Annotated in this window: 39 protein-coding genes and 3 tRNA genes; 13 read left to right on the forward strand and 29 right to left on the reverse strand. The window is 54.7% G+C overall.

Translation table 11 applies throughout. The annotated features are described in order from the left end of the window. Positions 1–33 precede the first annotated feature (33 nt). From C4318_02875 to C4318_02905, 7 genes are all read left to right on the forward strand, one after another. Positions 34–110 (forward strand) — tRNA-Ala (locus tag C4318_02875). Beyond that, positions 93–962, forward strand: a complete 870-nt coding sequence (locus tag C4318_02880; protein MER3454089.1) for a hypothetical protein — start codon at positions 93–95, stop codon at positions 960–962. Before C4318_02875 ends, C4318_02880 begins: the two co-directional genes overlap by 18 nt. A 180-nt stretch (positions 963–1,142) precedes the next feature. Beyond that, positions 1,143–1,952 (forward strand): lipase, encoded by an 810-nt coding sequence (locus C4318_02885; GenBank protein MER3454090.1) that lies wholly within the window; start codon positions 1,143–1,145, stop codon positions 1,950–1,952. Positions 1,953–2,406: 454 nt separating this feature from the next. Next, positions 2,407–3,288, forward strand: a complete 882-nt coding sequence (locus C4318_02890; protein MER3454091.1) for a hypothetical protein — start codon at positions 2,407–2,409, stop codon at positions 3,286–3,288. A gap of 1 nt (position 3,289) precedes the next feature. Then, complete coding sequence (locus C4318_02895) at positions 3,290–4,627, forward strand: hypothetical protein (GenBank protein MER3454092.1); 1,338 nt, start codon at positions 3,290–3,292, stop codon at positions 4,625–4,627. Between the two features lie 10 nt (positions 4,628–4,637). Next, the gene (locus tag C4318_02900; GenBank protein MER3454093.1) at positions 4,638–5,288 is read left to right on the forward strand and encodes a hypothetical protein; all 651 of its coding nucleotides are present in this window, start codon (positions 4,638–4,640) and stop codon (positions 5,286–5,288) included. A gap of 14 nt (positions 5,289–5,302) precedes the next feature. After that, complete coding sequence (locus C4318_02905) at positions 5,303–6,862, forward strand: hypothetical protein (GenBank protein MER3454094.1); 1,560 nt, start codon at positions 5,303–5,305, stop codon at positions 6,860–6,862. Between the two features lie 104 nt (positions 6,863–6,966). On the opposite strand, the gene C4318_02910 is transcribed toward C4318_02905, so the two are convergent. Beyond that, positions 6,967–7,794, reverse strand: a complete 828-nt coding sequence (locus C4318_02910; protein MER3454095.1) for a hypothetical protein — start codon at positions 7,792–7,794, stop codon at positions 6,967–6,969. A gap of 127 nt (positions 7,795–7,921) precedes the next feature. On the opposite strand from C4318_02910, the gene C4318_02915 reads away from it, so the two are divergent. Further along, positions 7,922–8,260 carry a hypothetical protein gene (locus C4318_02915; GenBank protein MER3454096.1) on the forward strand — a complete coding sequence of 113 codons (339 nt, stop codon included), beginning with the start codon at positions 7,922–7,924 and terminating at the stop codon, positions 8,258–8,260. Positions 8,261–8,485: 225 nt separating this feature from the next. After that, positions 8,486–10,207 (forward strand): hypothetical protein, encoded by a 1,722-nt coding sequence (locus C4318_02920; protein MER3454097.1) that lies wholly within the window; start codon positions 8,486–8,488, stop codon positions 10,205–10,207. A gap of 17 nt (positions 10,208–10,224) precedes the next feature. Here the strand turns inward: C4318_02920 and C4318_02925 are convergent, their stop codons facing one another. From C4318_02925 to C4318_03060, 28 genes are all read right to left on the reverse strand, one after another. After that, entirely contained in the window at positions 10,225–10,806 is a 582-nt protein-coding gene (locus tag C4318_02925; GenBank protein ID MER3454098.1) for a hypothetical protein, read from the reverse strand. Then, positions 10,730–11,212, reverse strand: coding sequence for a hypothetical protein (locus tag C4318_02930; GenBank protein MER3454099.1), 483 nt, complete (start codon positions 11,210–11,212; stop codon positions 10,730–10,732). The genes C4318_02925 and C4318_02930 overlap by 77 nt, the downstream gene beginning before the upstream one ends. A 195-nt stretch (positions 11,213–11,407) precedes the next feature. Continuing rightward, complete coding sequence (locus C4318_02935) at positions 11,408–12,457, reverse strand: hypothetical protein (protein MER3454100.1); 1,050 nt, start codon at positions 12,455–12,457, stop codon at positions 11,408–11,410. Positions 12,458–12,690: 233 nt separating this feature from the next. Beyond that, a complete protein-coding gene (locus C4318_02940; GenBank protein ID MER3454101.1) occupies positions 12,691–13,206 on the reverse strand; it encodes a nitroreductase in 516 nt (171 codons plus the stop codon). 146 nt (positions 13,207–13,352) lie between these two features. Then, positions 13,353–13,733 carry a ribosome silencing factor gene (gene rsfS / locus C4318_02945; GenBank protein MER3454102.1) on the reverse strand — a complete coding sequence of 127 codons (381 nt, stop codon included), beginning with the start codon at positions 13,731–13,733 and terminating at the stop codon, positions 13,353–13,355. 23 nt (positions 13,734–13,756) lie between these two features. Further along, on the reverse strand, positions 13,757–14,899 hold the full coding sequence (locus C4318_02950) for a hypothetical protein (GenBank protein MER3454103.1): 1,143 nt from the start codon (positions 14,897–14,899) through the stop codon (positions 13,757–13,759). Between the two features lie 101 nt (positions 14,900–15,000). Further along, entirely contained in the window at positions 15,001–15,183 is a 183-nt protein-coding gene (locus tag C4318_02955) for a hypothetical protein (GenBank protein ID MER3454104.1), read from the reverse strand. Continuing rightward, positions 15,173–15,892, reverse strand: a complete 720-nt coding sequence (nadD, locus tag C4318_02960; protein MER3454105.1) for a nicotinate (nicotinamide) nucleotide adenylyltransferase — start codon at positions 15,890–15,892, stop codon at positions 15,173–15,175. The genes C4318_02955 and nadD overlap by 11 nt, the downstream gene beginning before the upstream one ends. Continuing rightward, the gene (locus C4318_02965) at positions 15,784–17,283 is read right to left on the reverse strand and encodes a hypothetical protein (GenBank protein MER3454106.1); all 1,500 of its coding nucleotides are present in this window, start codon (positions 17,281–17,283) and stop codon (positions 15,784–15,786) included. The genes nadD and C4318_02965 overlap by 109 nt, the downstream gene beginning before the upstream one ends. Next, positions 17,283–17,930: a hypothetical protein gene (locus tag C4318_02970; GenBank protein ID MER3454107.1), complete on the reverse strand. Its 648-nt coding sequence runs from the start codon at positions 17,928–17,930 to the stop codon at positions 17,283–17,285. The genes C4318_02965 and C4318_02970 overlap by 1 nt, the downstream gene beginning before the upstream one ends. After that, positions 17,927–18,841, reverse strand: coding sequence for an ATPase (locus C4318_02975; protein MER3454108.1), 915 nt, complete (start codon positions 18,839–18,841; stop codon positions 17,927–17,929). Before C4318_02975 ends, C4318_02970 begins: the two co-directional genes overlap by 4 nt. Before the next feature lie 68 nt (positions 18,842–18,909). After that, on the reverse strand, positions 18,910–20,175 hold the full coding sequence (locus C4318_02980) for a glutamate-5-semialdehyde dehydrogenase (protein MER3454109.1): 1,266 nt from the start codon (positions 20,173–20,175) through the stop codon (positions 18,910–18,912). Positions 20,176–20,222: 47 nt separating this feature from the next. Then, complete coding sequence (gene proB / locus C4318_02985) at positions 20,223–21,317, reverse strand: glutamate 5-kinase (protein MER3454110.1); 1,095 nt, start codon at positions 21,315–21,317, stop codon at positions 20,223–20,225. Next, positions 21,314–22,633 carry a GTPase ObgE gene (locus C4318_02990; GenBank protein ID MER3454111.1) on the reverse strand — a complete coding sequence of 440 codons (1,320 nt, stop codon included), beginning with the start codon at positions 22,631–22,633 and terminating at the stop codon, positions 21,314–21,316. Before C4318_02990 ends, proB begins: the two co-directional genes overlap by 4 nt. A 46-nt stretch (positions 22,634–22,679) precedes the next feature. Continuing rightward, positions 22,680–22,934, reverse strand: coding sequence for a 50S ribosomal protein L27 (locus tag C4318_02995; GenBank protein ID MER3454112.1), 255 nt, complete (start codon positions 22,932–22,934; stop codon positions 22,680–22,682). Beyond that, on the reverse strand, positions 22,927–23,316 hold the full coding sequence (gene rplU, locus C4318_03000; GenBank protein ID MER3454113.1) for a 50S ribosomal protein L21: 390 nt from the start codon (positions 23,314–23,316) through the stop codon (positions 22,927–22,929). The genes C4318_02995 and rplU overlap by 8 nt, the downstream gene beginning before the upstream one ends. Positions 23,317–23,397: 81 nt before the next feature. Then, positions 23,398–24,918, reverse strand: a complete 1,521-nt coding sequence (locus tag C4318_03005) for a ribonuclease E/G (protein ID MER3454114.1) — start codon at positions 24,916–24,918, stop codon at positions 23,398–23,400. 21 nt (positions 24,919–24,939) lie between these two features. Further along, positions 24,940–25,845 carry a hypothetical protein gene (locus C4318_03010; GenBank protein ID MER3454115.1) on the reverse strand — a complete coding sequence of 302 codons (906 nt, stop codon included), beginning with the start codon at positions 25,843–25,845 and terminating at the stop codon, positions 24,940–24,942. Continuing rightward, positions 25,763–27,796, reverse strand: a complete 2,034-nt coding sequence (locus tag C4318_03015; GenBank protein ID MER3454116.1) for a TIGR03960 family radical SAM protein — start codon at positions 27,794–27,796, stop codon at positions 25,763–25,765. Before C4318_03015 ends, C4318_03010 begins: the two co-directional genes overlap by 83 nt. After that, on the reverse strand, positions 27,797–28,858 hold the full coding sequence (locus C4318_03020) for a rod shape-determining protein RodA (GenBank protein MER3454117.1): 1,062 nt from the start codon (positions 28,856–28,858) through the stop codon (positions 27,797–27,799). A gap of 107 nt (positions 28,859–28,965) precedes the next feature. Further along, positions 28,966–30,936, reverse strand: a complete 1,971-nt coding sequence (gene mrdA, locus C4318_03025; protein MER3454118.1) for a penicillin-binding protein 2 — start codon at positions 30,934–30,936, stop codon at positions 28,966–28,968. A 9-nt stretch (positions 30,937–30,945) separates the two neighbouring features. Then, on the reverse strand, positions 30,946–31,431 hold the full coding sequence (gene mreD / locus C4318_03030; GenBank protein MER3454119.1) for a rod shape-determining protein MreD: 486 nt from the start codon (positions 31,429–31,431) through the stop codon (positions 30,946–30,948). 9 nt (positions 31,432–31,440) lie between these two features. Next, positions 31,441–32,343 (reverse strand): rod shape-determining protein MreC, encoded by a 903-nt coding sequence (mreC, locus tag C4318_03035; GenBank protein MER3454120.1) that lies wholly within the window; start codon positions 32,341–32,343, stop codon positions 31,441–31,443. Continuing rightward, positions 32,286–33,416: a rod shape-determining protein gene (locus C4318_03040; protein ID MER3454121.1), complete on the reverse strand. Its 1,131-nt coding sequence runs from the start codon at positions 33,414–33,416 to the stop codon at positions 32,286–32,288. The genes mreC and C4318_03040 overlap by 58 nt, the downstream gene beginning before the upstream one ends. A gap of 136 nt (positions 33,417–33,552) precedes the next feature. Beyond that, positions 33,553–33,732, reverse strand: coding sequence for a hypothetical protein (locus tag C4318_03045; protein ID MER3454122.1), 180 nt, complete (start codon positions 33,730–33,732; stop codon positions 33,553–33,555). A 12-nt stretch (positions 33,733–33,744) separates the two neighbouring features. Beyond that, positions 33,745–33,815: transfer RNA gene (locus C4318_03050), tRNA-Gly, on the reverse strand. Between the two features lie 2 nt (positions 33,816–33,817). Continuing rightward, positions 33,818–33,895, reverse strand: a tRNA-Pro gene (locus C4318_03055). A 53-nt stretch (positions 33,896–33,948) separates the two neighbouring features. Beyond that, positions 33,949–34,191, reverse strand: a complete 243-nt coding sequence (locus C4318_03060) for an NrdH-redoxin (GenBank protein MER3454123.1) — start codon at positions 34,189–34,191, stop codon at positions 33,949–33,951. Positions 34,192–34,365: 174 nt separating this feature from the next. On the opposite strand from C4318_03060, the gene tig reads away from it, so the two are divergent. The 4 genes from tig to C4318_03080 all read left to right on the forward strand — a co-directional run. Beyond that, a complete protein-coding gene (gene tig / locus C4318_03065) occupies positions 34,366–35,955 on the forward strand; it encodes a trigger factor (GenBank protein ID MER3454124.1) in 1,590 nt (529 codons plus the stop codon). Between the two features lies 1 nt (position 35,956). Next, a complete protein-coding gene (locus C4318_03070; GenBank protein MER3454125.1) occupies positions 35,957–36,574 on the forward strand; it encodes an ATP-dependent Clp protease proteolytic subunit in 618 nt (205 codons plus the stop codon). 49 nt (positions 36,575–36,623) lie between these two features. Further along, entirely contained in the window at positions 36,624–37,913 is a 1,290-nt protein-coding gene (locus tag C4318_03075) for an ATP-dependent Clp protease ATP-binding subunit ClpX (GenBank protein ID MER3454126.1), read from the forward strand. A gap of 135 nt (positions 37,914–38,048) precedes the next feature. After that, positions 38,049–40,743 (forward strand): valine--tRNA ligase (locus tag C4318_03080; protein ID MER3454127.1); only part of this gene is annotated, 2,695 nt, incomplete at its 3' end.

A 40,743-nucleotide genomic window follows, 5' to 3' on the forward strand; every position in this document is an offset into this window, starting at 1 on the left:
TAAAACAGAAGTCTTGCTACACTGGCAGGCCGCGGGGCTGTAGCTCAGTCTGGAAGAGCGCTTGCTCGGCAGGCAAGAGGTCACGGGTTCAAATCCCGTCAGCTCCACAAAATAGGGGCCGAGCGCAGAAAGCTGGCGCTGACGGGAGACCGCGGTCGCCCCCGATAAATACCTCATCTACCACTTCTAAAGCGCACGCTGCTATTCAAACGCGCTTACCGGGGTTTCTCCCGACGGGGCTGCGCAAGATTGAGGTTTTTATTTTTTGTCATCGACATTGCCTGGGGTGTGCTTACATAGCAAGACTACGCAGTGTCGCATCTTTTCGTCAGGACGTGGACGCAAGAGACGCCCTAGGAATTCTCAAGCAAGGCAACCGCCGCTTTGTGCAAGCGGCAAGTGGGCATTGGCAAGACAGCTATAAATCTTTCATTGAGCGCAGACCACTCCAAGACCTAGCGGAAGCCCAACAACCACTCGCCGCCGTTTTAGGATGCTCGGACTCCCGCGTCCCTCCAGAAATCGTGTTCGATCAGTGGCTAGGAGATTTGTTCGTAGTCCGAGTGGCTGGAAACGTCGCGGGTCCTACCGAGATAGGAAGCATTGAGTTCGCAGTCGCCACGCTTCATACCCGCCTTGTCGTGGTGCTAGGCCACTCCCACTGTGGCGCAGTTTCAGCAGCCCTAGACGCCATCCTGGACGATAGTTCCCTTGATTCACCGAATTTGGAATCACTGCTGAAACCAACAATTGCCACCGCTGAAAAAGTCGTCGATGCGAACAAATCTGTAAAGCGCAATGAAATCCTCGAAAAATGCATAAGGGCGAATATCCGACAATCTGTTCAAACGGTCATCGACGGCTCACAAATACTGAATCGATTTGTTCGTGAGAACGAGCTTTTAGTAGTGGGTGCCGAGTACGATCTCCGATCGGGAACAGTAGTCTTCTTTGAAGACTGACTATTCGATAAACTTTCGGCCCGCGCCGACTTGTATTGGTGCGCTTGACCTCTTCAGCAACATGAAATTTGGACACGTTGGCGACTAGTCGCCATTGACTAATCCTTTAGAGCCTTCTACAATCCCTTGCATCGGTGCGGGGAGGAACTGAAGACCGGAACTGAAGACCGGGGGGGTGTCATGTCCAAGATGGCCGCGTCACGGCCAGCCCCCAGATCTCGCCGATTTGCAGCCTCGATATTGGCTGCTGTAGTCACGGCTACTCTATTAGCAGTACTCGGTACATCTACGCCCGCTGCAGCCCAAACTTATCAGCCTGCTCGCAACCCCGTGTTATTGGTTCACGGGCTGACGGCGGACTCTCTTTCTTGGATCGTGTTTAAAGCACGCCTGGAGTCCGATGGGTTCACGGTCTTTACGGTTGACATTCCAAACAGAGGTTTTGGAGACATCGCCAAGAACTCACAGGTCGTTGCAGCAAAAGTCGCTGAAATTAAGCAGAAAACGGGGGCATCCAAAGTCGATGTCGTCGGTCACTCAGAAGGTGGGCTCGAGGCGCGCTATTACATCAAGTACTTGGGTGGATCGCAACACGTCGGCCGGTATGTGAGCCTCGGGACCCCGCAGTATGGAACGGTGCTTGCGAACTTTTCAACGATGTACAACCTAGCGAGTCTAGTTGGATGTCTTGCGTGTTACCAGATGACGATTAATTCTTCCTTTTTGGTCGACCTAAACGCAGGGGACGACACTCCTGGAAATGTCAAGTACACTACCGTTTACACCGCTTACGACGAGCTTGTTCAGCCTTATTGGAACGCTGCTTTGAAAAATAGTCCCGTTATGAACGTCAAGATCCAGAGCATCTGTCCCTTCAGGGTCGTCGGACACTTGGGGCTAGTTATCGACGGGACGACCTATCAGATAGCGCGTGCGGCGTTGCGCGACCAAGTGCCCTCGTCGTCGAACGTCAACTGCTGGGCTTTGTAGCACCTGAGCGCAACACGACGCGCCGATCCGTTAGCAACCCAGGGCCGATCGCTGAGGTCCTTTACAAAAATTCACTCTCAGACTAAACTATGACTTGGGGTTCTACCGAAAAACAAAGTAAAGCTAAACATTCTGGCAATAGAGCCATTGGGTCCGGGTCTAGCCAGGCTCTAGCGTGCGCGGGAGACACGCAAAAAAGAGCTTAGGGAGGCCCGGTTGTTGCTTAAGGGCCTGGGTAGTGCCCGAGCCCCCTTGAGCGACGCGTAACAAGTGAATACCAGAAAAGTGGGAGATAGCTCGCATGCAGTGCCCTTCCTGCGGTGCAATGAACTCCAATAGAGCGTCTTGGTGCAGCCTGTGTCTGCATGTATTCCGGGATATCGGGGCGGACGTTTCTTCATCTAAGAGAGAGAGGATAGTCGCGGTCCCCAGGCCCCAGACCGAGGCTAGCGAAGTGCCGGGCCCTAGCGATTCTGCAGTGAGCCTCTCAGATCACGCACTCACAAAGAAGAAATCAACGGCACCTCTTGCTGAAACTGAAGCTTCGCTGATAGTTTCAGAGCGCTCCTCCGGTTTCGTAATTCCTTCCTTTTCTACACCCTCTTCTTCTACACCTTCTTCCTCACCGTACCTGCAGATTCCTACTGCATCCCGACAACGCTCCTCTACTCTCGGAATTGTCGTCAATGTAGATGGTCGCATCACCTGGAAGTGCAAGACATGCTCCACAACAAATTCGATCGAGGATTTGAACTGTCGAGTTTGTGAAAAGTCGCTTTTAGAACCCCTCAAATCATCCCCTCGAGCAAAAAAGCAAAGAAATCTACGGACCAAAGAAGCCCTCCTATGGAGCCTTATCCCGGGCGGCGGTCAGTGGAGGGCAGGGCTCCAAGGACAAGCCATCGCAAGAGGAGCTCTCGTTGCCTGGCTTTTCGTCATTGCGGTTCTTTTGTGGAACCCACTTGTTCGCTGGGCTCAGCTTACATTCTTAGCAGCCGCTGGGGCAGCATGGGCAGTCTCTGCGTTCGACGCTTATCGAATGGCAGGTGGCGGGAGGGACAGAGGGCTTCTTATCGGGAAGAAACTCGCGGCTGCTTTCGTCGGCTCGTTGGTGCTTTTATTCTCCATCAGTTTCGTCATCGCCATCACCGTCACCAACTCGAGTCGAAACAGCCCCACTGTAGTTGGACAGACCACCGACGCATCGACCGGCGCTGTAGTGCAGGGTCCCTTAGAGTCGCTTCCGAGAGGAAACTCAGATCAAGAGCCCGGTTCTTACGCGGGGTCAGGAGGATACACCCAGGCTGTGCCCGGTAGCCCACAAGGAGTGAGTTGAGATGATCTCCATCGCTAAACTGGCCCGACTTCTCAGAACGCCCCAAGGGCTAGGACAAGCCTCGCAACAGCCCAGAATAAGGCTCGGATCAGATGACCAGACATGTTCCGAGTCGGGATTCACGATCCTTGAGTTGATGGTCGCCATGGCCATACTCCTGATCATGAGCGCAGCGGTGCTATCCCTCCTGTTGAGTGCTATGCGGCTGCAATCGAGAGCTAGAGCTAGAACGATAGCGGCTCAGGTAGCCGAGAGAACCCTCGAGGAGGCAAGGTCAGCGGGCGTATACAGCCTGCAACAGATAATCCTTTATTACGGCGGGCAATACCAATTCGCTCCGCTCACCGAAGGCCCTTTCACTTTCTATAGGCGTATCGACGTCTCCTGGGAGGCGGTGTCAGGAACCGCCAACCCCTCTGGCGCGGACATCATTAGAGTCACTGCCGAAGTCACTTGGAACAACATGGGGTCTGACGCTCCAGTTTCCATGACGACCTATGTGGGAGGACCTCCGTGTCCTACCAACTCCGGTTACGTAAAAGTAAGGGTCGTCGATCATCTTTTCGACCCACTCCCCAATGTCCGGCTCGACATGAGAACCAATACTGGACTGTCGTGGGGAACAGGTTTTACGGCCTCTGACGGGTCTTTCATATTTACGTGCGTGTTCGCCAACTCCTACGAAATCACTGGAACACTTACCGGATACATAGCAAAAGATCGATCCAGCAAGGTAATCGTTCCTAACATCGCTGTGGTCCCGAGACAAGTAACCACAGTGGAATTTCAGATGGCGCGCCCTGCCACTCTTCAAGTTCGCTTACTCGATGCTGTTTCTGATCGGGAACTTACCGGAAGTGCAGCAGCTTCTGTATCCAAAGCGGATTTCGGGCCGTTGGTACTTACCGGAAGATCGCCGTTCACGTTTCAAAACCTCTGGCCCGATACCTACTCGATTGTTGGGGCCGTATTCGACTGCAGCGGGGGTGGCGGATATATGTCGTCTGTAGTTGGAAGCGTCGACTTACTCCTTCAACCGGGAACAAACTCCACCACATTGAAGCTAAGTCCTGGACCCCAAGTAACGGTTGAAGTAACCGTGTTAGGGGACAACGCAGCACCCGTGCAAAACGCTTCGGTAGTTGCGAGAGACGCCTGTGGCTTAGTCAATACCTTCCCTAAGACCAACTCCTCAGGTGTATCTCAACAATCGGGTATCCGACCCGGCCCATACGAGCTCACGGTTACTCCTCCGCCTGCCTCTGGCTACAGAACATCCACTTCCCGCTTTATCGCATCGTCGGATCCCACACGAGTCACAGTTTCTGTATCAAGGTAAAGGTGTCGTCATGGCCAAGGTGGATAGAGATAGCAATAGCGGAGTTACCTTAACCGAGCTTTTGGTGACGATGGCGATCTTCCTCATCGTGGGAACCATGCTGTCGGTTGAATTTAGCTCATGGATAACAAACACCAAAATCGCCCAGGATAGATCCGAGGCCATGCAGCAAGGAAGGCTGGCTATGGCACAACTGACCAAGGAGCTCCGGCAAGCAATCTCGCCGACAGCCAGCCCCTCTGCCTTTGAAGATGCGGGACCATTCAGCATTACTTTCCGAGAGCTGACCACAACCCTGGCAGCAACTTCATCTCCCATTCGAGTTACTTTTTCTCTCACTCCACAACGAACGCTCACTTATTTCAGTCGTACCGCAAATGGAGTAGTTATAAAAGGTCCAGTTCCAATTGCTTCGTATGTGTCAAATCCGACAACGGGGCCGCAGACCATGCCTGTTTTTAGATACTTCACAATCACACGCGACTCCACTTTTCAGGAATTACCGTCTAGCGTCCAAAAGCTCCCATTGACAGCAAGCGAGCGAACGCAAATTGCTCAAATTCAAATCACCTTGATTATGGACAAAGACCCATCTTCCAGTATTGGACAGACGCGCTTTTCCGATACCGTCCTCGTAAGAAGCTGGGGGTTCGCAGTATGAAACACAGGAGTGTCATGACCAAAAACAGAACAATTGCCTCAAATGTACCGTTTGTACCCACTTCTTCTTTTTATCGCGGAGACGAAGGTTGGTCCGTGGCTACTGCACTCGCCCTCGGATTAGTTGCTACCCTCATGGCAACGACAGCTATGTACTTTGCTCTCGGAGATTTTGGAATTGCTACCCGCTATAGAAACTGGACTGCCGCAATAGCGGCCGCCGAAACGGGGATAGATCAGTATTTGACAAAGCTGGAAGCCGACCCCCAGTACTGGGCCCTTCCTCCATCTCAACGTGACCCTGCTTACTTCCCCGGCGAATTAACCTGGACCGCAGTTCCCGAGGGACAGGGTGAATATAAACTAGAGGTAACTGCAATACCGACTCCGATAGGCAAGCCTGCTAGAGTTTCAATTATCTCTACTGGAAGAGTAAATGGAGTAGTGAGAAGCATTCAAGTCGAATTAGAGAGGAAACAGTTTCTCGATTGGATGTACTTCACAGATTTTGAAGCTTATACTCCACAAGAAGGCGGCCGAAACTGCCTCACATACAATCAGGCGCCTCCTGACTGCGGAGCGATAGATTTCGTGAGCCAAGATGTCTTGAGGGGACCAATAAAATCAAATGACTGGATCCGCTACTGCGGAACCCCGACCTTTCAATATGCAGTTGAGTCTGGAAGGGGCGGTGTGTACCGAGCACAGGGTTGTGGGGTTGACGGATCACCGACATATCAGCAGGGTCCGCCAAAGGAGTGCGGGAAAACCGGAACCCCGTGCCCCAGCGAAATGCCAATTTCCAATGCCAAGCTACTTCAAGATGCAGAACAAGGAGGATATGTCTACCAAGGACCAGTCGAAATTACTCCCTTACCTAACGGCAAAATCAGAGTTTATTCTAGGTTCGGAAACGATGCCGTGGCAAACGGTCCTGCCCGTACAAGAACGCTACAGCAGGCTCCTCCCACTTCAACATTGAACGAATGGAATCCTCCGCCAAACGGCGTTATATACGTTAGCAATATGACAACACCTCAAAATCAACAAGCAAAAGTTTATGTTGGCGGCACGGTTAGCGGTGGGCTTACCATCGGATCTGCCTACAGAATCTTTGTCTGGAAATCAATCAATTACGCCGACACATCATCGCGCTCAAGGGATGTGCTTGGGCTGATATCTAATGAATCAATCATAATTGGAGACGATCGAGTTGGCTGCAGCGATCCTAGAAAGCGACCTCAAAACCCTACGGTGAGGGCTGCGATGCTGGCACTCAATGGTGACATTCGGGCTTGGGGGATAGTCAACCCTCCAGATCCTTGTACGGATCCGGGTGATGGAGAATTTGTCAATGGGACCTTGACTTACTACTCTGCGATAGCCCAAAAGTGGCGGGGTGTAGTCGGTACATATAAATCATCGGGCGGACAAATACAAATAACCCGTGGCTACGTGAAAGATTACCGCTACGACGAACGACTTAGATATGTACAGCCCCCGCGCTTTATGGAACCTACGAACACCAGTTGGAATAAGCTCTCCTGGAGAGAAATTCCTCCCAAGAAGTACTGACGTATTTCACGCAGTTCCAGGGTGTTACTAGCTAAATAATTGCAGGCTGTGTATTCACCCGCGATTGCGAAGTCTATAAAACACGACAGAAAAACTTGTAACTATCAGATTACGAAAGCTAGATTGTCGATAAGGCGATAGCCAAGAGTTTCATCTCCTGCCAATTCCACTATGCCTTCCTTTAGTGAAGTGCGGGGATTGATTCGACCCGAACACAGCGCGACATATGTGCCAACGTCGCTCCGGAACTTTACTGAAGGCAGAGCTTCAAAAGAGTCAACGGCTATTCCCCTACCGCTTTTTACAGTGACTGTAAGCTTATCTGGTGGAGGGGTGTCCCGGTATGAAATAACAAAAGTCACCGAGGCTCCCTCTGGAAAAGCTGCTTTTTTTCCCACCACATATGGCATCGCCTTAAAGCAGCGGCTTACAGCATTACGAGCCGCTTTGCCGGCTAAATTGCCCGGTTTCTTTACTGCACGACGTATATCTTGCTCATGTACCCAGCAGTCGAACACCCTGATCTTCATAAAATCCAGATAAGAACCAGGGCCTTCAGGTGTCATGACCTGGCGCCCAAACTCTTCTAGACTCATGTTACGTAGATCTTCTAGACGCTCCTGGGTTATCGATCGAAACTCGGCTAGCACTTCTTCAGGCGGCAATCGCCGTCTCGCTTCAACGTGAACCTCGTTCATTTCGCCTATACGGTTTTTTACATACGGTCTAGGAACCACTTCCTGATCTGGAGTTGGTTTTCCCGCAAGCATCGACTCGGTTCCAATGATGTGTGACACCTGGTCTTTTACAGTCCATCCTGGGCAATCGGTCGGCAAATCCCACTCGTGAGCAGAAAGGCCGGAGCAAAGCTCGTCAATGGAAGCCCAAACAGACTCAAGCACGTCGATTGTATCTTTTGGATCCTCGTCCATTACCTACGTACTATCTGCAAGGCATTTACCAGTATTAGTCTAAAGAGATATCGTGGGTAGCACTGTATTGTAATTGTTAGAAGCAGTTTGTGCCATTTGGACGGCGAAATCAATGGAGGTAGCCACCATGGACAAGCTGGAGCGAGTAAAGATACACATGAGCAAGTTCGAGTCTGGATCACCAATCGACGAGATACTCGAAGACTATGCCGAGAATTCAGTTTTAGAGGTTCAGGGAAATCGCTTTGAGGGGCGCGATAGCATTGCAAATTTCTTCACCAAAACCCTAGAGGCATTCGGGCATCAGAAATTCGAAAACATTGAGTATAAAGAGGCAGATGACGGAGCAGTTGAGGTCAGCTGGCAAGCAGGTCCCGTAAAAGGGGGAGATAAGTTCTACTTCAATGAGAGCGGCATGTTCATACGACAAAAAGCTTACATAGGTAACAGGCCCGAGGATTTTTAGTTAGTTGGATGCCAGCTCCTAAGTCACACACATAAGCGCCCCCTTATGCGACACTGCTTGACAAAAAGGAAGCCATTTCACTACAGGACAGTCAACAGACGCCACTAGAGAAACGCAAACTCTGGCTTCTCGAGCGGCAACGTGGCACATCTAGCCGTAATGAAAACGGCTACACTCGTGGCACAAATGTAAAACTTTTAGAACTTTTAGCCACAGGAGGCAACGATGTCGGAACTGCTAATTCTCGGCCACATTCTCACGATGAATCCCGAACGTCCACGGGCACGAGCTCTGTTCGTACGCGATGGAAAAATCGAGGCACTCGACAGTGAGGCCGAGGAAAGAGCCCGTTCTCTGACCGGTTCCGCCGAGGCTACCGATGTGCACCACGCAAAGAAAACGGGTGCTCTAGAAGTCATTGATTTGAATGGGAAGACGCTGATACCAGGCCTAACTGACGCTCACCATCACATGGCACAATCCGCTGCCCAGGGAGCATGGGTCGAGGTGTCTCCGAAGCGCTGTCCGACCACAGCTGACATTTTAGAAACCCTGCGTCGTGCTCCTAAGACCTCATGGGTGATCGGCTGGGGAGCTGACGAAACACTCCAACCAGGGCCCCTTTCTCGAAAGGAGCTTACGGACGCAGTCCCAGATCGGCCTTGTGTCGTAATCCACTCTTCCTACCATCACTGCTGGGCAAATGACATCGCTTTGGAAACATGCGGCGTGAGGGCGTCGACTCCCGACCCCGAAGGAGGCAGGATCGATCGTGACAAAAAAGGGCGACCTACCGGGCTTCTTTTTGACTCAGCCATGACGCTAGTGTTCCAGCCAGCCCAGAAAGCTTCACTAGAAGATCCAATGATGGATTGGGCAGGTCTAGTGCGCGCTCACCAAGAGCGCATGCTCTCTTACGGATTTACGTATCTGTGCGATGCATGCGCACCACCAGAATTCGAAGAGCTCTATCGCCAGCTGGCAGACGCCGGGGTCATAGAAATCCCGATGACTGTGTGTCCTACAGGAGCTGACGGATTTTTTGTGCTTCCCGAAACGCGACTCGAAGGACCTCCAACCGGAGAACGCCACGGCCCTCTGATTCTGGGACCTATGAAGATTTTTATTGATGGAGCAACCAGATGTGCCGTAGAACTCAATCTCGCTAAGACACTTCGCGCGGCTGTGCGAGGTGCACTGCGGGGAATACGAGCCCGCAATTTCGCGACCGTGGCTATGCTGGCTGACACTACTGTCCCAATCCGTCTTCACAAGGGGAAGCTGCTGCGCGGCGACCTATTCGTGGATGCGGGCCGCTTTCGAGACTTTTGCCATAAAGCATCCAAGCGTGGATTCGGAATCATCACCCATGCCCTGGGAAACCGGGCCGCCCGTTCGGTCCTAGAGGCTTACAGAACCCTCGATGATCCGGTGGGCACTCCTCGGGTTGAACATGTGACAATAGCCGATCCAAAACTCATCGAGGACCTCGGAAAATCTGGGTTCGGAGTAGCGACTCAGCCCGGCTTCATCGAACTATTCCCATGGATGGCCGAGCTTCCTCTCCCCGAAGAAATCGCAGTAGTACCAGTAAAAAGCCTTGTGGATGCGGGAACGTTTCTAGCGTTCTCTACTGACCAGCCATCGGGAGAACCAGACCCGTGGGTAGGTCTGTCGTGCGCTGTTTCGCGCAAGACTCCCAGCGGAGCGACAGTGTGCGGATCGGAGGCAGTAGGTCCAGAAACCGCGCTTGCTCTTTTTACCAGAGAGGCTGCGAGGCTCTCTGGATACGAAGGCGGAATTCTCGCCCCAGGCTGCCCCGCGGACTTCGTCGTGCTCGACTCGGATCCTCTTGCCGACAGCGCTCTTGCAGAACGTAGAGTACGTCCCCTTCAGACATGGATAAAGGGCAAACTCGCGTGGCAGAGAAGCCACCAAGTTCGCTAGAACTAAGCGTCAGGGCCTCAAGCTCCCCACGGGCTCGAAGCCTCTAGGCTCGGATCGGGAGGCAGATTGGATACTTCCTGTGGAAAGTACTCAGCAATCTCGGCGAGAATGTCACGTATAGACAGGAGCCCCGAAGGTTTTCCGTCTTCATCGACTACGGGCAGGTGTCGGAAACCCCCTTCCCGAAGCTTCTCGATAGCGTCTTTGATAGACGAGGCCAGCGACACCGTCACGGGATCGGGCGTCATCAACTGTTCTAACGGTGCTCGCCGCCAGTCGGCCCCACCCTGCACTGACGCTCGGCTCTCTAGCAACAACACATCCCGCTCGGTGAAGATCCCTACAACCAAGCCGGAAGCGTCAAGAACTACTACTGCGCCACGCTCGTGACGTACCATCTCTTCTACTGCGGCCTCACCCGTCGCATCTACTGGCAGCGTCACACAGTCTCTAAGGCTCAGGTCACGCACCGGCCGTGCGCCGATGTCTCTTACGCGATCCATCACTCCCCCTGCCTCAACATCAGCCCCCACCGATGTCGACCCAGTCCTCTTCTGAGTCTTGCTCGGGTTCTCCTTCTCGCTGTTCCTTGAAGACATCCATCAAAAAGTCGATCACATCGAAAATAGTGAGGACCCCTAAGGGTTTTCCGTCCTTGGTCACCACCGGGATGTTTCGATACCCTCCAATTGCCATACGATTGATCGCATAGGCAACCGAGGCCCACTCCTCCACACACTCGGGATCTTCAGTCATGACTTCCCGGACCGCGACGGCGTTCGGGTCTCTCGCCTCGGCAACAACTCGCACTAAAAAGTCTCTTTCGGTGAAAATCCCACGGAGCTTTCCCTTGGACTCGACCAGCACGCAGCCCGTGCCTAGGTTGGCGAGTTTGGAAGCCGCCTCTGCGACCGAGTCTGAATCGGAGATCAGCTGTCCCTCTGCACGGGTCAAAAATTCTTTTACGGGGGTGTCAAAGCGAATCATCGTTTTTGGGAATTGCATTAGCCGAGGTCTTTCCAAGTCCACATAAAACCGCTACAGCGGTACAGATAGGCTACATCAAAGGACTGCTGGTTTCTCGTGGGAACAGCCATTAATAACTCCCAATCGAAGAATAAAAAGGGACCGGAGAAAGCCCCAGCTCTCTCCGGTCCCCTGCGGCAAGCAGCGCCTTACGGCGCTTCGGGGTGGCAGGGCTCACGAGATCACGGCCTTCTCTGAGCGAAACGCCGTAAAGACGGCCCGCTTGCCGACCACTGTAATGTGGTGGTATTGGGGGTAGGGGTAGTCGAGGAGAGCCTCCGATCCGGAGGAACGCATGCTCAAGTCACGGGCCTTGAACTTGGAGACCACATACGGGCAGGTGATATCGATTGTGTCGCACGCAGCACCAGCGGCCCTGTGGGAGACCCACAGCGTTTTTCCTTTGGCGTCCAGTGCGATAGCAGAAGCCGGACCCACGCTAGCGGAGTCGATAACCGAACCCGTGGTTGCGTCTACTCGAACAACGTCTTGACTACGCTTGCCGGCAAGAAAGATCGTCTGACCGTGCAAGGCGTACAAGGAGTCGCTCGCTGCCAGAGGCGTGGTGAGATCGGCCAGTACCTGCAAGCTGGATCCATCGAAGATTCTGATTCGGCCGTGCTCACCAACGAGCACTCTCCCCGTAGCTAGATCCACAGCCAGATTGGTGGCGTAGACTGCCCCAGAGGCGATCTCTGCGATTCGCGCTCCCGAAGAGGGATCTATCACGAACACAGCCCGATCTCCAGCCATTGTTGTGCCGCGCACCCCGGCGAAAAGTCTTCCGCTCTTTGGCTCGAATGCCAGGCCCACTGTCGATGCTCCGACATCTATGTAGCCCGCGTACGACATATCAGCGGCGTTGTAGACGTGAATACCCCATCCATCTGCGGCAAAGATCACGTTCCGTGCAGGGTCATAGGCGAGCTCGAAAAGCATGCCAGGGTACGCCGAGTTCTGCCTAAGGAGCGAGCCCCCTGGCACCGAGTATGCGTTCACCAACCCCGGTCCCGAAAAGCCGACCTGCGACAAGTAGAGCTCGGAGCCATTTGTTGCTGCGCCGGCGCTGTATCGGGGCACAACTATCGTCGTCTCGCTGCGCATTCTTTGTGCGTAGGCTCCAGCAGTCATCACGACCGTGGTAGCAATTGCAAAGAAAACCACGGCGGCGGTGCGGAGCGTATTTCTCTGCCAGCTAGTACTGGCTTTAGGTGTTCGAATCATCTCCCTCTCCTTTCGGTGTGACGGATCGGTCGTAGTTGATTTCGTCGACAAGGGAGGTCGTAGCGAGATGTCGGGGGTCCTGCTTTCGGGATACCGGAAATACTCACTACGAGCGCGCAAAAGTCCCACCGAAGGTGTGACGAAGGTCCTAGCGACTACAAAGCAACCCGATCGGATGGGAGCCGACAGGAGTAGATCCTCAGGCTATCTGCAGGCGAAAACAGTCGGACCAGCTACCACCGTTCGAAGTGGACGATATCGCTCAAGGGACGCCGCTTTGGATTGGCTATAGGACGGAGGTTCCCTGTCTTGGGGTATCCGAACGCTATGACGTGTCTACACAAGAGCCCTTCTGGAATGCCGAGCAGTCGAACAACTGCCTGCTTTTCTTGTACACCCGCATGGCTGCTGCCTATTCCGAGGGCGGTGGCGGCAATCATCATCGACATAGTCACTTGCCCGAGGTCATACTGAACCCACCAACGCCCCTCTTCGCTGTCTCTCTCGGGAGCCACAAGTGCCACTGCAGCAGCACACGTTGCGACGTGATGCGCGGCCCCACAGGCATCCGCAAGCCTTCGAAGCGTCTCTCTGTCCCGACAGACAACGAAATTCCAAGGCTGAGAGTTCATTGCTGAAGGAGACCTTCTCCCTGCTTCGAGGATGCGCTCCAAATCAGACGCTGGAATCGGACGATCTGCAAATTCCCTCACGTCGCGTCGTGCACAGATCGCGTCCCACGCCTCCATAGCGTCTAGGTCCCTCCTCAGGTAACCGACCCTTCCACTGAGAGTAAAAGTCCCTATCGAAGGTCAGCAGATGCCAACAATAGCGTTCGTTTCAGAGGTTTCGTAAATGCGATGAACGAAAACTCGGATCAACTGCTGTCTGGCAACTATAAACCCGGCCGAGTAGCTTTTTTTAGATCTCGACTCGGAACCCCCGCCCAAAGGCGCTCCAAAGCGTAGAACTCCCTAGAAGATTCGGTCATGACATGGACCACGACATCCCCGCAGTCCAATAGCACCCATTCGGCCGTATCATGTCCTTCTTTGCTCGAGATTGGGACTCCTATGTTGCGAAGCTTTTTTTCCATCTCTTCCACGATGGTGCGAACCTGACGCCGATTTGCTGCAGAGACGATCACGAACCAGTCCACGATACTCAGGCACTCGCCAACCATGAGGGCGACTGCGCTAGAAGCCTTCTTTTCAAACGCCACCTCGGCCACAACCGCAATTACATCCTCGCCCTCTGAGACAAAGCTGGGCTGCACTTGGGAAAACTCCACGTTTTTACTTATTGCTGCTGTCCTCCGGCGTGTGTCTGGGATCCTTGGCCGACTGGGTAGTCGCGCCCGACGACTATCAAGACATCCACCACATCTTGCATTTGGTGATTGAAAACGAGCCGCCCGGTGCCGAGCCGAGCCCGAATGTCTCTCGCAATGCGCTCGTCAGGTGTGCGGTAGAAAACAATTTGAGTCTCCTCATAATCGAAGCGGTCTGCGTTCTCGGTGTAAACCACTCTGTATCCTCGCGGAATCAAGCGCTTTGCTACATCCTCAGTTACGGCAACACCGCCGTTCCCATTGAGAATTCCTATACGGATCCTAGACTCGACATCTGGAGCAACTGCAGCCCCGGGAAATCTTTGTGTAACAACTCGCCGAATCTCACCCTCCCTCGGCTCGAAGCTCTCGACACCCTCCAAAGTTTGTTTGGGATCGACAGGAAGAAGCGAGAAAGACACCTCACGAAGGGCGAGCGCTCGGGCAATCTCGTTTGCACTCGATATCGGAACGTTCGAAACGAGATGTGTTGGGTCTTCGCCAGAGAATCCAAACTCGCCATCAGGCATGGATCTTGCCTTTTGCAGTATCGCCTCGAACACCTTTTGCTTGCGGGCTAGGCGGGCGACCTCCGTCTCTCCCTCAGCCCTAAGTTCCAAATAGGCGTTTACTGTTAGAGCATCCATCTTGTAGCGGCCCGGCTGAAACTTGGTGACAATGCTGTTGCCCTGCCGTGCCCCTAGTCGCTCTTCGACAAGGATGTCGAAAGGCTCAAGGCGAGATATTGCGGCTACGAAAGCGTGTCGATCTAGGATTACAGTGGCGTCTATCCTCACCCCGAGTAGGTTTTCAGTGGCCAGTTCGATCGAGGCAGGGTCACCGTAGGTAGAGGAATCGCCAAGCGACAAAGGCCCATGAACCGGGACATCTGTGGTAGTACCTGCTGGGATCAACAATGCAGACCCCTTGTCCTCGCCCACGAGGCCAAAAAGAACAATGGTGTCCGCTGGGGCGGATACACCATCGGGCGAGTACACGAACAATAGCGTGTGGTTCGTGCGATCATCAGAAGCGATAGGCTTTCCGGATGGCTTTACACCACCCCGCAAGGCCCAAAGCGCAATGGCTGCAGCAGCCAGTATGACAATCACCGCGCCTGCTACCCGAGCCTCTGTTTTTATTCGCCTTTCTGCTTCGAGCTGGCGCCGCCTCGTTCTGAGCCCGGTAGGTGTGTCTCCTTGACGTAGCGGGTCTAGACGGCCTCCCTCGGAGACGTGCTCCCGCTCTTCTTCCCCAAACTCCGAACCCGAACGAGCGCCGAGAGCAAGCCCTCCGGAATGTTTAGCTCCTCGGGGCCGCGAAAACTCTTCTTTCTCAGAGCCCTGGTGCGTTGCGTCTCTCCCTTCCGTGTTGCCCCCTCAATCCTAGCCTCCACGGTCCTCTGAAAAGCGGTACAGACCCCGCTCTTCTATATATGACGCCACTGCTGGGTCCACTCCCTCAGGGCGCTTGCCAGAAGCCACAGCGCGCCGAATGGAAGTCGACGAGTAAGGTAGAGGCTTTACCGAGTCCAATACACAAAACTCGCCCCTCCTCTCATTCAATGCAGACAACGCGTCTTCTAAGGGGAAACCTTCTCTAGGGACAACACAGAATTTGACTGAGTCGACAAGCTCCTCCCAGCGATGCCACGATTTAATCCCATTAAGAGCGTCGGCCCCCAAGATAAGCCATATCTCTGCGAAAGGATCCTGGCGTCGGAGCGCTTCCACCGTGTCGATCGTGTAGCTAGGGCCGGGTCTATCTAATTCAAAGCGAGGTACTTCTATGCCGTCCAAGCCCCTAGCCGCTCGAACAGTCATTTCGTATCGATCCTCGGCCGATGCTCGTGGCCGCTTTTGATACGGGTTCCCCGCCACGACGAGCAAGACTTTGTCCAAACCAATTGCTTCTTTTGCGCGGCGTGCAATCTCGATGTGTCCCACGTGAGGAGGATCGAAACTTCCCCCAAGTACACCGATTCTCCGCCTTATCTTCACTCCAGCGATGTCACGAACCGCTCTAATTGCTTCAGGTTCCGGCACTCGAAAACCCCATCGCAGTAGGAGGCGTACTCGGCAATGACCGAGTCTCCCGTGTTCCAGTACGAAGTAGGCTCGGGGTTGAGCCAGAACACTCGCCTCGCCTTGGATCCCATCTCCGCGAGAATCTCTGCGCGACTTGCGTGATAGTTGTTTCGAGCATCACCGAGCACGATGATCGTCGTCTTGGGAGTGACGTCTTTTTCATGGGCTTTCCAGAACACCTCGAGTACGTGCCCATAGTCAGAGTGGCCGTCTATCCACACAACGTTTGCCTCGGCGTTCACCTTGCGCAGTGCTTCGCTCAAATCACCAGCTCTCTCGAAGTGCTCGGTCACCTCGTCTATCCCATCGACGAACACCCACGATCTAACTCTGGAAAACTGCGATGCCAACGCGTACACCAACTGCAACGTGAAGCGGGCGAAGTTGGCCACCGACCCCGATATGTCACAGAGCAAGAACAGTTCGGGCTTTGTGGGATGTGGTTTTCGAAACTGAGGATAAAAGGGGACTCCGCCGGTGGACATAGATCTCCTGATAGTGTGTCGCATGTCGATACGCTCTCCCTGACGCTTCCTTCGTGATCTAGCCAGCTTGGCAGCGAGCTTTCTGGAGAGGGGATGAATAGCACGGCGCATCTCGCGGATCTCGTCACTCGTGGCGTGCATAAACTCAATCTCTTCTGGAAGGGGCTTGTGAATCGATTTCGCCAACGCCTCCGGCCCCCGGTCTTCGACGAGCCAGCGACGTATTTCGCCCTGAATGAGTTCCCTCAACTTCTCGATCCGGGCTTGAATTTCCTCTCGCAGTAACCGCTCCTCAAGAGAGCTCAACGGTCTTACTTCTGAATCGGGCCGGTACCGTGCATCGTGGCGTGCTTTAGAAAGAATTGCCTTCACAGCTCTCTCGAATAATGATTCGATGTCGATTTGCTGAAGTGTCCGATACAGGTAGTACGTTCCACCAACAGGCCTTCCCGGCTCCATGCCAGCGAACGCTTCCACTGCTCGGTAAGCTAGTGCCTGCATCTCCGCATAATCAGCGTCCAAAATGGCAGCCAGTAAAAGCGCCTGTAGTTCTTCTCGACTCAATCCATCGGATCCCCCACCAGCGGCCTGCCCGAGGCGAGTCTGTCCATCGCTCCGCCAATTGGAATGCTCTTCCCCCCTACCGTCTCTATTTTTATCTTCAGGAGCCGAAGAGAGCGCACGGCCAAACCTGGGGGCAAAGAAAATGTCGAAGAGCGTCTCGAAGGTCCTGTAGTGGCCACGACTCTTTACAAGAGTGGCCGCGAGAGCTGCCTTGAAAGCCTCTCTGTCTGTGATTTGTGTGTACCTCAGGCTTTCTACTGCGTCTATGGACTCCGCCACCGAAACCGGAACCCCTGCCGTCCGCATCGCTGCGACAAAGCGCGTAATCGTTCCAACAGCACCGCTTTTTTCTTCCAGCATCAAGATCGTCCTACCGCATCTTCAAGCGCTGATGAGATGTACTTCTTTTTCCCCGCAATCTCCACCTTGAACAACTCTTCGTGAAAACGAGCCTCCAGTTCACTCAAAAAGTCCAAGACCTCCTCATCGCTGGGCTTGCCTGAGAGCAACGTTTGGACCGAACCAAAGAGCCATGCGCACTCTAAGCGCACCTCTTCGACTGCGTTGCCAATGGCTTCTGCGACTTCTGGAATGACTCCTCCTGCCTTCAATGCGGCACCCGTCTCGCTACGCGGTAGCGATTCCCCTGTGGCAACCTCACTTTCCGCTCCCTCTACAGTCGGAGCTTCTTCGTTATCGGTCTTCTCGTCCTCTTCAGCCGTCCTGAACGCGAAGTACCTCTGGAGTCGCTGCTGAAGAGCTGCTGTCGCGTCAGCAAGCTGCCTCAAGACTTGGGCCACCAAGTGCGTCCGCACTATAAATCGGGCTTTGTTGGACGCTTTTTGGCGGTCTTCCACGAGATCTTCTACCGAGTCCGTAAATCGGACGGCTGTATCCTCCAACTCCATGACCGCTGCAGCCAGTGCCCAATCCACGGGCGCGGGCCGCTCGCCGAGTCGAAGTCGTTCGACTAGCTTTACGCCGCGCGATGGGCCTTGCCTGTTCAAGGTGCAGCCCCCGCCGCCTTGAATGGATACTTCTTCTTCCCTTCGGGTTGGTCGAGTCCGAGTTCACGAACCACCCGATCGAGGTCGGACTTGTTTTTGAGCAACACATTGAGGGTTTCGGCAAGAGAGCTCTCTATGTCGGTTACTCCTAGCTCGACTAGAGTCCGAGCCCAGTCTATGGACTCGCTTACCGAGGGAGGCTTTTTCAGGTCGAGCTCTCTGATGGAACGGACAATCCGGGCTACCTGCTCGGCCAAGAGCTCGCCGATTGCAGGCACCCGGCGGAGTAAAATTTGCTTCTCTCTCTCCACCGATGGGTAGTCAAGATACAGGAAAAGACACCTGCGCTTGAGTGCCTCCGACAACTCCCTGGTTGCGTTTGAGGTAAGAACGACCACTGGGCGAGAAACTGCTTTCACCGTTCCAAGCTCGGGAATCGACACCTGGAAATCAGAGAAAACTTCTAGAAAAAGAGCTTCCGTCTCGATCTCTAAGCGGTCTACTTCGTCTACTAAAAACACCACTGGCTCTGGCGACCTAATGGCCTGCAAGAGGGGGCGCTCTAGTAGAAACTCCTCGGTGAATATGCTTTCCGAGATGCTTTCCCATCGGGAGTCTGAGCTTTGTTCAGCTTGAATCCTGAGGAGCTGCTTGCGGTAGTTCCATTCGTATAGAGCCTTGGACTCGTCCAGACCCTCATAGCATTGCAGTCTTATGAGGCGACGTCCGAGAGCTCCCGAAAGAGCTTTGGACAACTCGGTCTTCCCTGTCCCAGCAGGGCCTTCCACCAAAAGTGGCTTTTCCAAGCGAAGAGCCAAAAACACGGTCGATGCGATGTGCCGGTCTGGTAGATAACCCTGCGCCTCGAGGGCGCTCGCCGTCTCCTCTACAGTTTTTGGATATTGCTCCATTCCCGAGTTCGGCCTTTTCAAATCGTGAGTCGTGCAATCTTCATAGGTAGGAGCATTGGGGGGTGGCTTTACTCTCGCGTTTGACCATCGCCTAAGAGCACGAACTTGGTAGACGTCAGCTCACGCAGTCCCATGGGTCCCCTAGCATGAAGCTTCTGAGTGGAGATACCGATTTCGGCACCGAATCCGAACTCTCCACCGTCCGTGAACCTCGTCGAAGCGTTCACCATAGTCACAGCCGCGTCTACTTCTGCACAGAATCGCCTCGCTGTAGGGAGGTGTTCGGTGATGATGGCCTCGGTGTGCTTTGTGTTCCATCGGTTTATGTGTTCGATCGCCTCGTCTAGAGATGAAACAACCCTTACCGCAAGGACCTTGTCGAGGTACTCGGTGGCCCAGTCTTCGTCGGTAGCCGCCGCGCACTCGACACCCGCCTCGATGGCAACTGCTCTCACTCGCTCGTCTCCCCTAATTTCGACACCCCTCAAAACCAAGTCCTGAAGGACCAGTGGAAGAAACGAGTCTGCGACAGCTTCGTGCACTAGCAAAGTCTCGGCTGCGTTGCACACATATGGCCTTTGGACTTTGGAGTTGATAGCGATAGCAAGAGCTTTGTCCAAGTCTGCGTGTGCATCGACATAGACGTGGCAGTTGCCAGCTCCGGTTTCTATTACCGGAACGGAAGAGTTCTCCACTACCTCGTCTATCAAAGCCTGCGATCCCCTGGGGATCAAAAGATCTACCAAGCCTCTAAGTGTCATGAGTTCCTTGGCCGCTGCGTGCGAAGGATGCTCTATTAGCTGTATAACCTCTGGATCTACATCAGAACGCTTCAGAGCCTCCTTGATACAAAAAACCAGAGCTTTGTTCGTTTCCAAAGCTGAGGAGGATCCACGAAGAACCACCGCGTTGGAAGTTTTAAAACACAAAGCGAAGGCATCCACCGTTACGTTAGGTCGAGACTCGTAGATGACACCCACCACTCCGAGCGGGACTCGAACCTTCTGTAGCTGGATGCCATTTGGAAGGGTCCATCCTTCCACAATCTCTCCGATTGGGTCCTCTAACGAAGCGACTTGCCTAACAGCGTCTGCGATGGCCGACAGCCGGGCAGAATCCAGAGTGAGACGGTCGATCACAGCATCTGCAGCGCCTGCTTGGTGAGCGGCTTCGACGTCGTGGCGGTTGGCCTCGAGCACCCGATCGCAGTTTCTCGCGTCTTCTATTGCGGATGCAACGTCGATCAGCGCCATGACCTTTTTTGTTCCGCTATAGCGAGCGAGACTGACTGCTGCCTTCTTGGCTGCCTCTGCCTTCTTCTGAGCTTCCCCCATCCGTTGTGTCCCTTTCCATATGCGCCTTGGAGATGTATTGTTCGAAATCAGATGTTCGGGAGTATAACCATGTCGTCTCGGTGAACCACCTCAGCAACGCCCGAACCGCCTAGATCGGACGTGCGCTTCCCGGCGACTTCAATGAGCTGCGAAGCGGAGAGGCGGGTTATGCCCTTCCCGAAAACGGCTCCCGATTCGTCGGCGATCTCCACGGCGGATCCCACATCAAAGTCTCCTTCTACCTTACGCACTCCAACAGGGAGTAAACTCGCGCCTTTCTGCTCGAGGGCGCGCCTAGCCCCGGAATCGACCACAATCTTGCCCTCCGGAAACGCTCCAAACGCGATCCACGCCTTGCGCGCTGGTAACGGTGGGTAATGGGGCTTGACTTCAGTTCCTACTCTCTGCCCAGCAAGCGCCACTCGCACAACATCGGGTGCGTGTGCGTAAGCTATTACGGCTCGTATGCCGGTCCATGCGACCATCCGGGTCGCCAACAACTTCGAAAGCATGCCTCCCGAGCCCAGCATCGAACCAGTTCCTCCAGCAATCTTCTCCATTTCCTCGTCGAAGGCCTTCACTTCTTCCAAGAGAGTGGCCTCTCTATCCAGTTTCGGATCGGAGGTAAAGACACCTTCGGTGTCCGTGAGTATCAAGTACAACGAGGCTCCTACTAGCTGAGCGACCAGCGCTCCGAGGCGGTCGTTATCTCCGAAGCGGATCTCGTCGGTCGCGACAGTATCGTTTTCATTGACAACAGGGACTATTCCCAGCTCGAGCATGCGCTCTATAGCGTTGCGAGCATTCAAATAGTGAGAGCGTTGCGAGAAATCCGCCGACGTAAGCAGAACTTGCCCGGTGACAAAACCCTCCTTGCCGAAGGCATTGGCGTAGGACTGCATCAATACCGTTTGGCCAACTGCTGCCAATACTTGAAGGTCCTCTATCCCTGATGGGCGCTGAGTCATGCCTAGAAGAGGCAGACCGGCAGCGATCGCTCCAGAGGAGACTAAAATCACCTCTGTTCCATCCCGCCTCGCTGCGGACACCGATTTGACAACGCCTTCCAGCAGCTCTGGATCGATGCCGCCTTCGGGTGGCGCAATACTTGCCGAGCCTACTTTCACTACTACCCTGCTCACCTCAGCCGCCTGGCCAAGTACGCGAGTGTCTCGGTATTGCGTCTGTTCTTTTTATCTTCTGCGCGTGAAAAGACTCGCGGATGCCATTCGAGAGACACCTCCCCTAAGCGCACAGTGTCCCCGGCCTGTGCACCTGCCTGCTCTAGCGCGCGCTCTACACCCGATCGTCGAAGCACTGCGTTGATGTAATCTATGGCCCCTCTAGAGTCCAGAGGCTCGATTCGGGATAGGCGGTCAGCAACGTCGCCCACCACGACGAATTCGTTGTTTTTCCGTTCCACTAGAAATCCCCTAGGCTTAGGCCTGTACAGCAAAAAGCTCTTGTTTCGCGGCTCTTCTCTTCTCGACTCCTCGACTCGTTTTGCAATCTCCGTGAGAAGGCGTGGGACACCCTCTCCGGTTTTGGCGGAAATGCCAATTATTCCTGGGAGAACCTTGCGCAACTCGCCGAACTCCTTAGAAGCAATATCGATCTTGTTAGCTGCCACAATGCGGGGCCTTTCGAGCAAAGCTGGTGAATAAGATCTCAGATCGGATAGCAAGACGCGTTCTTGATCTAGGGGAGATACGCCCATAGAACAAGCTAAGTCCACAACGATTACGAGAACGCGGCAGCGTTCCACATGGCGCAAAAAACGATCTCCCAGTCCGCGCCCCTCTGATGCGCCTTCTATTAGACCCGGCAAGTCGGCAACGACGAACTCGAGCCCCTCGTACTCCACAACGCCCAGATGGGGACCGAGGGTAGTGAATGGATAATTATCAACCTTTGGTTTGGCATGCGAAATGCGACGGAGAATGCTTGACTTTCCAGCATTTGGGAGTCCGACCAAACCAGCGTCGGCGACTACTTTTAACTCGAGGCGAAGCCAGCGCTCCTCTCCCGCCTCTCCCTTCTCCCGAAATCCGGGCGCTCTTCTTGATGCGGTAACAAAGGAGGCATTTCCTCGACCCCCCTTACCACCCCGTGCCCCCAACATCTTGTCCCCAGGGTTTGCAAGGTCTGCGAGAAGGGTTCCGTCAAGCTCGCGCACAACGGTTCCTGGTGGCACCGAAACTTTGAGTCCGGCGCCTGAACGTCCCTTGCGCCGGTTTCCGGCTCCGTGGCCGCCGGCTGTGGCCTTCCAGTGGACCCGATGGTGAAAGCGAACCAGCGTGGAGACTTTGTGATCGGCGACCAAAATCACGTCGCCGCCATCGCCGCCATCACCGCCGTCTGGCTCTCCTCTCCGATGGTATTTGTCACGGTGAAAGGAGATGCAGCCGTTGCCGCCATCTCCGCCTTTTACGCATATCTGAGCTTCATCGACGAGCATTGCTGGGGGCCGGACATGACCCTCTCGAAAACCCTCTAAAGTACACTCAGTCGACCGGTACTACGTCGACGACTCTGCGTCCTTTCCGGGTGCCAAAACGGACCTCGCCCTTGGCTCGGGCGAATAGGGTATAGTCACCACCAACACCCACGTTCAATCCCGGATGAATTCGGGTGCCTCGCTGACGCACTATGATGGCACCAGCTTCTACCACCTGTCCGCCAAAGACCTTGACCCCCAATCTCTTGGACTCGGAGTCTCTGCCATTTCTGGTGCTTCCGCCACCTTTCTTCTTAGCCATCGGAAGTCTCCTCTACGTCAATTTCTCTAGCCGAGTCTGCCTCGCCCGATTCTTCTTTGTCGGGTTCGTACACGACGTCTCCGACCGAACGGATTTCCAAGAGTGTGTACTGCTGTCTATGGCCCCAGCGCCTTCTATATCCCACCTTAGGCTTGTACTTGAAACCATGAATCTTTCGGTCTTTGACGTTTGACAAAACGACTGCGCTCACTGGCCAGGCAGCGCACGCCGCGCCCGTTAAAACCTCACCATTGTCAGATACGACTAGCAGAGGCGTGTACTCGACAGCCTCGCCGCTTTTTTTGTCGAGAAGGTCCACCGCTATGCGGTCACCCGGCGCAACCTTGTATTGCCTACCCCCTGCGCGAATCACTGCGTACATGTCCACTTCCTCATGTCTGCGAGCCTAGAGTCGAAAACCTGTCTTTTCTTCCTCAGCATAGGGCCAACCGATTATGCCAAATTAGTCGTCTTCGGGATTTTCCAGAATCAGCCCTCTTCCTTCACAACGATCGCATTTGCGAGAAAACGCCTCCAGCAATCCCTCGGACACGTTCTTCCGGGTCATTTCGAGCAAACCCAATTCTGAGATGTCGAAAACCTGAGTGCGCGTTCGATCGCGAGCAAGACACTCCCTGAAGGTCTGGAGCACCTGTTCGCGATTTCGCCTCATCTCCATATCGATGAAATCGATAATGATGATTCCCCCGATGTCTCTCAGCCGGAGCTGTCGGCTAATTTCTTCAGCTGCTTCTAGGTTGTTCTGGAACACGGTCTCCTCGAGGGTCGATTTGCCGACATTCTTTCCAGTATTTACGTCGATTACGGTTAGAGCTTCGGTCCGATCGATCACTATGTGGCCTCCAGAGCGGAGCCACACCTTTCTGGACAGTGCTTTATGGAGTTGCTCAATAATGTGGTACTTTTCGAAAAGGGGTAGAGGCTCGTCAGGCGAGTAGAGCTCTACGTTGTCCTTGAAGTCCGGCGCGTACACCGAGAGCATCTCCAGGACCGACTTGTAGGTCTCTTTGTCGTCGATCACAACTCGAGAGAAGTCGGGACCGAACGTCTCCCTGAATACCCGAAGAACAATCTCGGGCTCTTGGTACAGCAGCGCAGGTGGCTTCAAGGAAAGCGCCCTGTCATATATCTCATACCAGGTTTGACTTAGTCGTTCGATCTCTCGGGCGACATAGTCTCCCCTTGCACCTAACGCAGCCGTCCGAATGATGATCCCAAATCCGTCTGGCTTGACTCGCTTTGCGAGTTTCCTCAACCTTTCCCGTTCGTCATCGGGGAGACGACGACTTATACCTTGAATATCAGATTCTGGAACCAACACGACGAAGCGCCCTGGCAGGGTGATTTGGGTCGTAAGCCTCGGTCCTTTGGTCCCCATCGGGTCTTTGGTCACCTGGACTATGACGGGATCGCCCTTTGAGAGGACCTCCTCGATTTTGGGACGGGCCGTCACGTCAATGTCTGCCTCGTCCCACTGGACATCGCCCACGTATAGGACGCCATTTTTCGAGGTACCGATGTCTACAAAGGCCGCCTCCATACCGGGCAGAACGTTCTGGACCCTTCCGTAGTAGATGTTCCCTGCTATGGACTCGTGGTCTTTCCGGGATACGTAATGCTCGACTAGGGTCCCGTTCTCGAGTATCGCCACTTGGGTGCGGGACTTTCCTACGTGGACAAGCATCTCTTTCTCTATTCCGGACCCTGCTGCCGCGATCAGGTGGGCAGTTCTTGCAATTTCTTTGGAGGCAGTTGCAGTAGCGCGCCGAGGACCTTTTGTCTGCGCTCGGTCGCTCCGACTAACAGTGCGCCTGTGGGACCCAGTGGGCTCTTGACCCCCTCTAGAAGAGACCCTCTGTTTTCCCTGAGATCTCCGCTCTACCTTCGGCTGAGCCTGTCGGGCCGACAGACGCTTTGGCGACTTTGGACCTTTGTCGCCGAAAAGCCGCTTGAATACCCACATCTTTTGTCAGTTCCTTCTGCTTCATGGTGCGGAATCCCATAGCTCGATGCTCTCGTCGATACTGCGGAGTCCGCTCTCGTCTTGCCAATACTGTGCGGTCCGCCTGACCAGCCGTGGGCCCCAGATTGCCTCCCCTTCAAGGGCGCTTAGAACTGATTCGGGTCGTAATACATATGGCTTCGTGCGCAATCGCATAAGCACCTTTGGAGCTTCCTCTAGACTGGCCGACAAACCTATCTCCCCTTCTTCTTCACCTCTGGGCCGCCACACGTCGACGATCATTTGCCGTATGTCTTCGACGATCGACTCGCCCCGACGTATCCGTGTAGCCGGCACGTGGTCTCGGCTGAGAAGTTCGTCGACGGACGACCACAGCTTCGTCTCGAAAGCACCGCTCTCACGGGTGTCTTTCTCTCCAGAGCCCTCGCCCAATTCCAATACGACCAAGTAATCCGCTACCTCTGCGAGGTCGGAGAGGCTTCGTCCGCCCTGTCGCAGCGGGCCTGCTGCCCGGATCTGAAGGCCCTGAGGGAGCGAGGTCCCTACTCTCTCTCGTAGATCGCGCTCTTTGACTTCGCCCGCGAAGCGTACGTCTAGATACTCGGCTACGCTTTCCCACCCAACCGGGAGAGCAAGCCCGAACGCCATTTTCGGATGAGGACTAAAGCCATGTGTGAACTCGAGAGGAAGTTTGGACCTACGAAATGCACGCTCCCATACCCGTGCTAGATCTCGGTGCCCAAGAAACCGAAGCTTTCCTAATTTAGAGTACTTTATCCGGATCGCAGGTGATTCCAAGAAATCCGGCGCTATATACCGCAGAGAAGTCCGGCGGGTGAGAAGCTCATACGCACGGCAACGTCTGACCGGTACCCTGGCTCCCTCCCGCCGGGGCAGTCTTGGAAGCCACGAGGTTCTCAACCCCATAGGTCATGCAAACGCCGCAATCGTAGCAAGGCGTCCAACGACAATCCTCGACATATCCTGCCTCCAGAGAGGATTGCCAATCCTCATACAGCCACTCCTTGTATATCCCCACGCTTACGTGATCCCACGGCAGTGGCTCCTCGGGATTGAACTCGCGGTAGCAGTACTGCGCTAGGTCAATCCCCGATGCCTCGCACGCCTTCAACCACCGCTCAAAGCTAAAGTGCTCGGACCACTCCTGGAAAACGCCTCCCTTTCTCCATACATGCTCTAGGACATAGCCGACCCGACGATCCCCCCTTGATAGCAGCGCCTCTATTACCGAGGCTTCGGGATCGTGCCATCTAAGGCGGACTCCGCTGCGAAGCGAAACCGACTTGATGACAGATATTCGACGTCTAGCTTCTTCGGGGTCGATTTGGGAAGCCCACTGAAAGGGGGTATGGGCCTTAGGAACGAACACACCTACCGATAGGGTCACCTGCGGGTGCTTGGTGTACTTTCTTCCAATCTCATAAACACGATTCCCCAGATGGCCGATCGCAGCCACGTCCTCGTCGGTCTCGGTAGGGAGTCCAATCATGAAGTATAGCTTCACCCTCCTCCATCCCTGCGAGAATGCCGAGTCAACTGCACCGGTCAAATCCTCGTCGGTAATGAGCTTGTTTATCACCCTACGAAGGCGCCAAGTTCCTGCCTCTGGGGCGAAAGTCAGCCCCGTCTTCTTTACCCGCTGCACTTGAGACGCTAGCCCAACCGTAAAAGCATCAACACGAAGGCTAGGGAGGCTCAAAGACACGCGCGACCGTTCCATCTCGTCCATCAGCGACTCAGTGACGTTTTCGATACCCGAAAAGTCCGCAGAGCTAAGGCTTAGAAGGGACACGTCTTCATATCCTGTCTTAGCCAACCCCTCTTTGATCATCCGCTCTACCTGTTGTCTAGGTCGCTCCCTAACAGGTCGGGTGATCATGCCAGCCTGACAAAACCTACATCCTCTGGTGCACCCCCTAAACACTTCGACGTTGAGCCTGTCGTGAATGACCTCCGTCAGAGGAACCAGAGGATTTTTGGGGTAGGGGTAGTCGGCAATCGAAACAACAGTTCGCCGCTCTACTCGCTCGGGAACCCCCTGAACCGTAGGTTCGGTTTTTTTCAAACGCCCAGAACTTGTGTACACAGGGCGGTAAAAAGCAGGTACGTACACGCCCTCCAGGCGAGCGAGCTCCAAGAGCGCCTCGCGCTTGGCTCTCAGAGCCTCATCGCCAGGATTTCCCAGAAGCATCCCACGCCGGGGACTCGAATCGGAGCGTGCTACCTCCAAAAGAGTCGCTTTGAGCTTGCGAACTACGCTGGCAATCTCGAGTATGACTTCCTCGCCGTCACCAATTACTAACGCATCGCAAAACTCCGCCAATGGCTCGGGGTTGTGAACAGCGTGTCCCCCGGCAATCACCAAAGGGTCGTTAGGCGATCTTTGCGATGACCTGACCGAATATCCCGCCAGATCTATGAGGTTCAAGACATTTGTGTACACAAGCTCACTCGGGCAGGTAAAAGCAAGCACGTCAAAAGCACTCGCTGGCAAGTGGTTGTCGAGCGAGAACAGGGGGAGACCCCTCTTTCTCATAGCCTCTTCGAGGTCCGGCCATGGTGCAAAAGCTCTTTCAGCAAGTGCCCCGGGAGTCTCGTTCAGGATCTCATAGAGGATGGCTAGACCTAAGTTCGGTTGCCCAACCTCGTAAGTGTCCGGAAAGATGAGCAAGAACTTAGCCGCGAGAGGGTCGTCATGACGGGGTGGTACGAGGTTGATCTCCGAGCCGATGTATCGGGCCGGCTTTTCTACGTGCGCGAGAAGCGGCTCCAGTCTTTCCCACAACGACACGGGAGGTTCGATACTCGCTGGAGCCGTGGCGACTCTTATGTCGCAAGCTTTGTGAAATTCCTTCATTCAGGCAAAGCGGCGCAGGTAGACGCTGTGCGAGATACCCAGTGCCGCAGAGGTGGCGAGCATCGAAGAACCCCCATACGACAGAAGCGGCAGAGGTATTCCGGTTATCGGCATTATTCCCATCGTCATACCGGCGTTTTCGAAAACATGGAACATCATCATTAAGCACGTCCCCCCCGCGATTAGCGCACCGAACAACTCACGGCTTACCGAGGCAGTTCGAAGCAATCTCCAACAAAGTAGAGCGTATAGGGCGATCACCAGCGTTGCTCCCACAAATCCCAGCTGTTCCCCTATAGCCGTGAATATGAAGTCGGTGCACTGCTCCGGAACGTAAGCCAATTTGGTTTGAGTAGCTTTGGAGAAGCCTTTGCCAAGCCATCCTCCAGACCCTATGGCGATCTTGGATTGAGCGAGATTGTATGCTACTGGATTCTGGTACGTCCTGGCAGTGTCCTGGCTCGCGAACACCGTCAGTCTCTGTCTCTGGTACTCTGCGACGAGAGGGGAGGAAAACGCAGCTATTGCCAAGACAGCACCGACCACTGCCATAACAGCCAAATGCTTCGCCCGCACTCCGCCGAACAAAAGTACCCCTACAAATACCACCAAATACACCAAGGTCTGACCCAAGTCCGGTTCTATGAGAACTAGAAAACAAGGCACCCCGGCGAACAAGACGAGGCGCTTGAGGTTTTCGAGATCGATTTCTCCTCGCAACTCTGAGACCATGTAGGCGAGAGCTACAATAAGAACAACCTTTCCCAACTCAGATGGCTGTGCTTTGAGAATCCCTAAGTTGAACCAGGCTCTCGTACCTCTCGTGAACGAGCCAACTACTAGGACAAGAACGAGAGCAGCTATCAAAAAGCCATACAGGGTGAGTGCATATCCCTTGAGAACGTGGTAGTCGAGCAGAGAAGCGCCAATAAAAGCTCCGATGCCGAGAATTACCCACAAGAGGTGACGAGGCCAAGAACAGCCAGCCGATGTGACGCTCATAAGTAAGCCCATTGCAAGCAACCCTATGTACGAGCCACACAAAACTTTGTCGACGCGCACGATTCCTCTGATCTCCCCTCGGGTCTAGCTGCAGAGTCTAGCTAGCCAGCCTCCGCTGCTCGAACCATGCATGGCAGATATGCTCCGACGAGTAACACGAGTCCGCATCAATCTCCACCACTCCCTGCACTGGAGGCAACGACTTGAGAGAGGTTCGAGACCGAGACCTTGGCTAGTACTTCCATTATTCTCCGGGCCACAGGAGCAGCGGCCTCCGAGCCGTGGCCGCCCCCTTCGACTATAACCGCGACCACCCAACGCGGGTTGTTCAAAGGCCCTACCCCCACAAAAAGCGAGTTATCGCGCTTTCCTTTTATCTCTGCTGTGCCAGTCTTACCGCCAACTGGAACCTGAGAATGCGGCCATCCTACAAATGCCTTTGCAGCCGTCCCGCCTTGGACCACACCCGCCAGGTACTGTTCGACAGATCGAAGTGTCTCTGGAGATAGCGATACCGAGCGCGCAACCTCAGGAGTCGACTGGGCCACAGTGGAGCCGTCTGGACCCACAACCCTCAGCATGATGTGTGGCTTGAATACCTTTCCGCCTCCAGCCAGTGCCGCATAAGCCTGGGCCAACTGTATCGGAGTCACGAGGAGGTCACCCTGTCCAACCGACATATTGATGTTGTCTCCTGGATACCATCTGGAGTTCTCCTTGTTGGGATCGTTATTGTTGACTCTCAGCTTCCAAGCTGGGTCAGGGACGCGGCCCGGCTGCTCTCCGGGCAAATCGACTCCTGTAGGAGTGCCCAGACCAAACTCGCGCAGATCCTGTTGCATGACGTCTTGGCCGGTTTGACGGTATCGCTGGTAATACATCCATCCCAAGTTGTAGAAGTACACATCGCAGCTTTGAGCAATCGCCTTGGCTAGATCGGGATAGCCATGCCCAGACTTCGTCCAATCCTTGAACTCCTTGCCGGTTAGATCTCCCGGGACTACGTACTTGCCGGGGCAAGCAAAAGTCGTCTGAGGCGTGATCATCCCTTCTTGGATCGCTGCCGCCGCAAGCACAGGCTTGAGAGTGGAAGCCGGGGGGTACTGCCCCTGCAATGCCCGGTTCTGCAATGGATACAGAAGGGCAGGATCGTTCAAACGCTCCCAGTCTTTCTGAGAGATGCCCGCCGCTATAGCCCGTAGGTCGAACGATGGATGAGAAGCAATCGCGATAATTTCACCCGTTTGAGGGTCCAAGACGACCGCAGCAGCCCCCTTGAGCTTCGCGGTTCTCGAAGCCAGAGGGTTGTACATACTCTCCACACCGCCCGCCACCTCGGCAAGAGATTCCTCGACAACCCACTGGACGTCCGAGTCTATGGTGAGGACAACATCGGATCCTCGAACTGGTGGCTTGTACTCAACCTCGCCGACAACTTTCCCCTTGGAGGTAACTTCTAAAGACCTACGGCCTGCCTCACCCCGCAAAACCTTGTCGTATTGCTGCTCCACTCCGGCACGCCCAACTTTGTCAGCAAGCGAATAGGAAGCATCTTCCTCCAACAGCTCCTTGGTAACTGGAGCCACGTACCCCAACACGTGCGGGGCGAGCGGACCTCCGCCGCCAGGCCCGAGGGCGTACTCCCTTACTGCTCGGATCTCTGCTTCAACGCCTTGGAACTCATCCCGGTGTTCATACAAATAAATGATCTTCTCTCTTGGAACATCCTCCGCGATGACAATGGGCGCCAATTGTCCAGCGGCTTCCTCGAGCTTTTTGGCGATTTCGTCAGGCCAGACAGGGACCGCTCTAGTGGAGAGTAAAGCCGATAATCGCGCTGCCAGTTCGCTCCTCGAACTCGCAGGGGGAAGTTGGGTCGGATCGACGGTGATCGCATACGCCGACCTATTGCCCACTAGATCTTTGCCGTTGCGGTCGAGAATTCTTCCACGGGGTGCAGGAATGTAGATTTCTCGGATACGATTCGACTCGGCAAGTCGCTCGTATCGGGAAGCTGAGAGCCCCTGAAGATACCATAGGCGCGCCAACAACGAGACGAGAAGGGCTACTCCAACCACCCCCACTGCAGCAACCCTGAAGCGAAACTGTTCGCCTAGCACGTAGCTAGCTCCTTGGATCTCTAAAAGTCAAAATGGCTGTTGCTCTACCCAAATACCAACCTTGCGCACCAGTAAGTTCCAAGGAATTGCCAAAAAGGCAGTGTAAATCGCTGCAGGAAGGATCCGACCCCAGGAGAACCCTGATCCGAACAGGAATGCGATGAATCGGTAGGCAATTTCTGCCGCTGCAGCAGCAACCAACGTCGAGATAGGGAGCAATCCTCCGTATGGATGGACAACGACCTCTCGCATGCGACCAGCAATCAATCCTGCAATCGTAAACACGAGTGCCGCTATCCCCAGACGGGGGGCTCCGATATATAGATCCTGTAGGAGTCCGCCCAAAAATCCCACTGCGCTTCCTCTCTCGCCCCCAGCATGTAACCCGGCCAGCCATGCAGTAGCTAAAACCAGCTCGGGAGTGGCGCCGAATAGGCGCAAAGAGGGGAACACCCCCGCTTGCAGAAGCAATGCCAAAAAGACGAGGCCGCCGTAACCAAGTACCTTACGCATCCTTGAGCCTCAACCTTGCCCTTTGTACACGAGGACTCTGACGTACTCTAGCCTCGAGAGGTTTACCGCTGGCTGGACTCGAATGTTCGATTCCAAAGCTCCAGTCGAGCGGTCGAGTTGTGCGACCCTTCCTATGGGAATATCGGGAGGAAATGCGGAGCCGCTAGCAGCCCCCGACGTTACGACAAGCTCACCTACTTGCACGTCGACTCTGGGATCTATGAGACGAAGGGGGAGGGTCTCCGAACCATCCCCTGCTACGGCCCCGATATCCCTAGAGTTCGCCAAACGGGCCCCAGCCCCAAAGCGCGGGTCGATGACAAGTCTCACCCGCGATGCGGTAAGAGATACCTCTTCTACAATCCCGACTAGACCGTCAGGATCGACGACCGGAAATCCCTCGACTATTCCGTCCTTGGAGCCAGCGTTTATAAGAACGCTCGCGTCGGCGTTCGACTCCCTAGGAACTATGACGCGCGCCACAACGCCCCTAATCTTGGACGACTCGTGAAGCTGAAGCATTCTTTCAAGCTGTTCTATTCGAGACTTCGCCCCGAGCGATCCTTGTGATTCTTCTCTCAATCGCTTGATTTCTTCACGCAAACGTTCGTTCTCTTCACGAAGTCTCCCTGCATTCACGATTCCGTCTACGAAGCCAACGACTGGGTAGGTGACCGAAGCTACGGCGTGGTCCACAGGAGCGATCGCTGAAAACGTGGCTCTCTTAAGCGGCGCTACCAACGATTCCGGTACGAGTAAAAAAAGGATCGAAACGGCTACGAGGACGATGGATCGGCGAGTTGGAAAAGAGCGAACGGGCCTCTTGGGCAGCACGATAGCTGGTGCGGCCCAGCTCAGCGGTGTGTGGTAGAAGCGAGGACAGCGCGCAAGGCTGCGAATTCCTCTAGGCACTGGCCCGAGCCGATCGCTACGGAGTAGAGAGCGTTTTCGGCTACCTTGATAGGCATTCCCGTCTCATGGTGCAAGCGAGCATCCAAACTTCTGAGGAGCGCCCCGCCACCAGTGAGTACTATACCGCGCTGCATAATGTCAGCAGCCAACTCGGGTGGAGTTCTATCAAGAGCGATCTTCACCGCGTCTACGATCTGGCTCACTGGTTCTTCAATTGCGTCACGGATTTCCTCTGCAGAGACTACTACCGTCTTTGGGAGACCGGTAACCAGGTCGCGCCCCCTAATCTCGGCTCTTGGCTCGTCTGGAAAAGGAAATGCGGAGCCAATAGCAATCTTGACTTCTTCGGCAGTCCGCTCTCCCAAAGCGAGGTTGTACTCCTTCTTTACGAAGTTGACTATCGCCTGGTCTATCTCGTCGCCTCCTATTCTCACGGATTCCGAGACGACTATTCCGCCTAGCGATATGACAGCAACCTCGGTGGTGCCGCCCCCTATATCGACAATCATGTTGCCTGCGGGCTCGTGCACAGGAAGACCTGCTCCGATTGCTGCCGCCATAGGCTCCTCAATTATGAAGGCGCGGCGAGCACCGGCATGAATTGCAGCCTCTTCTACTGCTCGCTGTTCAACTGCCGTAACTCCGTTCGGTACACAGATCACGATCCTGGGTTTGGCGAACCTACCCTGATGTACTTTTTGAATGAAGTAGCGAAGCATCTTCTCGGTGATATCGAAATCGGCAATGACGCCGTCCTTGAGGGGTCTGATCGCCTGAATATGCGAGGGTGTGCGGCCGATCATCCTCTTGGCATCGTGGCCCACCGCAAGCGGTCTGCCATCTTTGGTATTGATGGCAACGACCGACGGCTCGTTTAGCACGACGCCCTTGCCCCGGACGTAGACGAGCGTGTTAGCCGTGCCTAGATCCACGGCCATATCACGCCCGAAGGCCCCAAAAAGTGACTCCACCCTTTCGCCGGACAACCAACCTCCGCCGCGGTCATCGCGTCGCCCCAAACCGAGCAGCCCCGCGAGTCCTCGCCCTCTAGAAGAAGGGTGTCCTATAGGCATGGCCTTACCCGGAGGCCAGCCCAGGCCCGCTCGACTGCCCTTTTCTTCGTTGTATAGTCTCTCACGCATCGCGGTAAAAATGGTGGATCTAAGCTTTGCTTGAACCCTATAGCCTTGCCTCCCAAGGCCCTGCTCGTCAACCCGAGATGTTATTTTTAGCAGTTTGGGTAGGCGAAAGCACCCTAGGAGGCTTCACAGCCAGAACCTCACACACCGCAGCGGTGGCGAGTTCAGCGGCATCTATACAGGGGACAAGGACCAAGTCTGCGCCCAATTTGGCGTGTGCCGACGATTCTTCGTCGTTTTCTGCCGTCACGTTGCGCCACAGAGCGGGTGAAGGGAGTCGAACCCTCGTCACCAGCTTGGAAGGCTGGCGCTCTACCGTTGAGCTACACCCGCAGGGGTCGGGGTGGCCGGATTCGAACCGGCGACCTCTTGCTCCCAAAGCAAGCGCGCTAACCAAGCTGCGCCACACCCCGACGACCGGAGGCGCTAACCCCCGGTCTTGGCCGGGGCTCCCGTCTAGGCGGGACTAAGCATATGAAGCGCAACGCTTTAGAGCGTCTATGATTTCATCGAGTGAAGGATTGACGAGATACGATCCGCATACCTCTACAGTGGGTACCGTGCGGTAGCCCCCGGTAAACCTCTCGATGATTCCTGCACACTCCGGGTTGTCTTCTATGTCAACCTCGCAATAGGTGATCTCGGCCTCGTCGAGCTTTCGTTTCAAAGCTTGACAGTAGGTACACCAAATCGTGGTGTAAATGGTTATCTGAGGCGCTTGCGACACTCTCTCCTTCCTCCTTGCTCCCGTATCGATTAGCGGCCCTCTGCAGCTCCATCCAACGCCTTGAGCTTACTAAGAATTTCGGCGCTTCTCGGCCGTCACGACACGAACTTGCGAACGGCTCATGCACTTGCTTTCCAAAGAAAGCATTTTTTTTAAATGAAGCATTTTGAGCGAGGATTTCGAGTGAAAAAACTCCACGATTCATATGAAGTCCGTTCAAGAAGCAATCCTTCTTATTCTTGGAACACCCGGGAGGAGTCTCTAGACGTGAAAACCGAAACACAAAGAGTCGACGATTCGACAGTTCGCTTGAAGGTCGTAGTCGAACCTGACGAGTTCGAACCTGAAATCGAAAAGGCCGCTAGGGATTTGGCTAGTCGCATCAAGCTCAAGGGGTTCCGAAAAGGGAGGGTTCCCCGACAGGTCCTCGAGGCCCATCTAGGAAGAGGCGCCATTACCGAAGCAGCAGTCAACTCCTCACTGGGACGCTACTTAGAGGAGGCGGCGCGAGTTGAAGATCTCGAGGTGGTCGCAGAGCCAAAGATCGAGAGTGTGGATGTTTCCACAGGGGGCCTTTGCTTCGAGGCGACTCTGAGAGTGATGCCAGAGATCGACACCCCCAAATGGGAAGGGCTTGAAATCGAGATCCCATCTCTTTCCGTTTCTGACGAAGAAGTAGATAGAGAGATCGATGCATTCAGAGAGCGAGTAGCTCCGCTGGAGCCGGTAGCCAGGCCTGCCAAGGAAAACGACTTCGTCTTGATAGATATCACCGGACAGATTCACGGCAAGCCCGTGCCCGGCCTCTCGCTCAAGGACTTCTCATACCAGTTGGGGTCTGGATCGATAGTCCCGAAGCTGGACAAAGAGCTCGAGAGCAAGCGGCCGGGCGACATTCTCAAGTTCAACGACACCATTAGAGTGCGCCAGGCAACCACATCCGATGAGGCCCGTGCGGCTACGCAAAGCCGAGAGGAAGCAGACGAAGGACAGCCTCAGGAAGCCACTTTTACGGTGATCGTCAAGGAGGTACGAGAGCGCCGGCCTCAACCGCTCACCGATGCGTGGGTAGAGGACAACACGGAGTTCGACACCGTTGATCAACTGCGATCCGACGTACGCAAAAAACTTGAGCTGGCCAAGAAGATCGCGGCCCGAAGCGCCGCACGCCACCTTGTAGCTTCCAAACTAGCCGAGGCTATAGAGACGGACATCCCCGAAGAAGCCATTGAGGAAGAGGTAGCAGATATAGCCAGGCGCTTCAGCGAGCGACTGCAGCAGGCAGGCCTTTCTTTGGGCCAGTACGCCCGTTCTATCGAAAAGTCTCGAGGTGAGATCGAGTACGAATGGCGTAAGCAAGCCATCTTCAACTTGAAGTCGGACTTGTGCTTGCGGCGTATTGCCAAGGAGGAAGGAATTGTGGCTACCGAGGAGGACCTGGAAAGAGAGGCCTCGGCGATCGCAGCTATGGCTGGAGACAGAGCTGACAAGGTCAAAGAGGAGCTTACTAAAGGCCGCCCCGCGCGCTCGCTCGCTGCTGGTATCATCAGATCCAAAGCGCTCGAGAGGGTCTTAGAAAAGGCAGTGCTGATCCCAGAGGGCGGTGAAGCCATTACCTGGCGCGACCTCTACATCGCAGAGCCGGAAAAGGCCGAAGGACCGCCCGAAGAATCGAGCACCAACAGTGCCAAAGCCGGCGAAATCCGAGCAAAAGTGAGCACACAGTCAGAACGGCAGGAGAAGTGAGATGAACCGAGCGATCCCGAGGGCCTACTACATTCCGCGAATCATCGAGCAGACACCGCGGGGCGAATACATCACCGATGTCTTCTCGAAGTTACTCGCCGAGCGCATCATCTTTCTCTACGACGAAATCAACTCGGTTGTAGCCAACACGGTCATGGCCCACTTGCTCTACTTGGAAAGCGAGGATCCCGAGAAAGACATCTACTTGTACATCAACTCGCCAGGAGGAGAAATTACACATCTTTTCGCCATCTACGACACGATGCAGTACATAAAGCCAGATGTCCAGACCTTCTGCATGGGACAGGCAGCCTCGGCTGCTGCGGTTCTTCTCGCTGCTGGAGCAAAGGGAAAGCGCTACGCCCTTCCCCACGCCCGGGTGCTCATACACCAGCCCCATGGGGGAGCAGGCGGTCAAGCAGTGGACATCGAGATTCAGGCCCGCGAGATCGTAAGGATGCGCAAAACCTTGGACGAGATTCTTGCTAAGCACACGGGTCAGCCGGTCGAGAAGGTATCGAAGGATACCGACAGAGATTTCATCATGACCGCCGAGGAAGCCAAGGAGTATGGGATCATTGACGAAGTTTTAACTGTGAGGGAATTGAAGTCGATCTGAGATAGCCGGCCACTTCACCTCAGGCTCAGGGAACACTCAGGAAGCAACAGTGGCAAAGTTTGGAAATGGCGACGAGCTTCTAAAATGCAGTTTCTGCGGGAAATCGCAGAAGCAGGTGAAAAAACTCATAGCTGGCCCGGGCGTGTACATCTGTGACGAGTGCATCGACTTATGTAACGAGATCATCGAGGAGGAGCTCGCGAGCCAGCAAGGACCTGCGCTCGACGAGATCCCTAAGCCCAAAGAGATCTATGAGTTCCTAAACGACTACGTGATAGGGCAGGAATCGGCCAAAAAAATTCTCGCTGTGGCCGTGTATAACCACTACAAGCGCGTTCAAGCCGGAGCCTATCACGACAACTCGGTCGAGCTGCAGAAGTCAAACATTCTCCTAATCGGCCCCACAGGGTGTGGAAAGACCCTTCTAGCCCAGACCCTCGCTAAGATGCTTGACGTTCCTTTTGCCATCGCCGATGCCACGGCGCTCACCGAAGCTGGATACGTAGGCGAAGACGTAGAGAACATCTTGCTAAAGCTCATCCAAAACGCTGATTACGACATAAAGAGAGCGGAGCGGGGAATCATCTACATCGACGAGGTTGACAAGATCGCTCGCAAGTCCGAGAACCCGTCGATCACCCGGGATGTCTCAGGCGAGGGTGTCCAGCAGGCTCTGCTCAAAATCCTCGAGGGCACTACTGCCTCGGTACCACCCCAGGGAGGCCGCAAGCACCCCCACCAAGAGTTCATTCAGATAGACACGACCAACATCTTGTTCATTTGCGGAGGGGCCTTCGCAGGGCTCGAAAAAATCATCGAACAGCGGATCGGCCGAAAAAGTCTCGGATTCGGTGCCGACATTCGGAGAGCCGAAGAAAAGGATCTTGGAGAGATACTCTCGAGAGTGATGCCCGAGGATCTTCTCAAATACGGGCTTATCCCGGAGTTCATCGGGAGGCTTCCCGTGGTGTGCACCGTCCACAACCTGGACAAGGCGTCGCTGGTGCGAATTCTTACAGAGCCAAAGAACGCGCTAGTGAAGCAGTACAAGAAGTTTTTTGAGCTCGACGGGGTAGAACTTGAGTTCACCGACGACGCCCTGGAAGCCATTGCCGACCAGGCCCTCCTACGAGGAACTGGGGCCAGGGGGTTGCGGGCAATCATGGAAGAGGTGCTCCTTTCGGTGATGTACGAGATTCCGAGCCGCACCGACATAGCCCGTTGTGTCGTCGATCGCGAGACAGTGCTGAACGGCGTCAACCCGACGCTCATCCCCAAAGACTCAAAAGCGAAGGCTCAGGCTGCTAGAACCCAACAACCCACCGAGCGCTCTGCATAATCTGGCTTACACGATCGCTCGACAGCCTTGATCTAATCTTCGCTACATCCTCGGTGGTTCTTTTTAGACTTCAACTCTCGAGTCCCTACAAACGCTTGTTTTTACTCGTTTCGTAGCACTTTCGAGGCTTTCGAGATGGCAGAAACAAACACTAGACAATCCGACCAATCTTTCCCAAAGACGTACGAACCGTCTATCGCCGAGGCTAAGTGGTACGAGGTGTGGGAGAGCCGAGGATACTTCCGCCCCGAAATCAACCCCAATGGAGAGCCCTACTGTATTGTCCTTCCGCCCCCCAACATAACCGGTAGCCTTCACATGGGCCACGCCTTTGAACACGCCCTCATCGATGCCACAATTCGCCGGAAACGGATGCAAGGTTATGCCACCTTATGGCTTCCTGGAACCGACCACGCCGGCATAGCAACTCAAAACGTCGTCGAACGTCAACTGGCCGAGGAAGGGCTTACTCGTCACGACTTGGGCCGAGAGGCTTTTTTGGAGCGGGTGTGGAAGTGGAAGGAAATCGCTGGAGGCGAGATCCTCCAACAAATGCGAAAAATGGGGAACTCCTGTGACTGGAGCCGCACCCGTTTCACGATGGAACCAGCCCTATCTCGGGCGGTACGAGAAGTTTTCGTAAGGCTGTACAAGGAAGGGCTCATTTACAGGGGCGAGCGGATCATCAACTGGTGTCCACGCTGCAACACAGCCCTTTCTGACATAGAGGTCGATCACGAAGAGATCGAGGGCGAGATCGTCGAGATCCTCTATCCCTATGCGCACTCGGACTCCGGCAAAGGCACACCCGAAGGAATCGTGGTCGCAACCACTCGAGTCGAAACCATGCTGGGCGACACGGCCGTTGCAGTCCACCCTTCCGACGAGCGCTACTCCTCTGCCGCTGGCAGATCAGTGATCTTGCCAATAAAACAGTGCCGCATCCCTGTGATCCAAGACGAGGCTGTGGATCCCGAGTTCGGGACAGGGGCCGTCAAGGTCACTCCCGGTCACGATCCCACCGACTTCGAGATCGGAGAGCGCCACTCCCTTCCGATAGTCAACATCTTCAACCCCGACGCAACATTGAACGAAGAGGGCGGGGAGTTCGCGGGGCTTGATCGCTTCGAAGCTCGAAGAAAGATCAAAGAGAAGCTTCAGGAGTTGGGACTTTTAGTATCCGAGCGCTCCTACACGCATGCCGTGGGCCATTGCCAGCGATGCGAAACCCAAGTCGAACCCCTCGTTTCCAAGCAATGGTTCGTAAAAGTTCGGCCTCTCTCCGAGCCAGCTCTAAAAGCGGTCCTAGATGGAAGAACAAAGTTCTTTCCAGAGCGATGGGTAAAAATCTACAGGGACTGGCTAGAGAACATTAGGGACTGGTGTATTTCCAGACAACTGTGGTGGGGACACCAGATTCCCGTTTTCTACTGCAACTCATGCGGGGCCGAGATTTGCGAGAACGAGGATCCAGATCAATGCCCACAGTGTAGCTCCCAAGATATAGAGCAAGACCCAGACGTCTTAGACACCTGGTTCTCCTCGGCTCTGTGGCCCTTTTCTACTTTGGGATGGCCCGAAGAAACAGAGGACCTAAAAAGGTTCTACCCGAACTCGATGCTGCACACCGGCTTTGACATTATTTTCTTTTGGGTCGCACGAATGATGCAGATGGGAATCCACTTCATGGGAGACGTCCCCTTCTACCACGTTGCTTACCACGGCTTGGTGCGGGACTCAAAGGGTCGCAAAATGTCGAAGTCTTTTGGCAACGTGATAGACCCTTTGGAACTGGCGGGCAAGTATGGTGCTGACTCTTTGAGATGGGCACTAACGCGGGCTGCAACGCCCGGCCAAGATGTCCCCCTCTCCGAGGAGTGGGTCGAGGGTGCCAGACACTTCATCAACAAGTTATGGAACGCCTCGCGCTACGTTTGCTTGACGTTGGAAGGCGAGAGTCTTGCATCTCTATCTGAGCAAGCTCCCTCCGACGACCTGCCGACCCGCTGGATATTTTCCAGACTCCGAAAGACGATCCGAGCAGTAGACGAGGCATTCGACTGTTATAACTTTGCAGAGGCGCTCCGGCACATCCATGCTTTCTTTTGGAGCGAGTTCTGCGACTGGTACGTAGAGCTCACCAAGTCGCAACTGGCCGAGACAACGTCGAAAGAAGCATCGCTCCGATTGAAAGCGGCATTGGCAAAGGTCTTAGAAGCGGTTCTGGCACTGGCTCACCCGGCCATTCCCTACGTGACCGAGGAGCTCTGGGAGCGCTTGGGAGGTAGCGGGCACCTAATTGTCGCGAGATGGCCCCGAGCGGAGGCCTTCTCAGCCGACCCGGAAGCCGAGGCTCGAATGCAAGGCATCCAAGACATTGTGACGACCATCCGCAGGTTTCGTTCGGCTCACCGTATCTCGCCTTCGACTAAGCTTCGCGCCTCGGTCGTCGTTACCGACGGTGCCGGAGTCGAGCAAGAATCTCCTTCGGCACTCGCCTCCGACCTAGAAATCCTGAGATCTTCAGTTACCAAGCTAGCAGGACTCTCGCACCTGAAGATCCTAGACCAGGAGCGAGACTCGACCAGAAGCGAAGGTTCGTTACGGCTTGCAGCTCAGCTAGCGCAGATCTGGATAGAGACAGCCGGAGTGTTCGATATAGATGAGGAGTCCAAACGCATTCGAGCACAGCTAGCGAAAGTAGAGGCGGAGATCGAAAGAGCATCCAGAAAGCTCGAGGACTCCCAGTTCGTATCCAAGGCTCCTGTTGAAGTAGTTGAGAAGGAGCGGGCGAAGCTCGAAGCATTCTTTCAAGAAAGAGCCAGCCTCA

This window comes from Acidimicrobiia bacterium (assembly GCA_040289475.1).
Taxonomy (GTDB): Bacteria; Actinomycetota; Acidimicrobiia; order ATN3; family PSLF01; genus PSLF01.

Bases quoted from the DNA above. Each gene is read 5' to 3' on its own strand.
- C4318_02885 (MER3454090.1), top strand. From the start codon at position 1,143: ATGTCCAAGATGGCCGCGTCACGGCCAGCCCCCAGATCTCGCCGATTT.
- C4318_02895 (MER3454092.1), top strand. From the start codon at position 3,290: ATGATCTCCATCGCTAAACTGGCCCGACTTCTCAGAACGCCCCAAGGG.
- C4318_02900 (MER3454093.1), top strand. From the start codon at position 4,638: ATGGCCAAGGTGGATAGAGATAGCAATAGCGGAGTTACCTTAACCGAG.
- C4318_02905 (MER3454094.1), top strand. From the start codon at position 5,303: ATGACCAAAAACAGAACAATTGCCTCAAATGTACCGTTTGTACCCACT.
- C4318_02910 (MER3454095.1), bottom strand. From the start codon at position 7,794: ATGGACGAGGATCCAAAAGATACAATCGACGTGCTTGAGTCTGTTTGG.
- C4318_02915 (MER3454096.1), top strand. From the start codon at position 7,922: ATGGACAAGCTGGAGCGAGTAAAGATACACATGAGCAAGTTCGAGTCT.
- C4318_02920 (MER3454097.1), top strand. From the start codon at position 8,486: ATGTCGGAACTGCTAATTCTCGGCCACATTCTCACGATGAATCCCGAA.
- C4318_02925 (MER3454098.1), bottom strand. From the start codon at position 10,806: ATGTCTTCAAGGAACAGCGAGAAGGAGAACCCGAGCAAGACTCAGAAG.
- C4318_02930 (MER3454099.1), bottom strand. From the start codon at position 11,212: ATGCAATTCCCAAAAACGATGATTCGCTTTGACACCCCCGTAAAAGAA.
- C4318_02935 (MER3454100.1), bottom strand. From the start codon at position 12,457: ATGATTCGAACACCTAAAGCCAGTACTAGCTGGCAGAGAAATACGCTC.
- C4318_02940 (MER3454101.1), bottom strand. From the start codon at position 13,206: ATGGAGGCGTGGGACGCGATCTGTGCACGACGCGACGTGAGGGAATTT.
- C4318_02965 (MER3454106.1), bottom strand. From the start codon at position 17,283: ATGCTGGAAGAAAAAAGCGGTGCTGTTGGAACGATTACGCGCTTTGTC.
- C4318_02975 (MER3454108.1), bottom strand. From the start codon at position 18,841: ATGGAGCAATATCCAAAAACTGTAGAGGAGACGGCGAGCGCCCTCGAG.
- C4318_02980 (MER3454109.1), bottom strand. From the start codon at position 20,175: ATGGGGGAAGCTCAGAAGAAGGCAGAGGCAGCCAAGAAGGCAGCAGTC.
- C4318_02990 (MER3454111.1), bottom strand. From the start codon at position 22,633: ATGCTCGTCGATGAAGCTCAGATATGCGTAAAAGGCGGAGATGGCGGC.
- C4318_02995 (MER3454112.1), bottom strand. From the start codon at position 22,934: ATGGCTAAGAAGAAAGGTGGCGGAAGCACCAGAAATGGCAGAGACTCC.
- rplU (MER3454113.1), bottom strand. From the start codon at position 23,316: ATGTACGCAGTGATTCGCGCAGGGGGTAGGCAATACAAGGTTGCGCCG.
- C4318_03005 (MER3454114.1), bottom strand. From the start codon at position 24,918: ATGTGGGTATTCAAGCGGCTTTTCGGCGACAAAGGTCCAAAGTCGCCA.
- C4318_03010 (MER3454115.1), bottom strand. From the start codon at position 25,845: ATGGGGTTGAGAACCTCGTGGCTTCCAAGACTGCCCCGGCGGGAGGGA.
- C4318_03015 (MER3454116.1), bottom strand. From the start codon at position 27,796: ATGAAGGAATTTCACAAAGCTTGCGACATAAGAGTCGCCACGGCTCCA.
- mreD (MER3454119.1), bottom strand. From the start codon at position 31,431: ATGCGTAAGGTACTTGGTTACGGCGGCCTCGTCTTTTTGGCATTGCTT.
- C4318_03040 (MER3454121.1), bottom strand. From the start codon at position 33,416: ATGCCTATAGGACACCCTTCTTCTAGAGGGCGAGGACTCGCGGGGCTG.
- tig (MER3454124.1), top strand. From the start codon at position 34,366: ATGAAGCATTTTGAGCGAGGATTTCGAGTGAAAAAACTCCACGATTCA.
- C4318_03070 (MER3454125.1), top strand. From the start codon at position 35,957: ATGAACCGAGCGATCCCGAGGGCCTACTACATTCCGCGAATCATCGAG.